At 39.7% G+C, this 57,671-nt stretch carries 45 protein-coding genes and 2 tRNA genes (2 of these 47 cut by a window edge); 25 read left to right on the plus strand and 22 right to left on the minus strand.

The features are described 5' to 3' along the window. The 3 genes in view from ACY45D_RS01600 to ACY45D_RS01610 are tightly spaced (at most 1 nt apart) and all read left to right on the plus strand, a layout consistent with a single transcriptional unit that may run on beyond the window. Positions 1-32: the final stretch of a TolC family protein gene (locus ACY45D_RS01600; RefSeq protein WP_463108169.1), read on the plus strand. 1,333 nt of this gene lie to the left of the window's left edge; 32 of the gene's 1,365 nt are visible here — the last part of the coding sequence; its start codon lies off the left edge, out of view; the stop codon is at positions 30-32. 1 nt (position 33) lies between these two features. Next, positions 34-1,305 (plus strand): efflux RND transporter periplasmic adaptor subunit, encoded by a 1,272-nt coding sequence (locus tag ACY45D_RS01605; RefSeq protein WP_463108170.1) that lies wholly within the window; start codon positions 34-36, stop codon positions 1,303-1,305. Further along, on the plus strand, positions 1,295-4,528 hold the full coding sequence (locus tag ACY45D_RS01610; RefSeq protein WP_463108171.1) for an efflux RND transporter permease subunit: 3,234 nt from the start codon (positions 1,295-1,297) through the stop codon (positions 4,526-4,528). The genes ACY45D_RS01605 and ACY45D_RS01610 overlap by 11 nt, the downstream gene beginning before the upstream one ends. A 197-nt stretch (positions 4,529-4,725) precedes the next feature. Here ACY45D_RS01610 and ACY45D_RS01615 read toward each other — a convergent pair whose 3' ends face one another. Then, positions 4,726-5,541, minus strand: a complete 816-nt coding sequence (locus tag ACY45D_RS01615) for a DUF4198 domain-containing protein (protein WP_463108172.1) — start codon at positions 5,539-5,541, stop codon at positions 4,726-4,728. Positions 5,542-5,700: 159 nt separating this feature from the next. Here ACY45D_RS01615 and ACY45D_RS01620 point away from each other — a divergent pair, with 159 nt between their 5' ends. Then, the gene (locus tag ACY45D_RS01620; protein WP_463108173.1) at positions 5,701-6,681 is read left to right on the plus strand and encodes a cation diffusion facilitator family transporter; all 981 of its coding nucleotides are present in this window, start codon (positions 5,701-5,703) and stop codon (positions 6,679-6,681) included. An 83-nt stretch (positions 6,682-6,764) separates the two neighbouring features. Here ACY45D_RS01620 and ACY45D_RS01625 read toward each other — a convergent pair whose 3' ends face one another. The 5 genes from ACY45D_RS01625 to ACY45D_RS01645 form a co-directional block, all read right to left on the minus strand. Next, entirely contained in the window at positions 6,765-7,106 is a 342-nt protein-coding gene (locus ACY45D_RS01625; RefSeq protein WP_463108174.1) for a hypothetical protein, read from the minus strand. A 202-nt stretch (positions 7,107-7,308) separates the two neighbouring features. Next, positions 7,309-7,384, minus strand: a tRNA-Glu gene (locus tag ACY45D_RS01630). A gap of 31 nt (positions 7,385-7,415) precedes the next feature. Continuing rightward, positions 7,416-7,491 (minus strand) — tRNA-Ala (locus tag ACY45D_RS01635). A 57-nt stretch (positions 7,492-7,548) separates the two neighbouring features. After that, a complete protein-coding gene (gene gltX / locus ACY45D_RS01640) occupies positions 7,549-9,057 on the minus strand; it encodes a glutamate--tRNA ligase (protein WP_463108175.1) in 1,509 nt (502 codons plus the stop codon). Between the two features lie 139 nt (positions 9,058-9,196). Further along, complete coding sequence (locus ACY45D_RS01645; RefSeq protein WP_463108176.1) at positions 9,197-9,499, minus strand: DUF4179 domain-containing protein; 303 nt, start codon at positions 9,497-9,499, stop codon at positions 9,197-9,199. Positions 9,500-9,872: 373 nt separating this feature from the next. On the opposite strand from ACY45D_RS01645, the gene ACY45D_RS01650 reads away from it, so the two are divergent. From ACY45D_RS01650 to ACY45D_RS01690, 9 genes are all read left to right on the plus strand, one after another. Continuing rightward, on the plus strand, positions 9,873-10,865 hold the full coding sequence (locus ACY45D_RS01650; RefSeq protein WP_463108177.1) for a sulfate ABC transporter substrate-binding protein: 993 nt from the start codon (positions 9,873-9,875) through the stop codon (positions 10,863-10,865). Positions 10,866-11,128: 263 nt separating this feature from the next. Further along, positions 11,129-12,148, plus strand: a complete 1,020-nt coding sequence (locus tag ACY45D_RS01655; protein ID WP_463108178.1) for a sulfate ABC transporter substrate-binding protein — start codon at positions 11,129-11,131, stop codon at positions 12,146-12,148. Between the two features lie 237 nt (positions 12,149-12,385). Then, entirely contained in the window at positions 12,386-13,312 is a 927-nt protein-coding gene (gene rsmH / locus ACY45D_RS01660) for a 16S rRNA (cytosine(1402)-N(4))-methyltransferase RsmH (RefSeq protein WP_463108179.1), read from the plus strand. Beyond that, the gene (gene ftsL / locus ACY45D_RS01665; RefSeq protein ID WP_463108180.1) at positions 13,309-13,641 is read left to right on the plus strand and encodes a cell division protein FtsL; all 333 of its coding nucleotides are present in this window, start codon (positions 13,309-13,311) and stop codon (positions 13,639-13,641) included. Before rsmH ends, ftsL begins: the two co-directional genes overlap by 4 nt. Before the next feature lie 9 nt (positions 13,642-13,650). After that, complete coding sequence (gene ftsI / locus ACY45D_RS01670; RefSeq protein ID WP_463108181.1) at positions 13,651-15,486, plus strand: penicillin-binding protein PBP3; 1,836 nt, start codon at positions 13,651-13,653, stop codon at positions 15,484-15,486. A 7-nt stretch (positions 15,487-15,493) separates the two neighbouring features. After that, positions 15,494-16,990, plus strand: a complete 1,497-nt coding sequence (locus ACY45D_RS01675; RefSeq protein ID WP_463108182.1) for a UDP-N-acetylmuramoyl-L-alanyl-D-glutamate--2,6-diaminopimelate ligase — start codon at positions 15,494-15,496, stop codon at positions 16,988-16,990. An 8-nt stretch (positions 16,991-16,998) separates the two neighbouring features. Beyond that, the gene (locus tag ACY45D_RS01680) at positions 16,999-18,408 is read left to right on the plus strand and encodes a UDP-N-acetylmuramoyl-tripeptide--D-alanyl-D-alanine ligase (RefSeq protein ID WP_463108183.1); all 1,410 of its coding nucleotides are present in this window, start codon (positions 16,999-17,001) and stop codon (positions 18,406-18,408) included. Then, positions 18,408-19,526: a phospho-N-acetylmuramoyl-pentapeptide-transferase gene (gene mraY / locus ACY45D_RS01685; protein ID WP_463108184.1), complete on the plus strand. Its 1,119-nt coding sequence runs from the start codon at positions 18,408-18,410 to the stop codon at positions 19,524-19,526. Before ACY45D_RS01680 ends, mraY begins: the two co-directional genes overlap by 1 nt. A 70-nt stretch (positions 19,527-19,596) precedes the next feature. After that, positions 19,597-20,400, plus strand: a complete 804-nt coding sequence (locus ACY45D_RS01690) for a putative RNA methyltransferase (protein ID WP_463108185.1) — start codon at positions 19,597-19,599, stop codon at positions 20,398-20,400. A 71-nt stretch (positions 20,401-20,471) separates the two neighbouring features. On the opposite strand, the gene ponA is transcribed toward ACY45D_RS01690, so the two are convergent. After that, positions 20,472-23,003, minus strand: a complete 2,532-nt coding sequence (gene ponA, locus ACY45D_RS01695; RefSeq protein WP_463108186.1) for a penicillin-binding protein PBP1a — start codon at positions 23,001-23,003, stop codon at positions 20,472-20,474. A gap of 164 nt (positions 23,004-23,167) precedes the next feature. On the opposite strand from ponA, the gene ACY45D_RS01700 reads away from it, so the two are divergent. The 11 genes from ACY45D_RS01700 (at position 23,168) to ACY45D_RS01750 (ending at position 38,529) form a co-directional block, all read left to right on the plus strand. After that, positions 23,168-24,226 (plus strand): pilus assembly protein PilM, encoded by a 1,059-nt coding sequence (locus ACY45D_RS01700; protein WP_120382686.1) that lies wholly within the window; start codon positions 23,168-23,170, stop codon positions 24,224-24,226. Beyond that, a complete protein-coding gene (locus ACY45D_RS01705) occupies positions 24,226-24,873 on the plus strand; it encodes a PilN domain-containing protein (RefSeq protein WP_463108187.1) in 648 nt (215 codons plus the stop codon). Before ACY45D_RS01700 ends, ACY45D_RS01705 begins: the two co-directional genes overlap by 1 nt. Further along, positions 24,870-25,619 (plus strand): type IV pilus inner membrane component PilO, encoded by a 750-nt coding sequence (locus ACY45D_RS01710; protein WP_463108188.1) that lies wholly within the window; start codon positions 24,870-24,872, stop codon positions 25,617-25,619. The genes ACY45D_RS01705 and ACY45D_RS01710 overlap by 4 nt, the downstream gene beginning before the upstream one ends. Continuing rightward, positions 25,616-26,146: a pilus assembly protein PilP gene (locus ACY45D_RS01715; protein ID WP_463108189.1), complete on the plus strand. Its 531-nt coding sequence runs from the start codon at positions 25,616-25,618 to the stop codon at positions 26,144-26,146. The genes ACY45D_RS01710 and ACY45D_RS01715 overlap by 4 nt, the downstream gene beginning before the upstream one ends. 65 nt (positions 26,147-26,211) lie before the next feature. Then, on the plus strand, positions 26,212-28,362 hold the full coding sequence (gene pilQ, locus ACY45D_RS01720; RefSeq protein WP_463109396.1) for a type IV pilus secretin PilQ: 2,151 nt from the start codon (positions 26,212-26,214) through the stop codon (positions 28,360-28,362). A 36-nt stretch (positions 28,363-28,398) separates the two neighbouring features. Beyond that, positions 28,399-28,941 (plus strand): shikimate kinase AroK, encoded by a 543-nt coding sequence (aroK, locus tag ACY45D_RS01725; protein WP_029574407.1) that lies wholly within the window; start codon positions 28,399-28,401, stop codon positions 28,939-28,941. Positions 28,942-28,977: 36 nt separating this feature from the next. Next, on the plus strand, positions 28,978-30,057 hold the full coding sequence (aroB, locus tag ACY45D_RS01730; protein ID WP_463108190.1) for a 3-dehydroquinate synthase: 1,080 nt from the start codon (positions 28,978-28,980) through the stop codon (positions 30,055-30,057). Positions 30,058-30,074: 17 nt separating this feature from the next. Continuing rightward, positions 30,075-30,944 (plus strand): hypothetical protein, encoded by an 870-nt coding sequence (locus ACY45D_RS01735; protein ID WP_463108191.1) that lies wholly within the window; start codon positions 30,075-30,077, stop codon positions 30,942-30,944. A gap of 424 nt (positions 30,945-31,368) precedes the next feature. After that, on the plus strand, positions 31,369-35,844 hold the full coding sequence (gene gltB, locus ACY45D_RS01740) for a glutamate synthase large subunit (protein ID WP_463108192.1): 4,476 nt from the start codon (positions 31,369-31,371) through the stop codon (positions 35,842-35,844). Positions 35,845-35,916: 72 nt separating this feature from the next. Further along, positions 35,917-37,338 carry an FAD-dependent oxidoreductase gene (locus ACY45D_RS01745; protein ID WP_463108193.1) on the plus strand — a complete coding sequence of 474 codons (1,422 nt, stop codon included), beginning with the start codon at positions 35,917-35,919 and terminating at the stop codon, positions 37,336-37,338. A gap of 300 nt (positions 37,339-37,638) precedes the next feature. After that, a complete protein-coding gene (locus tag ACY45D_RS01750) occupies positions 37,639-38,529 on the plus strand; it encodes a metal-dependent hydrolase (protein WP_463108194.1) in 891 nt (296 codons plus the stop codon). A gap of 87 nt (positions 38,530-38,616) precedes the next feature. Here the strand turns inward: ACY45D_RS01750 and ACY45D_RS01755 are convergent, their stop codons facing one another. The 8 genes from ACY45D_RS01755 to ACY45D_RS01790 all read right to left on the minus strand — a co-directional run bounded on the left by ACY45D_RS01755 (position 38,617) and on the right by ACY45D_RS01790 (position 48,166). Continuing rightward, a complete protein-coding gene (locus tag ACY45D_RS01755; RefSeq protein ID WP_463109397.1) occupies positions 38,617-39,000 on the minus strand; it encodes a Na+/H+ antiporter subunit G in 384 nt (127 codons plus the stop codon). Between the two features lie 24 nt (positions 39,001-39,024). Further along, positions 39,025-39,300, minus strand: coding sequence for a monovalent cation/H+ antiporter subunit F (locus tag ACY45D_RS01760; protein WP_463108195.1), 276 nt, complete (start codon positions 39,298-39,300; stop codon positions 39,025-39,027). After that, positions 39,297-39,821, minus strand: a complete 525-nt coding sequence (locus ACY45D_RS01765; RefSeq protein WP_463108196.1) for a Na+/H+ antiporter subunit E — start codon at positions 39,819-39,821, stop codon at positions 39,297-39,299. The genes ACY45D_RS01760 and ACY45D_RS01765 overlap by 4 nt, the downstream gene beginning before the upstream one ends. Beyond that, positions 39,822-41,627: a monovalent cation/H+ antiporter subunit D gene (locus ACY45D_RS01770; protein ID WP_463108197.1), complete on the minus strand. Its 1,806-nt coding sequence runs from the start codon at positions 41,625-41,627 to the stop codon at positions 39,822-39,824. It lies immediately after the preceding gene. Then, positions 41,627-41,992 carry a Na+/H+ antiporter subunit C gene (locus ACY45D_RS01775; RefSeq protein WP_463108198.1) on the minus strand — a complete coding sequence of 122 codons (366 nt, stop codon included), beginning with the start codon at positions 41,990-41,992 and terminating at the stop codon, positions 41,627-41,629. The genes ACY45D_RS01770 and ACY45D_RS01775 overlap by 1 nt, the downstream gene beginning before the upstream one ends. Before the next feature lie 3 nt (positions 41,993-41,995). Then, a complete protein-coding gene (locus ACY45D_RS01780; protein WP_463108199.1) occupies positions 41,996-44,833 on the minus strand; it encodes a monovalent cation/H+ antiporter subunit A in 2,838 nt (945 codons plus the stop codon). 439 nt (positions 44,834-45,272) lie between these two features. Beyond that, entirely contained in the window at positions 45,273-46,643 is a 1,371-nt protein-coding gene (locus tag ACY45D_RS01785; protein ID WP_463108200.1) for an AAA family ATPase, read from the minus strand. A 29-nt stretch (positions 46,644-46,672) separates the two neighbouring features. After that, positions 46,673-48,166, minus strand: a complete 1,494-nt coding sequence (locus ACY45D_RS01790; RefSeq protein ID WP_089605314.1) for a UvrD-helicase domain-containing protein — start codon at positions 48,164-48,166, stop codon at positions 46,673-46,675. A 261-nt stretch (positions 48,167-48,427) separates the two neighbouring features. Between ACY45D_RS01790 and ACY45D_RS01795 the strand changes: the two genes are divergently transcribed. Beyond that, the gene (locus ACY45D_RS01795) at positions 48,428-50,428 is read left to right on the plus strand and encodes a PhoX family protein (protein ID WP_463108201.1); all 2,001 of its coding nucleotides are present in this window, start codon (positions 48,428-48,430) and stop codon (positions 50,426-50,428) included. 242 nt (positions 50,429-50,670) lie between these two features. Here the strand turns inward: ACY45D_RS01795 and hisIE are convergent, their stop codons facing one another. The 7 genes from hisIE to ubiE all read right to left on the minus strand — a co-directional run. After that, positions 50,671-51,456 carry a bifunctional phosphoribosyl-AMP cyclohydrolase/phosphoribosyl-ATP diphosphatase HisIE gene (gene hisIE, locus ACY45D_RS01800; RefSeq protein ID WP_463108202.1) on the minus strand — a complete coding sequence of 262 codons (786 nt, stop codon included), beginning with the start codon at positions 51,454-51,456 and terminating at the stop codon, positions 50,671-50,673. 191 nt (positions 51,457-51,647) lie between these two features. Beyond that, entirely contained in the window at positions 51,648-52,934 is a 1,287-nt protein-coding gene (locus ACY45D_RS01805; protein ID WP_463108203.1) for an FAD-dependent oxidoreductase, read from the minus strand. 12 nt (positions 52,935-52,946) lie between these two features. Continuing rightward, entirely contained in the window at positions 52,947-54,005 is a 1,059-nt protein-coding gene (locus ACY45D_RS01810; protein WP_463108204.1) for an SMI1/KNR4 family protein, read from the minus strand. 71 nt (positions 54,006-54,076) lie between these two features. Continuing rightward, on the minus strand, positions 54,077-55,159 hold the full coding sequence (locus ACY45D_RS01815) for a patatin-like phospholipase domain-containing protein (RefSeq protein ID WP_463108205.1): 1,083 nt from the start codon (positions 55,157-55,159) through the stop codon (positions 54,077-54,079). 174 nt (positions 55,160-55,333) lie between these two features. After that, a complete protein-coding gene (locus tag ACY45D_RS01820; RefSeq protein ID WP_463108206.1) occupies positions 55,334-56,953 on the minus strand; it encodes an ABC1 kinase family protein in 1,620 nt (539 codons plus the stop codon). 4 nt (positions 56,954-56,957) lie between these two features. Next, on the minus strand, positions 56,958-57,626 hold the full coding sequence (locus tag ACY45D_RS01825) for a ubiquinone biosynthesis accessory factor UbiJ (protein ID WP_463108207.1): 669 nt from the start codon (positions 57,624-57,626) through the stop codon (positions 56,958-56,960). A 29-nt stretch (positions 57,627-57,655) separates the two neighbouring features. Further along, on the minus strand, positions 57,656-57,671 hold the final stretch of the coding sequence (gene ubiE / locus ACY45D_RS01830; protein WP_463108208.1) for a bifunctional demethylmenaquinone methyltransferase/2-methoxy-6-polyprenyl-1,4-benzoquinol methylase UbiE. It continues 929 nt past the right edge of the window; only the last 16 of its 945 coding nucleotides appear in the window; its start codon lies beyond the right edge, outside the window; it ends in the stop codon at positions 57,656-57,658.

A 57,671-nucleotide genomic window follows, 5' to 3' on the forward strand; every position in this document is an offset into this window, starting at 1 on the left:
AGGCTTTACCAGTCCTTGGCGGGGGGAATTAATATGCGAAATTTACAAAAAAAACTGAATATCCAAACTGGTAAAGTTTCTCAAAAGTTATTGATCATTATTGTATTAATCAGCACTGCCTTACTGGCGATAGGCTTGTTTATTTCAGGTAAAGATCAACCTGCCAAAGAAGATGGACATGGACTTGCTGAAACAGCAGAGCATGCGCATGAAGAAGGTGAAGCCAGTGGAAAAGAAGAGCATGCTGAAGGTGAGGAGGAACACGCCGAAACCATTACCTTGACTGCTCAGCAAATCACGGAACAAGGTGTTCAGTTAGCAAAAGCTGAAATGGGTGTGGTGCCCCAATCTGCGTCATACCCTGCGAAAGTTACGGTAAATACAGATCGCCAAGCGCATGTGTCACCTGCATTTAGTGGTCATGTCGAGGCTGTAAATGTAGAGCTAGGTCAACCTGTGAAAAAGGGGCAGGCTTTAGCCACGTTACTTGTCCCTGATTTGGTTGATCAACAAGCCAATTTGCACATTGTCCAAACCAATTTGGAACTCGCTCGACAAGACTATGAGCGTGAACGCCAATTGTGGTCGCAAGGTATTTCAGCGAAGCAGGACTATCAACGTGCTTACAATGCATATAAGCAAGCGCAGATTCAACTACAGGCAGCAAAGTCTCGCTTATCTGCTTTTGGTGCTGTATCTGGTTCCAACGGTCGCTATGTATTAACTGCGCCCATTTCAGGGGTAATTAGCAAAAAAGATTTGGTGGTCGGTGAGAATGTTCAACTTGCCGATCAGCTTTTTATCATCGATCAATTGGATCAGTTATGGCTTGAGTTTATTGCGCCAAATGCAGAGTTTGCCGCACTTGCAGCCAACCAGAAGATCGAATTCAAATCCTTACAAACGGGCAATATTTTCACAGCACAAGTGCAAAGTTTAAACAGTGAAGCCGATGCACAAACAGGCCGTTTACAAGTACGTGCCAAAGTCTTATCAAATGCAGCTGAGTTACGTCCAAACCTTATGGTGAATGTCCAGCTTCAACAAGCAGGTTCAACTCAAGCGCTTCGTGTTTTAAAAAGTGCGATTCAAAAGGTTGAAGGGAAGGATGTAGTTTTTGTTGCATCTGAACATGATCAAAAAATTGAATTTAAAGCACAAACTGTGGTTTTAGGGCAAAGCTCTGGTGATGGACAATGGATTGAAATTCAGTCCGGTTTAACCCAAGAGCAGCAATATGCAGCACAAGGCAGCTTTTTGTTGAAGTCTGAATTAGAAAAGGGAGAAGCGAGTCATGAGCACTAATGATTCTCCAAGTTCTGAATCAAATCTGCATTCAAACTCAAACGTCCATTTAAATTCAGATACCCGTGCTGATTTAGATGTGAGATTGCCTAAACCCGAAGGTTTATTTGATCGGCTGATTCAATTCTCTATTCAAAATGCAATCTGGGTGATGCTGTTTATTGTCGCTTGGATTGCTGTAGGTATTTACAGTTATCAAAAACTTCCCATCGATGCTGTGCCTGATATTACCAATACTCAAGTGCAGATTAATACGCAGGCAGCAGGTTTTACTGCTTTAGAAATCGAGCAGCGGATTACCTATCCCATTGAAAATTCGATGGCGGGTTTACCAAAGTTAGAGCAAACTCGTTCTATTTCTCGCTATGGCTTATCACAAGTCACCATTATTTTTAAAGATGGTACAGATATTTATTGGGCGAGACAGCAGATCAATCAGCGCTTGCAGGAAGCACAGGCTGAATTACCCAATAGCATTACACCGACCATGTCACCTGTTTCGACAGGCTTGGGCGAAATTTATCAATGGGTCATTAAAGCTGAACTGAATGCGAAAAAAGCAGATGGTACTTCCTATACGGAGATGGATTTACGTGAAATCCAAGATTGGATTGTGCGTCCACAATTACAACGTGTTGCAGGCGTAGCGGAAGTCAACTCAATTGGTGGTTTTAACAAAACCTACGTGGTCACGCCTGATCTGAATCGGTTGCAACAGTTACAGATTCCTGTGACTGATTTACAAACGGCTTTAACTGAAAATAATGAAAACCGTGGTGCAGGCTTCATTGAAAATAACGGTCAGCAAATGACGGTACGTGTACCAGGAACACTGAACAGTATTGAAGATATTCAAAATGTCAGTATTGCACACAAAAATGGTTTCCCGATCCGTGTTGCTGATGTTGCTACAGTATCGATTGGACATGATTTGCGGACTGGTGGTGCAACCTATAATGGCGAGGAAGCTGTTTTAGGTATCGCCATGATGATGATGGGTGAAAATAGCCGAACTGTGGCCAAAGCAGTCGATGCGAAAGTCAAAGAAGTTCAGCAATCTTTGCCAAAAGGTGTGGTGATAGAAACCGTTTATGACCGTACAGATCTCGTCGAACGGGCAATTCAAACCGTACAGAAAAACCTTGTTGAAGGTGCGATTCTGGTTATTGTGATTCTCTTTCTATTCTTAGGAAACTTTAGAGCTGCGTTGATTACCGCTTGTGTCATTCCTTTGTCGATGCTCTTTACATTAGCGGGTATGGCTGAGCAAAAAATCAGTGCCAATCTGATGAGTTTGGGGGCTTTAGACTTCGGTATTATTGTTGATGGTGCAGTGGTGATTGTCGAAAATTGTATTCGACGCTTGGCTGAAGCACAGCATGCCAAAGGGCGTTTATTGACCAAAAATGAACGCTTTAAAGAAGTTTTTCTTGCAGCTCGACAGGCACGTCGTCCGTTGATTTTTGGTCAATTAATCATCCTCGTCGTGTATCTGCCTATTTTTGCTTTATCAGGTGTAGAAGCAAAATTGTTCCATCCTATGGCGATGACGGTGGTATTGGCATTACTTGGTGCCATTATTCTTTCAGTGACTTTTGTTCCCGCTGCCGTGGCTTTATTCGTCAAAGGCGAGGTGAAAGAAACGGAAAGCCGTTGGATGCTGTGGTTAAAGCAAAAATATGAGAAATTACTCAATACCGCTTATGATTTTAAATTCTTCGTGGTTACTTTTGCAGTTTGCATTCTCATTTTAACAGGTGTACTGGCCACTAAGATTGGCAGTGAGTTCGCACCGACTTTAAGTGAAGGTGATTTCGCTGTTCAGCAAATGCGTTCACCAAGTACGGGCTTAGAACAGTCTTTACGTATGCAGGAAAATACGGAAAAGTTACTCTTAAAAACATTTCCAGAAATCAAAGCCATATTCGCCCGTACTGGAACTGCGGAAGTCGCAACCGATGTGATGCCACCGAATATTTCTGATGCTGTGGTATTACTCAAGCCACAAGAACAATGGCCTAATCCCCAAGAAAGTACCGATGAATTACGTCAACGAATGATTGCTTTTTTAGGGACATTGCCTGGAAATAATAGTGAATTTTCTCAACCGATTGAATTACGATTTAATGAACTGATTTCAGGTGTCCGTAGTGATGTTGGGGTAAAAATCTTCGGTGATGATATGGAGGTTTTAAACCAGCAAGCCAACCGTATTGCACAGCAAATCAAAACCATTTCAGGTGCTACCGCAGTCAATGTTGAACAAACGTCTGGCTTACCGCTGATCAATGTAGAGGTGAATAAAGCTGTTGCAGCGCAATATGGATTATCTGTAAAAGCCATTCAGGACTTGGTTGCAACCAGTGTCGGTGGGCAAAATGTAGGGCAGATTTTACAAGGTGACCGTCGTTTTGACTTCGTGATCCGCTTAGATGATGCGCAACGCACACCTGAACATTTGGCTGTATTGCCAATACAAACGCCGAATGGTGGTCTAATTCAGCTTCAAGATGTCGCCAAGGTTGAAAATATTCTCGGGATTAATCAGGTGAGTCGTGAGGATGGTAAACGCCGTGTGGTGGTTACTGTCAATGTCGAGGGGCGTGATTTAGGTTCATTCGTCACGGAATTACAAAATAAGCTTGCTAAACAAGACATGCCAGCAGGATATTGGCTGGATTACGGTGGGCAATTCGAAAATCTAACTTCTGCAAAAGCCAGAATGCAGTTAGTCGTCCCTTTGGCTTTGATCACAATCTTTATTTTACTGATGGCTGTTTTCCATAACTTTAAGGAAAGTTTATTGGTCTTTACAGGTGTGCCTTTTGCATTGTGTGGAGGCTTGGTCGCATTGTGGTTGCGTGATATTCCATTGTCGATGTCTGCGGGGGTTGGTTTTATTGCCTTGTCAGGTGTGGCAGTTTTAAATGGTTTGGTGATGCTGACCTTTATTAAAGAACTACGTCAACAAATGGGTATTTATCAAGCGACATGGCAAGGCGCGATCCTGCGTTTAAGACCTGTGTTGATGACTGCATGTGTTGCTTCATTAGGCTTTATTCCCATGGCTCTTGCGACGGGAACAGGGGCTGAAGTACAACGTCCTTTGGCGACTGTGGTTATTGGAGGAATTGTCTCATCAACATTGTTAACTTTGCTGATTTTGCCAGTGATTTATCGTTGGATGAATGAAGGAAATAAGATGAGTAAAGAGACATTTTAATGTGAATGGTGATTTAGGGTTGAGGACAGCATCTACCTAAACTCTAGAATAGCTTACACTTTCGAAGTGTGATGTATTGGTGTATAGAAGCTTCCTCGCTTGCTTTAAAAGACAGTGAGGAAGCAACTTCTGTAAGCTAGATTTGAATAGATAGATGGTTATGAATCTACAAAGCATGATTCAAAGCATCAGTCTTATTATTGTGTTGAAACAGGTAAAACCCCCAAACTAATAATGGTGTAGTACTGATTCACAGGTTTTGTTGTGGCATCGATCGTTTCACTGACTTCAATTAAATATTGACCTGAATGAGGAAAATTTAAAGTCGCTGAGCCATCTGAATTGACTGCAACTTTTTGAGCTTGTTTGTCTGTTTGACCTTGAGCTCGAACTAAAAGTGCAGCATTTTTCAGTATTTGACCTGATTTTTTAATGATGATTTGCACTGGTTGTTGCGCATAAATGCTATTGGGATGGGTTTTAAACTCAACTTGAATTGGTGAAGTAGTGATGCTGTGTACTGGAGAAGTTTTCTCTTTAGATACGAAACTTTGAATAGACCACTCACGGGTAATTTCTACAGGTGTTGGGGCTTTTTTAAAGTCGGATGGAATGACGTAGTCACGTTCACTGATGGGTGAGGATTTATCCGCTGGCATGTCAAACAACATTTTCCATTGTTTATTGTGTTGAACATATTTTAATGGGTAAGAGGTTTGAGCCGAAATCTGATAAGTACCTTGATCTTTTAGTGTTAAATCAAAAATTGTTGCTGTTTTTGCATTTTCTGAGGTTTGAATTTCAGATTTGCTATTGTCTGGCTGGATAATTGTGAAAGATATTTTACCGAGTGCATGCTCGGCATTTAAAGCTTCTTCTGCATAACCACCGATGATAGGAATTTGTGTATTCGATGTGATATAGCCTAATGGTGCAACATAGGGTTCATGTGCTTGTGCGATAGAGCAAAAAAGTGAGCTAAGCACAATGCTAGGAATGATATATTTTTTCATGTGAAATAGTCCTATAAGTGTAAAACGATTATTTAGACAAGAGCTCATTGGTTGGAGAGTATATATGAGAATATTATTGTTTGATAATAATTATCATTATTGTTTTTAATGTTTGAATTTAAATGATCATCAAAATAAACAACTCAAAAGAGGTATGTCATGGGTGAGCACGCAGGGCATGATCATAATCATGCAGTTGTTACAGAAGGGAATGCCAAAAAGCTAACTTTTGCACTGGCGCTAACAACAGCATTTTTAATCATTGAAGTCATCGCTGGGTTTATGACACAGAGTTTGGCTTTGTTATCAGATGCAGCACATATGTTTACAGATGCTGCAGCGCTTGCTATTGCTTTGGTGGCAATCAAAATTGGTAAATTACCTGCCGATGATAAACGAACTTTTGGTTATCAGCGGTTTGAGATTTTGGCAGCGTTGTTTAATGCCTGTATGTTATTCATGGTTGCCATTTATATTTTATTCGAAGCCTATCAGCGTTTTAGTCATCCTCCTGAAATTCAAAGTATGGGCATGATGATTGTTGCAGTCATTGGATTGGTCATTAACTTGATTTCAATGAAAATTCTATTCTCAAGCTCACAAGAAAGCCTGAATGTAAAAGGGGCTTATTTGGAAGTATTGAGTGATGCGGTTGGTTCGATCGGTGTGATTATCGGGGCTGCAATCATTTATTTCACAGGATGGATGTGGGTTGATACGGTGATCGCTGTTTTAATCGGGTTTTGGGTTCTACCCCGAACTTGGATTTTATTGAAGCAAAGTATCAATATTTTATTGGAAGGTGTGCCTGAAGAAATTGATATAGAAAAACTCCGTAATGATTTATTAACAGTGAATGGTGTTGAAAGTATCCACCAATTAAAAGTTTGGGCGATTACTTCTAAAAACATACATTTAACGGTGCATTTATTTGCACCTACTGCAGATCGTAATCAAGTATATCAAGATGCGATTGAAGTATTGAGCCATGAACATGGTATTACTGAAATGACGTTGCAGATTGAGGACGATGAGTGCATGGTGTATTCACACGAATCGAAGGAGCATGACGATCACGATCACGATCACGATCACGATCACGATCACGATCACGATCACGATGAGAAGAAGAATTCATGATAAAAAGAGATAAACAAAAACAGCACCTGATGAGCTGGTGCTGTTGGATTTGGCTTGGCCTATTTTAGCAAGCATTTAGAAAATTAAATTTTCCATTGGTGATTGCAATCACGACATTTCCATTCTTTATTGGCTTGCATAAAAGATTGCATAGAAATTTTAAAATCAGGTAGGTCACGCCAAAACAATAAACCTGCGATTACCGTTGCAATAAACACAACCACAGTCGCGATTTGTAAAGTTTGTCCTGCACCATTGCCGAAAAGCCACATCGCAATACTAATCACAACCAATAACAGTAGAATAAAAAGCAAAGGGATTAAAAATACAAGGCTCTTTGGCACAACTGGGCGTGCGGCAGGTTCACTTGCACTTGTAACAGGAATGATTTTCCGGCTTTGGCATTTTGGACATTGGTATTGCATGGTTGCTCCATATTTTTAATCTGCCTGCTATTTTAATCGTAATTAAGCAGAATGCAAAAGTTGTAAAGAATGGGGGAAGTGAGTGCAGAAAAATGGATACAGAAAAATCATGCCAACAAATATGCGTATGCAGAAAATCTAGACAATAAAAAACCCAAGTCATTTTGCTTGGGTTTTTCATAAGATGTCGCCATCTTGAATATGGCGTCCCTACGGGGATTCGAACCCCGGTTACCGCCGTGAAAGGGCGATGTCCTAGGCCTCTAGACGATAGGGACAAGTGAGGCAACACAACAGAGGATTTTAAAGTGGTGGAGCCAAGCAGGATCGAACTGCTGACCTCTACAATGCCATTGTAGCGCTCTACCAACTGAGCTATGACCCCAGTCTGTGTGAGCGCAATATTAGGGATATTGCGCCCATACGTCAACAGGAAATTTAATTATGCCTCATCGATTGCATCATTTTTCGGCAATTTTAAGCTTTCATTGAGTTTTTCCCAAACTTTCGCTTCTTTTTTGCTCGGTCCACCGACAATTTCAAGCGCATGACGTAAACGAGCAAAAGTTAAATCAGGGCCGAGAGTCACCATAGATTGCATCACTGGTGTAGATGATGTTGAACCTGCAATCGCAATGAAGAATGCAGGCATGAAATCGCGCAGTTTAATCTCCATTTGGTTTGCCAGATCCATTAAGGTTTGGCTGACCGTGTCATTATTCCAAGTGAATAAGCTTTCTAAACGCCAAATTGCAAATTGTAAGCTTTGACGAACTTGTTCTTCAGACAGTTTTTTGCTTTCAAATTGTTCTTTTGACAGGGTTGGGAATTGGTTGAAATAGAATCCTGCCCAATTCACAGCTTCTGACAGTAAGTGAATACGTGGTTGAATTGCTGCTGCGATTTCTTCTAATGTTTGACGATCAGATTTCCATGCAAGTAGTCTGTTTAACAATTCAGCAGGTGTTAAGCCTTTAATCCATTGGCCATTGAGCCAATTTAATTTTTCAACATCAAAAATTGGGCCGCCTAAAGACACACGCTGAATATCGAAATGTTCAATCATTTCTGCCAGTGTGAATTTCTCACTTTCATCAGGCATAGACCAACCCATGCGGCCTAAATAGTTCAACAAAGCCTCTGGAAGCACGCCAATATCTTTGTAGTAATTGATTGAGGTTGGGTTTTTACGTTTTGATAATTTTGATTTGTCAGGATTACGCAATAATGGCATATGACATAAAACAGGCATATCCCAACCAAAGTATTGGTAAAGTAATTGGTGCTTAGGTGCAGACGGAATCCACTCTTCACCACGAATCACATGAGTGATTTGCATTAAATGATCATCAACCACATTGGCCAAATGGTAAGTCGGTAAACCATCAGTTTTCAGTAGAATTTGCATGTCAACTTGTGACCAAGGAATTTCTACTTCACCACGTAATAAGTCATTAAATTTACAAACACCTTCTTCAGGTATTTTCATACGAATAACATGCGGTTCGCCATTGGCTAAACGTTGTTGTACTTCTTCTTGAGAAAGTTTTAAACCACGACCGTCATAACGAGGTGTTTCACCGCGTGCTTGCTGTTCCGCACGCATTTGATCAAGTTCTTCAGCTGTAGCAAAGCAATAGAAAGCATGACTTTTTTCAATCAGTTCTAAAGCATAATCTTTATAAATGCCCATACGTTCAGATTGGCGATATGGCGCATGTGGACCACCAATATCAGGTCCTTCTGACCAATTTAAACCTAACCAACGTAATGAATCTAAAATCATTTTCTCAGATTCAAGGGTTGAGCGTAGTTGATCTGTATCTTCAATACGAAGAATAAATTCACCACCATGTTGTTTAGCAAAACATAAGTTAAACAATGCAATATAGGCAGTACCTACATGTGGAAAACCTGTAGGAGAGGGTGCAATACGAGTACGGACTGTCATAACTAAATATTATTCAGAATGTAAATTAAAGCCATTATAACGAAAAAGCCCAATCGCTTAACGGTTAATTCACCAATAAACAACTGGGCTCATAAATTCTTTTAGGGAGTTTCGAATTTATTTTCTTTAAATCAGAATCTTAAGAACTATGTGGTTGAAATAAAGCTTGCACAAAACGTGAAAATTTTTGGTGTTGTTCAGCAAAAAAATTCTGTGCTGGTGCGACTTTAATTGATGTTAAAACTTTAATTTGGTCTTTATCTGAGACCAACAAATAATCGCCACGCTTTTGCTGGCTTAATGCTTTTTCAATCGGCGATTGCTTTTCAATCATAATGGTCGATTGAATCGGTTTATTGGTGTCTTTAATCGCAGCCGTATGCCCCGTTTGTGCAAATAAAGCGAGACTAAAACCCAATATAGATATTAACTGTTTGTCCATGCCATCAACTCCCCTAGATGGTTGATTATTGTTTTCCACGAACGAATTGTAGCAAACTTAGTTACCGAAATGTACAACTACGTCACATTTCTTAATAATAGTATACAAGAAATGTTTAAAAAACAATCATTGAAACGAAATGTAATAATTTAATAAATAACATATAAATATGGATCAATTGTGAATAATGTCACTTTAATCAAAGTTGCTAAGCCAATATTCAAAGAAATAAAGATAAGGTTTACATTTTTTTAGATATCTCGAATCGTGAATTTGATAGATTTAAATATTATAACTATATGATTGTTAAAATAAAATATTCAAAATATAGTGCATTTAATAGTCGAAAAATTGATTTTCAATGAGAAATTAAATGAAAAAATTACTTGTATTGGGTTTGATCAGCTTGGTTGGTGTAGGGCAAAGTTATGCAGCAAAAGAATTCTTAAACGTGTCTTATGACCCAACCCGTGAGTTCTATCAGGAATATAACAAAAGTTTCGGTATTTTCTGGAAACAAAGAACGGGGCAAGATGTAGAGTTTAAACAATCACATGGGGGTTCTGGAAAACAGGCGCGTTCAGTTGTAGATGGTTTGCAAGCAGATGTTGTGACTTTGGCTTTGGCGAATGATATTGATGAAATCGTCAATGCGGGCTTAATTGATAAAAATTGGCAAAAAGAATTTCCAAATCATTCAGCGCCATATACTTCGACAGTGGTGTTTTTAGTGCGCAAGGGCAATCCTAAAGGCATTAAAGACTGGAATGATCTTGTAAAACCTGGGGTTGAAATTATTACGCCAAATCCAAAAACAGGTGGTGCGCCTCGATGGATTTACTTATCTGCATGGGGCTATGCTTTAAAACAACCGGGTGGAAATGACGCAAAAGCAAGGGAGTTGGTAAAACAACTCTATAAAAATGTCAAAGTGTTAGATTCGGGCGCACGAGGCTCATTAACGACTTTTGCAGAACGTGGAATTGGAGATGTTTTGCTGTCTTGGGAAAACGAGGCGCTTTTGGCAACCTCAGGGCCTGATAAAGATAAGTATCAAATTGTTTATCCTTCAATTTCAATTTTGGCAGAACCATCGGTCGCTATCGTCGATAAAACTGTAGATAAAGATGGCAATCGTAATTTAGCCAAAGGCTATTTGAATTATTTATATTCGCCTGTAGGGCAAGACCTTGCAGCAAAATATAATTTCCGTCCACGAAATGCTCAAGCAGCTAAAAAGTACGCAGGAAAATTCCCAAAAATTAAATTATTCACCATAGATCAAGTTTTTGGTGGTTGGGCAAAAGCACAAAAAACACATTTTGCGAATGGTGGGATTTACGACCAATTTACCGCTGAAAGATAATCAAGACGACTTGATTTAAGACTTCTGAATTAAACTTTATTGAAGAAGTCTTAAATTTCTTTCCTGCATTTATTACTTATTACTCAAAGTAGTAGAAATATAACGCTATAAATTGATTAATATTTTTATGAATTAAAAAACAACGGGTCTAAAAGTCGGATTTATAAAATTTTGTATTTGATCATTTGTGAATATATGAAATTGAAGTTTATGAGCCAATCTCATATATTGAAGTTCATTATAGATGAATGATTGATATGGTGATGAAAACCAATTTTAAAGCGTTATTCGCTTCAGCACTTTTTGTCGCTGGTTTGAATTTGACGACCACAACGGCTTCGCATGCTGCTGATCGTGAATTCTTGAATGTTTCTTATGATGCAACACGTGAATTTTATGATGAATTTAATCAATCTTTTGGTGAATATTGGTTAAAACGTACTGGAAAAACGGTTAATTTTAAACAATCGCATGGTGGTTCAGGCAAACAGGCACGTGCAGTTGTTGATGGTTTAAAAGGCGATGTGGTGACTTTGGCTTTGGCAAATGACATCAATGAAATCGCTAAATCTGGTCAAATTAATGCAGGATGGGAAAAAGAATTTCCTTATAACTCTGCACCTTATACTTCAACCATTGTATTTATGGTACGTAAAGGCAATCCAAAAAAAATTAAAGATTGGACTGATTTGACCAAACCGGGTGTGCAAATTATTACGCCTAACCCGAAAACGGGTGGTTTACCACGTTGGATTTATTTATCCGCATGGGGTTATGCTCTGAAACAACCGGGTGGTGATGATACCAAAGCGCGTGAATTTGTATCTAAGATGTACCATAACGTCAAAGTCATGGATCCAGCAGCACGTGCTTCAATGACAACGTTTGCAGAACGTGGTATTGGTGACGTTTTACTGACGTGGGAAAATGAAGCCATGATCAGTAAGAAAACGTTAGGAAATAAATTCGATATTATTTATCCATCTATGTCGATTTTAACCGAGCCTTCAGTCGCGATTGTGGATAAAACCGTAGAGAAAAATGGCAATAAATGGTTAGCAACAGGCTATATCAATTATTTATATTCTCCATTGGGACAAGAAATGGCAGCTCGCCACTTTTATCGCCCACGAAATGAAAAAGTTTTAGCAAAATATGCAAAGCAATTTCCGCCGTTAAAAACGTTCACGATTGACGAAGTGTTTGGTGGTTGGGCGAAAGCGCAACAAACTCACTTTGTAAATGGTGGGGTGTTTGATCAAATTTATAGTTCGAAGCGTTAATTTCTGATCTTAAAAAAGCCTCCATTTTGGAGGTTTTTTATTGTGATAAGAATGGATTAAACAGCATGCCAATTTCGTCATATTTTGATGTTTTTTTACCCTTAAATTTGATTAAACTAAGGCTAAAACGGTTTTCTCTATAAAAAGTAATATTTCCCTACAAAAAGTCGTTTGGAGCTTTGGCAAAACAAGGTAATAATGTGCAGTTACTTTTTTGCTTGAACTGAAACCATACTTATGTCTCATATTTCTGTATTACTACATGAAACTGTCGATGCTTTACTTGCAGATCGCAATACAGGAATTTACGTGGATGGAACATTTGGGCGTGGCGGTCATACCCGTTTATTACTGTCTAAATTAGATGAAAATGCACGTGTATATGCTTTTGATAAAGACCCTCAAGCTTTAGAAGTGGCGTATCAACTCGAAAAAGAAGATCCAAGATTTAAAATTATTCATGCCAGCTTTGCAGATTTACAACAAGAACTCAATCGACTTGATATTTATCAAGTGGATGGTGTTATGGCAGATTTAGGTGTTTCATCACCGCAGTTAGATCAAGCAGATCGTGGTTTTAGTTTTATGAAAGATGGACCACTGGATATGCGTATGGACAATTCTCAAGGACAGACCGCTGCCGAATGGCTGGTCGATGTTGAGGAGGAGCATTTGGCGAATGTGATTTTTCAATATGGTGAAGAGCGTTATAGTCGTCGTATTGCCAAAGCTATTAAAAATGCAGGTTATATTGAAACCACGGCTCAACTGGCTGAAATTGTGAAAGTTGCCCATCCAAAGTGGGAAAAAAACAAACATGCAGCAACGCGTACCTTTCAAGCGATTCGTATTGAAATCAATAAAGAACTCGATGATGTTCATCATTTTTTACCTCAAGCCGTAGATTTGTTAAAATCACATGCACGTTTGGCTGTGATTAGTTTCCATTCACTTGAAGACCGAATTATTAAACAATTCATTCAAAAAGAATCAACTTTAGCAGAAGATAATGGTTGGGGATTACCACAAAAAGTCCAAGATACACGTAGACTGAAAAAGGTAGATCGAGTTCGTGCAAGTGAAGAAGAGGTGAAAGCAAACCCTCGTTCACGTAGTGCTTGGCTTCGAGTTGCAGAACGCTTAGAACAAAAAGGCGCAGAATGAAAGAAGAAATTGTAGAAAAATCAACGCAGAAGTTGACAATAAAAAAATTTATTGTTTATGGCATATTGATTTTTTTGGTATTGACGAGCGCATTTATGGTGGTCATGCAAGTCTTTGCTTATCGTCATGACTTTCGTGATTTAAATAGTTATATGCGTGAGCGTGAAGATATCAATGCCGAATGGGGACGTTTGCTCATAGAACAACAAACTTTTGGAGCAACAGCTCAGATTGGTACTCGTGCCGTTACACAACTTAGAATGTATTCACCGCCAGCTGCTCAAACAGTTGTCATTTCATTACCGTCTGAATCAGAGCAGAAAAAGTAAGGCATCTGTATGGTAGATAAGCAAACTAAACAGACTCGGCAGCCACGTAAAAAGCAGCCATCGATTACAGAGAAAAATACAGTTTCTTTGGAAATGTGGCGCTTTTATTTATTGTGGGGTGTCGTTTTACTCTGCTTTGTAGGATTGGTTGGGCGTGCATTTTATGTTCAGGTCATTAATAAAGACTTTTTACAAAATAAAGCCAATGCTAATATTTTACGTTCTGAAAAATTAAAAGCCATGCGTGGCGTGATTAGTGATCGCCATGGTGTTCCTTTGGCCATCAGTTCACCGATTATGAAGGTGGTGATTGATCCACGTGAATATTTTGAAACGAAAGAACAATTTAATAAAATTACGGCTGAATTACAAAAAACGCCAAATAGCCGTAAATTAAAACGTCAATTACCCGATGAAAATTTAGATTTAGATGAATTGGCAGATGTAGTTGGGATCGACCGAGCTGATTTAAAGAAAAAGTTAGCAGATCGTCCACGCTCACGTTATTTAGTCCTTAAAAAAGAAGTTCCACCACCGCAAGCTGATTTAATTACACAACGCAAGTTTGCAGGTGTATATGCGGAAAAAACCTATAAACGCTATTACCCTCAACCACAACCGAATGCACAAATTATTGGTTTGACCAATAGTGAAGGTACAGGTATTGAAGGTTTGGAAATGCAGCTCAATACGCGTCTTGCTGGTGAAGATGGTGAGCAAAAAATTTCTCGTGATAAGCACGGTAACCGTATCACGACACCTGAAGTCGTTAAAGAAGTTAAAACAGGTGAAAATATCACACTGAGTATTGATTCACGATTGCAATATATTATGTACCGTGAGTTAACCGCTGTTGGTGTTGCGAATAGCGCACGTTCTGCTTCGGCAATTGCTGTCGATGTGAAGACGGGTGAAATTTTAGCCATGACCAGTTGGCCATCTTATAATCCAAATGATAAAGATGGCTTAAGCAATAAAGATGCAATGCGTAACCGTGGTGCAATTGACATGTTTGAGCCCGGTTCAACCATGAAGCCTTTTACGGTTGCTGCAGGTTTGGAAAGTGGTCAGTACACACCAAACACAGTGATTAATACGGGTCCAGGTTCTATGCGTTTAGGTTCTCATACCATTCGAGATACGCATAACTATGGTTCATTGACTGTGACTGGGGTGATTATTAAATCATCGAACGTCGGCTCTGCAAAAATTGCGTTATCTCTTCCTAAAGAAGCATTACCAAGTTTCTTTAGGAAAGTTGGTTTTGGTCAGCGTTCAGCAGTCAAATTCCCAGGTGAAAGTGGTGGTTTAGTTCTTCCACCTGAAAAACTCAATTCCTCACAAATTGGAACCATGGCTTATGGTTATGGTCTAAATGCAACCATTCTACAATTGGCACAAGGCTATGCCATGTTGGCGAATCATGGTGTTGAATACCCATTGAGTTTATATAAGCTTGAAGATCAGCCTAAAGGTAAGCAAGTTTTAGAACCTAAAATCGCAGATGAAGTCTTACTCATGCTTGAGCAAGTGACAATGCCAGGCGGTACTGCAAAGCAGGCCAATATTCCGGGTTATCGTGTGGGCGGTAAGACAGGTACGGCACATAAGCTACGTCCTGATCATAGAGGCTATTCAAATACCGAATATCGTGCTTTATTTGCAGGGGTTGCACCAATTAGTGACCCTCGTTTAGCGATTATTGTTGTGGTTGAAAACCCGCGTGGTCAATATTATGGTGGTCTGGTTGCAGCGCCAGTATTTGCTCGAATTATGCAAGAATCATTAAGATTGATGAATGTTCCATTAGATAAGCCGCTTGAAACTGCGCAAGTATCCAAATAGGTAAAATATGACGATACATTTTCAAGACATTGTAAATGTCGAAACACAACTACCTTGGATGTCTGAGCCCTTTGCTGGATTTAGTTTGGATAGCCGTTATATAAAACACGGTCAAATCTTTATTGCTTTGACCAGTTATTCGCAACCAGAGAAGACATTGCAATTTGCACAATCTGCTTTAGAAAAAGGTGCATTAGCTGTTGTGAGTGAAACTGATTTGGGGCTAGTAGATGTTTTAATTTGTCCTGATGTTCGTCAACACATGGGGCAATGGCAAAAGCAGTATTTACAAGCAATTGATCCAGTTCAAGTGGCGCATGTACTCGCGGTGACAGGAACCAATGGTAAAACCACCATTTCGCGCTTAGTTGCTGAGTTGTTGATGTTACAAGGTAAAAAGTGTGCAGTTATGGGGACAACTGGGAATGGTATTTTACCTCAGCTAGAAGCCTCGTCGCATACCACTTTGGATGCATTACATTTACAAAATTTACTACATGATTTTGCTCAACAAGGTGCGGAATTTGTTTCACTCGAAGCGAGTTCGCATGGTTTGGAGCAAGGTCGTTTAAATGGCTGTAATATTGAGATTGCAGCATATAGTAATTTAAGTCGTGATCACTTGGATTATCATGGAACACTTGAAGCGTATGCAGAAGCTAAATCTCGCTTATTTAAATTTCCAAGCTTAAAAGTTGCTGTCATCAATATTGATGACACATATGCCAATATCATGCTTGATGCTGCAAGTAGTAATCTTGCACACCCTAAAGTATTGACTTATTCAACGTCTAAAGCTGCGGATTATCAAGTCTTTGGGATTAAATACAGTTTGGAAGGCGCAAGCTTTCATTTAAAAACAGTGAAAGGTGAGTTCACTGTGAATAGTCCTTTGCTTGGTCATTTTAATATTGAAAATTTGGTTGCAAGTTTAATTGTTGCAGAACAAGCAGGCTTTGACCTTAAACAGTTAATTGCAGCAGTTCCCAAACTAAAAGGCGCACCAGGGCGCATGCAGGTGATTCGTGATGAGGATCGTCTATTTGTGGTTGATTATGCACACACTCCCGATGCTTTAACACAAGTACTAAAAACCTTAAAGCGTCATGTTGAAAATCAACTTTGGGCTGTATTTGGTTGTGGTGGTGACCGTGATCGTGGTAAACGTCCATTGATGACAAAAGCAGCATTGGAACAAGCCAACCCTGTAATGCTGACGTCAGATAATCCTCGAACAGAAGATCCTGAGCAAATTTTTGCAGATATGAAACGTGATGTTGATTTTAGCCAACATGATGTCCACGAAATCCATGATCGTCGTGAAGCAATTAAGTATGCGGTAAAACATGCTCAAGCAGGTGATATTGTTGTAATCGCAGGCAAAGGGCATGAAAATTATCAGGAAATTGATGGTGTACGCCATTGGTTTGATGATGTCGTGGAGGTGCAATCAGCGATTGATGCACAACACCATAAACCAAATTCAGCTTATCCAGCTCAGTAGGAAAAGAGATGCACACCTCTACCACCAGTACTGTGCCTTTGGAGCCATGGTCAGCAGAGCAACTTGCTGAAGCGACTCAAGGTTATTGGTATTTAGATAAAGCACCACAAGGTGAAATTAAACGTATTTTAACTGATTCTCGTCATGCAGAGTCTGGTGATGCATTTTTAGCGCTTAAAGGTGAGCGTTTTGATGCACATGATTTTGTAGTACAGGTTGCAGCCCATGGTTGTCAAATTGCAATTGTCAGCCATCCTGTTGAAGTTGATATTTGTCAATTGGTTGTAGCAGATACGCGTTTGGCATTGGGGTATTTAGGTGCTTATCGCCGAGCGCAACATCCTCGGTTGAAAGTGATAGCATTGACAGGCAGTAGTGGTAAAACCACCACCAAAGAGATGTTAGGCAGTATCCTTTCACGTTTAGCACCGACCTTAATTACACGTGGCAATCTCAATAATGATTTGGGTGTGCCGATGATGTTGTTAGAACTTCGAGCTGAACATCAATATGCCGTGATGGAGTTGGGTGCAAGTCATCAAGGTGAAATTGATTACACCTCAAACTTAGTTCAACCGCATGTGGCAGGTATTCTCAATATCGGCACTGCGCATTTGGGTGAGTTTGGTGGACGTGATGGCATTTGTCGTGCTAAATCAGAAATTTATGCGCATATTGATCCAACTGGAGCGTCAATCGTTCCTGCGGTTGATGATTTTACTTCTACTATTCGTCAAGCTGTACAGACTGAAAATGTATTGAGTTTTGGGCAAAGTGGTGAAGTATTTGCAACAGAAATCCAATTACATGCTCAATCTGCAACATTTACAATCAATACTCCAGCAGGTGTTCGTACAGTAAACCTACCTTTTGCAGGTGAGCACAATGTACATAATGCCGAAGCCGCGACAGCATTTGCTTTGGCGATTGGTATTGATTTAGATGACATTGTGCTGGGTCTAGAGGCTGCCCAAGGTGCGAAAGGTCGTTTAAACTTTATTCGCAAAGGCAACTATTTATTTATTGATGATACTTATAATGCCAACCCGACTTCAATGCGTGCAGCAGCAGAAGTGCTCGCTCAACAAGAGGGGATTCGGGTGATGGTGATTGGTGATATTGGTGAGCTTGGAGATTCGGCTGCTCAACAGCATTATATGCTGGGACGTGACCTTGTTTCAGTAAAAGGGATTAACTTTGTGGTTGCTGTTGGTGAGTTTTCACCTGCAACACAAGAGGGTGCAAGAAGCACTCAGTATGGTAAAAAAATGCAAGCTTTTCTTAACCAAGAACAAGCACTACCTTTATTATTAAGTTTAATTGAAACGCATCAACCACAGTCCATGAGTTTCCTGTTTAAAGGTTCTCGTTATACCCATATGGAAACGTTGATGGCTGATTTGATGGAGAAAGTTTAATGCTGTTTTGGTTATTTCAGCACTTGGCGGGTTATGAAAATGCATTCCAAGTTGTTCGATATTTGTCATTTCGAGCACTGTTAAGTGTATTGACTGCGTTGGCGATTGGTTGGGCTCTAGGTCCAGTCATGATTCGTAGATTGCAAGCCCTGAAATATGGGCAAGCTGTGAGCTCATTTGCACCTGAAAATCATGCAAAGAAAATGGGAACACCAACGATGGGTGGGATTCTAATCCTGCTTTCAATTGGTATTAGTACCTTACTTTGGGCCGATTTATCTAATCCTTATGTATGGATTGTACTGGGCGTTATGGTGATTTTTGGTGCTGTTGGATGGGCGGATGATTGGATTAAAGTTCGCTACAAAGACAATGCTGGATTACCTGCCAAGAAGAAATTCTTTTGGACTTCTGTAGGTTCGTTGGGTGCGGGTATTGCGTTATATATCATTGCGGTACAACAGGAAAATCCTGTACATACGGCAAATATGTTGGATTTGTTGATCCCATTCTTTAAAAATCTCAGCATCCCATTATCTGCTGTACCTTTGGGTATTGGCTTCATTATTTTCACTTATTTGGTGATTAATGGTGGATCAAACGCGGTGAACCTAACGGATGGTTTAGATGGTTTGGCGATCATGCCAATCGTATTGGTTGCAGCAGGTTTAGGTGTATTTGCTTATTTGGCAGGTGATATCCGTTTTGCTACTTATCTACATATTCCATATGTTAAATATACCTCTGAATTGGTGATTGTCTGCGCAGCAATGATTGGTGCAGGCTTGGCATTCCTTTGGTATAACGCACATCCAGCGCAAGTATTTATGGGGGATGTTGGTGCATTATCATTGGGCGCAATGCTTGGTACGATTGCAGTCATGGTTCGTCAAGAGATTGTATTTGCAATTATGGGTGGTGTGTTTGTAGTTGAAGCCATTTCTGTGTTTTTGCAAATCGGTTCATTGCGTATGCGCAATAAGCGCGTATTTCTTATGGCACCTTTGCATCATCATTATGAGAAAAAAGGTTGGCGTGAAACCCAAGTGGTTATTCGCTTCTGGATTATTACAATTATGCTGGTAGTTTTAGGTCTAATGACTTTAAAATTGCGTTAAGCAAAAGTTGTTTGAGAAAGTCGGCAGTTGCCGGCTTTTTTTATGGCTTTAAATGAGTTTGGAGAAGGTTATGAATGTGTTGATGTGCCCAGTCTGTCGTGAAGCACTCAGCTTAACGGATAAAACGTGGCGCTGTATAAACAATCATAGCTATGATGTGGCAAAACAGGGTTATGTCAACTTACATGTCGTGCAGCATAAACATAGTAAAAACCCAGGAGACACACCTGAATCTGTGCAAGCACGTCGTGCATTTTTGAGTGGTGGTTTTTATGCACCCTTGCAACAAGCCATCGTTGAAAAAATTCGTGGTTTAAGAATTGAAAATTTGCTGGATATTGGTTGTGGTGAGGGATATTACACTCATGCAATGCAACAAGAAGTCATGCAATGTGTTGGTGTAGATATTGCCAAAAATGCAGTACAAGTTGCTGCAAAGCTCAATAAAGAGGTGACTTGGATTGTGGGTACTGGGGCGACTTTACCTGTGCTAGATCATTCTATTGATTTGTGTACCAGTTTATTTAGCCCAATTCCTCAGGAAGAAATTTTACGAGTGCTTAAGGCTAAAGCATATCTTATTGTAGTTACACCTGCGCCTGAGCATTTGTTAGCCATGCGTGAAGGCTTATTTGAAGAAGTAAAAGCACATGAACCACATAAGTTTGTTGAGCAATTAAAAGAACATTTTGAATTGCTTGAGCATCCTATTGTTGAGTCGGTTTTTGAATTAGATCAAACTCAATTGAAAAATTTGATTGCAATGACGCCGTACGCATATAAAGCAAAACCTGAAAAACGTTTGGCTTTAGAAGTTCAAACAAAGACTCAATTAAAAGCAGCATTTCAAATTTATTTATTTCAGAAAAAATAATGTGCTTATTTTTTTGCAATTGATTTTCAATAAAAAACGCCATCATTTGATGGCGTTTTTATGAGAGTTAATTACTGAACTTCATTAATTAAGTTTTCCAATGCATCACTTTCACGTTTTGGTGGATTTTGATCCATTGATGGAGGTGTTGCACTACTTGGTTTAAGTGGTTGCTCTGCCTCATCAGGTAAATCATCAAAGTCATTTGATGGATTACGTGTTGGCGTGGTTGGTGTTGGTCGATAAAGAGGGCGTGCTAAAGGTGGAGTTGTACGATATTCCTCATTATTTTGGTCAGCAGAAGCCAGTCCTCGCTGTTCACGAGAGATAGGTGCTTTCGCATTTTTATCAAAATGTACCCATGAAGATGGTGTGCCATCCAAAGCTTTACCCATGAAACTTGTCCATACAGGTAATGCTGCGATCCCCCCATATTCACGACGTCCTAGCGTGGTTGGTTGGTCAAAACCGACCCAAGCGATGGCAACCAACTTGCCGTTAAATCCAGCAAACCAAGCATCTTTAGCATCGTTTGTGGTTCCTGTTTTACCGCCAATATCATCACGACCAATTTTAAGAGCTGCACGACCCGTACCATGTACAATCACATCGCGTAAAATATTTGCCATATCAAAGGCAGACTGTGATTTTAAAATACGTTGTGCTTGGCGGTATTTGCTTTGTTCTTCTTTGCTCAGCGTAGTTTCTGGTTCAACAGCATCTTGAGTTGCACCTTCAATCACTTCATCGTCAGGTGTTACTTCTGGATCGACACTATCATCTTTAGCATTAATACATGGAATACATGCATAATCGGGATTGGCTTCATAAATCACTTTGCCATAAGCATCTTCAATACGACTGATAAAGTGAGGTTGGATACGATAACCACCATTTGCAATGGTTGCATAACCTGTTGCCATTTGCACAGGTAACACTTGTGGTGTTCCTAGGGCAATGGTGAAATTACGTGGAATTTGATCTTCTTGTAGTCCAAAGTCCATCAATAATTGTCGAGCACGTTCAACACCAACACTTTGCAATAATCGAACAGAGACGGTATTACGAGACAAATATAATGCGCGTCGTAAAGGAATCATTCCTAAATAACGTCCATCAGAGTTCTTTGGTGACCAACGACCAATCGAAATTGGGCTGTCATTGACCATTGAATAAGGGGTCATGCCTCGTTCAAGTGCCAATGCATAAATGAATGGTTTAATGGTTGAGCCAGGTTGACGCCAGCCTTGGATTGCACGGTTAAATTTAGATTGATAAAAGTTATAGCCCCCAACAACAGCTTCAATCGAGCCATCATTTGGATTGATTGCAATGAGTTGTCCTTGAGCTTTAGGGGTTTGAACCAATGACCATGCTGTTTTATTTTCATTGGGTCTCAAGCGGATAATATCTTTGACTGTAACGATTTGAGAGGCTTTGCTTGGAGCACCACCTACAGCATTGGCATTAATATATTTTCTAGCCCAAGACATTCCAGACCAAGGTACAGTGACCGTAGAGCCATCTTGCAATTTTGCATCAAAACTATTTGCACCTACTTTCACAACCTCAGCAGGATAAGTATTTGCATAGGGTACAAAATTTTTTAAAGGCTTGTCATGTGCTTCTGCGCCACGCCAGCCATGGCGCCGGTCATAATCTTCTAAGCCTTTTTGCACGGCATCTTCGGCATATTGCTGACGCTTGCTATCAATGGTTGTATAAACTTTATAACCAGAATCAATGGCAAGCTCACCAAATTTTTCTACAAGCTCTGTTCGTACCATTTCGCCGACATAGGGAAATTTATTGCTTAAACCACGATCAGGCATACTCAGATTAATCGGTTCAGCAACGGCTTTTTGATATTCCGCTTGATTAAGATAACCGAGTTGTAGCATTCGTCCTAAAATCCAATTACGACGCTCTAAGGCACGTTCAGGATTCACAACAGGGTTGTATTTTGAAGGAGCCTTAGGTAACCCCGCAATCATGGCCATTTGAGCAACACTGAGTTGATCTAAGTTCTTGTTATAATAAATTTTTGCTGCTGCGGCGATACCATATGCATTTTTACCTAAGAAGATTTTATTGACATATAACGATAAAATTTCTTCTTTAGATAGGTTCTGTTCTATTTTACGTGCTAAAAAAACTTCAGTGAGTTTGCGCTTTAAAGTTCGTTCGGGTGATAAATAATAGTTTTTCGCCACCTGCATGGTAATGGTCGAACCACCAGTTTGAACATTTGAACCTGTAACACTTTCACTCACAGCTCGACCTAAGCCTTTGAAGCTAATTCCACTATGTTCAAAAAATGAAGAATCTTCTGCAGCTAAGAATGCATGAATGAAGTGTGGAGGGATCTGATCGTATTCAACAGGTACAGAAAGTTTGCCTCCATATTCCGCAATCAACTGATTATCTGCTGAATAAACTTGCATAGGTTTAAGCAATGGCGCCTTTTTTAAAGAGCTCATTTCTGGCAGCGATGGGGCAATATATAGATACATACCATAAAAGCCCATCGGAATTGCGACTAAAATAATAATAATCAGCAAAAAAAAGGGATGAATATGACCTGAACAAGATAGCTTTTTCATAACAAGTAAGTTTTAATAATAGCTAATGGCAAACTAATTGCTGGTCAGTATAGCTTTTCATTTGATAGATTGTTAGATGGGATATTGTATCTGTAAAAAATTAAGACCAAGTGCAGTCGGTTTGTGTTATGTATTGGGGATAAAAAAATAATAGGAAATGTATCGTGCTTAGACTATATCGTAAGCCAAATAAGGGGTTAATAGGAGTAGATATTAGTTCTACTTCTGTAAAAATATTAGAACTCTCTGTTAAGAACGGTCGTTACTGGGTTGAAAGCTATGGATTAAGCCCCTTGCTTGATGGGAGTGTTGTTGAAAAAAACATTCTCAATCCAGAAGCAGTTGCTGATGCGTTGGAAAGAGCAGTAAATATTGCCAATCCTCAATCGCAAAATGTAGCTGTTGCAGTTCCAACGTCTATGGTGATTCATAAGGTCATAGAAATGGATGCTGATATGTCTGATGAAGAACGGGAAGTTCAGATTCGAATGGATGCAGAGCAATACATTCCATTTCCATTGGATGAAGTGAGTTTGGATTTTGAGGTTCTTCAAGACAAATTAGCGGTTTCAAACCGCGTCAATGTTTTGCTGGTTGCAACACGTACGGAAAATATTGATTCACGTATTGAAGTCTTAGAAATTGCAGGTCTATCCCCGAAAATTGCTGATGTAGAAAGTTATGCAATTGAACGGGCTTTTGATGTGTTCTCAGATACATTACCGATTGGTGCAAACATGGTGGGTGTCTTGGACATCGGTCACACCATGACGACACTTTCTGTGATGCAAAATGGCAAGATTATCTATACACGTGAACAAGTTTTTGGTGGGAAGCAATTAACCCAAGACGTGCAAAATCGTTATGGTTTATCTTATGAAGAAGCAGGCCGTGCTAAAAAAGATCGAACTTTACCTGATGATTTTGAAACTGAAGTGCTCATGCCATTTCTTGAAGCTGTTGTTCAACAAGCTGCACGTTCATTGCAATTCTTTTTTTCATCTTCTCAGTTTAATGAGATTGACCATATTTTGTTGGCTGGGGGGAATGCGAACATTCCAGGGTTGGCAAAATTATTACAACAAAAACTAGGCTACCGCGTCACTATTGCAAACCCTTTTTTACAAATGGGATTCTCTCCACAAATTGACTTAAACAAAATAGAGAATGATGCGCCATCATTGATGGTAGCGTGCGGCTTAGCTTTGAGGAGTTTTGATTAATGGCAAAGATTAACTTACTCCCTTGGCGTGATGAGCTAAGAGAACAGCGGAAAAAACAATTTATTGCAATTTGTATCGGGGTTGCACTCATTGGTTTATTGAGTGTGTTACTCGCTTGGTTCTATTTTGATCATAAATTGGAAGATCAAGAGCAAGCCAATCAACTGATTACCAGTACCAACCAAAATTTGGATGCCCAATTAAAAACGTTGGATGGCTTGCAAGAGCGTCGTAATGCGATCATTGAACGAATGAAGCTGATTCAAGGCTTACAAGGTCAGCGCCCAGTAACGGTACGTTTGGTTGATGAGTTAGTGCGCGTTACACCTGCTCAAATGTATTTGACCAAGTTTAGCCGAGTAGGCGATAAATTTACCATCGAAGGCCGAGCTGAGAGTCCAAATACAGTTGCGGAGCTTCTGCGTGGTTTGGAAGCTTCAGAATGGTATCGTAATGCGTTTATGAATTCTTTCTTGGCTGCAGAAGAAAACAAAAATAAAACACCAACATCTGTTATTCCACGCGTTGAAGAGTCGTATGGAAGTTTTGTGGTCACTGTGGATTTAGGGGAAATTGCAGTATCCACAACAGAAGAAAATACTGCTAATAAAGCTGAACAAGTTCCAGCTGCTGGGGGTGCGAAATGAATCGTGAAGATTTAGAAAAAATAGATTCATCCGTCAAAGATGCGCCAAAGAAAAACAGCATGACAGTTGAGAAATTTTTTCAACAGTTTAATACCTTGGATATGAATAACTATGGAAGTTGGCCTTTATCCGTCAAAATCACCTGTTGGTTATTCTTATTCTTTGTTGTATGTGCAATCGGTTATTTCTTGGCGATTAAACCTAAATTGGATTCGATTGATCAAGCTCGCACGGTTGAACAAAACTTATTGAATGAGTTTAAAGAGAAAGATTCTAAGCTAAGAAACTTGCAGCAATATCAAGCGCAATTACAGCAAATGGAAATCAACTTTACTCAGCAGTTAGAACAACTTCCGAAAGAAACTGAAATTCCAAGTTTGGTTGAAGATATCAACGTTACTGGCGTGAGCTCTGGTTTGAAATTTAAAAATATCAAATTGGAACCTGAAGTTAAGCAAGAGTTCTTTATTGAGCAACCGATTTCGATTGATGCGACAGGTGATTATCATTCATTTGGTAGTTTTGTAAGTAGTATTGCAGTGTTGCCACGTATTGTGACACTCCATGATTTTACAATCACTGGAACACCAAGTAGTGATAAGAAATCGGATGTGCCTGTCATCGATTATACGATTAAAGCAAAAACCTATCGTTATGTCGGTAGCGATGAAAATCAAAAAAATGCTCAAACAAATAATGTTGCTCCTGGTACAACGACACCACCGCAAGGAGGGAAGCCACAATGAAAAAGGTTTATAAAATAATTTGTGGGATCTCATTTGCTGCGTTATTGGTGGGTTGTGATTCTCGAATCGATGCCGTAAATCAACAAATGGCGAATATTAGGAATGAACAACCATTACCGATTGAGCCTGCTCCTGTATTTACACCCGTTCCGAGTTTTAATTATTCAGCTCAGCAGTTGCGTAGTCCCTTTTTACCAAGTTCGTTGGCAAATGAATTAAAAATTATGTCAGGTAAGCGTGTTTATCCGAACTTTTCTAGACAGTCCCAACCCCTTGAAAGTTACCCTTTGGAGTCTTTGACATTGAAAGGTAGTATGAAAGGTAACACGGGACAAATTGTTGGTTTAATTCAAACGCCTGATGGTGAAATTGAACGCGTACAACGTGGTAATTATATGGGGATGAATCAGGGACGAATCATCGAGATTACACCTACTCGTATTGATTTATTAGAAATAGTGCCAGATGGTCGGGACGGTTATATAGAGCGACCACGTAGTTTGGTTCTAATAGGTCCAGTGGATTGAAACTGAATTAAGGAATAAAAATGAAAAATAGTTTGAAAAGTATGTTTAGTGGGGATGGTCAATTTATGAATAGTCACCTTCGTCAATTCACTATGGCGGCTGTATCAATTGCTGTAATGCAAGTTGCAACAGCACAAACAACGATGACCAATATCGTGCCAATGAAAATTCCTGGGCAGGGGACTGAGATTCGTGTCATGTTCAATGGTTTGCCACCACAACCCCAAGCATATCAATTGGAAAATCCATCTCGATTAATTTTGGATTTCGATAATGCAAAACAAAATTTAACGCAAACAACGATACCAGTAGCAAGTGAAGAAGCATCTTCAGTAGATGTAAGTGCTGATGATCAGCGTTCACGCTTAACTGTGAATTTAAAAAATAGTGGGGCTTTTACAACAAGAGTTGAAGGCAACACCTTTATTTTGAAAATGAATAGTGCAAACCAAGCAGCAGCGTTACCGACGTATTCTACTCCTGTTGCTACAAAACAAGCGCAACAAGGGATTGCTGATATTGGTTTTCAACGAGGAAATGTCGGTGAAGGTCAAGTTTTTGTAACCTTGGCTGGAGCGAATACGCCAATTGATGTGCAACAACAGGGTAGTAAGGTGGTTATTCGTACCTTGGGTAATAAAATTCCAGCACATTTAATTCGTCGTTTAAATGTCAATGATTTTGCAACACCAGTATCATCTGTGGATGCCTATAACGATGGCGCAAATGGTGTAATCACGATTCAGTCTTCTGGTAGTTATGAATATATGGCTTATCAGGCTGAGAATAAGTTGACTGTCAGCTTAAAACGTCCTGCTGAGAATAAATTAGCCCGACCAAGTGCTAGCCAATCCTACACAGGTAAGAAAATATCTTTAGATTTTCAAGACATTGAAGTGCGTCGCGTACTGCAATTACTTGCGGATTTTACTGGTATTAATATGGTGGCTTCAGATAGCGTACAAGGTAATATTACTTTGCGCTTAAAAGATGTACCATGGGATCAAGCACTAGATATTGTTTTAAAAACCAAAAATCTCGATAAACGTCGTAATGGTAATGTTATTTGGATTGCACCAGTAACAGAATTGATTAAGGCAGAAGAGGAAGAGGCTAAAGCTTTAGCACAAAGTGTGAAATTAGCGCCTATTCAAACTGAATATATTCAGTTGAATTATGCTAAAGCAACAGATATTGAAAAATTGATCACTGAAGGGAAAAACTCTAAAAATAATAACAATGGATCAAATAATACAGGATCAAATAATCAAGACCTAAGGAGTTTAGATCCTTATGGAAATAATGTGGGTAGTTTGCTCAGCCCTAGAGGAACTGTCACAGTTGATGCTAGAACTAATACCTTGATTATTACGGACACGGCACAGAAAATTGATCAAATTCGTAAAATGGTTGATTTGCTAGATGTTTCTGTAAAACAAGTCATGGTTGAGGCACGTATTGTTCGTGCAACGACAGATTTTACCAAAGAAATGGGGGTGAAATGGGGTATTCTGTCTAAAGGAATTAATCAAAATAATGATTTGTTAGTCGGTGGTAGTGAGCGAACGCTATGGGATTTAAAGACTCCAGACACAAATGGTAAGTATACGATAACACGTCCAGATAATTTGAATGTAGATTTAGGTGTGGAAAATGCAGCAGGTAAAATTGCTTTTGGTTTGATTAGTATGTCTGATTTTATGTTGGACCTAGAGTTATCCGCATTACAAGCAGATGGTTATGGAGAGATTATTTCGACACCAAAAGTTATGACTGCAGATAAGCAAAAAGCCAAAGTGGCCTCTGGTCAACAAATACCGTATAGATCTACTGATAACGATGGTAAGGCAACAACAGAGTTTAAAGATGCTTTGTTGAGTCTGGATGTGACGCCAAGTATTACTCCCGATGGTAAGGTGCAAATGCAGCTTCTAGTAACAAGTGATTCTCCTGGGCAAACGACTCCTGATGGAAATATTGCGATTAATAAGAATGAAATTACGACTAATGTTCTAGTTAATAATGGTGAAACCGTTGTTTTGGGTGGTATCTTTGAGCAAGAAACTAAGAATAGCCAAACCAAGGTTCCTTTTTTGGGAGACATTCCTTACTTTGGGAGGTTGTTCAGAAAAGATGTTAAATCAGATGCTAAAAAGGAATTATTAATCTTTGTGACACCTAGAATTGTTAATGACAGTCGCACTAGAAATCATTAATATACTTTCAATGAAAGCAATTCGATAGGTGACTCCTTGCCAAGCAAAGAGTTTGAAACCCTACCAAATATTTATTTGGTAGGGCCCATGGGAGCAGGAAAAACAACAGTTGGTCGGCATTTGGCAGAACTATTAGGTCGTGAATTTTTAGATAGCGATCATGAAATAGAACGAAAAACTGGAGCATCAATCCCTTGGATTTTTGAGAAAGAAGGCGAGCAAGGTTTCCGCACAAGAGAAACCATCGTTATAGATGATTTAACGTCTAAGAAAAATTTAGTTGTCGCAACAGGTGGTGGTGCTGTTACTCAGGTGATGAATCGAGAGTATCTCAAGCATAGAGGTATTGTGATCTATTTATACACACCTGTGGAAATTCAATTATTACGTACACATCGAGATAAAAACCGTCCTTTATTACAAGTTGAGCATCCAGAGCAGAAATTAAAAGATTTGCTTAAAATCCGTGATCCACTATATCGAGATGTTGCACATTATATTATTGAAACCAATCAGGGTGCTGCGCGAGATTTGGCTTTGAAGATACTGCAGCTTATTGTTTCAAAAGAGATTGTTTAATCCATAAATCAGCGTTATTTATTATTTGGCAGAACCATGCAAACTTTACATGTAGAACTGGGTGAGCGTCGCTATCCTATTTTTATTGGTAGTCATTTGAATCCACAACAATTACTTGAGTCTCATATCCATGGGCGTCAGGTCATGATTGTCACCAATACTACAGTGCAACCTCTATATTTATCACATTATGTGGAAGCGATTGAGCAGTTGGGTAAGCAGGTTGCGGTTTGCGTATTGCCTGATGGTGAAAAGTATAAAAACATTGAACATTTAAATCTTATTTTTGATGCTTTGCTTGAGGCTGGTTTTAATCGTGATTGTACAGTACTGGCTTTAGGTGGTGGTGTGATTGGTGATATGGCAGGTTTTGCATCTGCATGTTTCCAACGTGGTGTATATTTTATTCAAGTGCCCACAACTTTATTGTCGCAAGTGGATTCAAGTGTAGGTGGAAAAACGGGGATTAATCACCCATTAGGTAAAAATATGATTGGGGCATTTCAGCAGCCTCAAGTTGTTTTGGCTGATATGGCTCAGTTAAAAACTTTACCAGCACGTGAATTATCAGCTGGTCTGGCTGAAGTGATTAAATATGCTTTGTTGGGCGATGAAGCATTTTTAGTTTGGTTAGAGACCAATATCGATGGTTTAGTGGCACAAGATTCTGAATTACTCGCTGAAGCGGTTTATCGTTCTTGTGCGCATAAAGCGCGTATTGTTGCAAATGATGAAAAAGAGCAAGGTGAGCGCGCTTTACTTAACCTTGGACATACTTTCGGTCATGCTATTGAGTCATATCTCGGTTATGGGGTGTGGTTGCATGGTGAGGCTGTTGCAACGGGTATGGTGATGGCTGCGGATTTATCTTGTCGAATGGGCTGGATTTCGCAAAATGATTTAGAGCGTACAAAAAAAATCATACAACGCGCTCAATTGCCTGTAGCATGTCCTAAAATTCCACTCGATGAATTTTTAGCGTATATGTCGCATGATAAAAAAGTATTGAATGGGCAACTTCGTTTAGTATTGTTGAAGCAACTTGGTCAGGCGATTATCACGAAAGATTTTGATGTAGAATTGATGAAACAAGCGATTTTAGCAAATCAAGTATAGAAAAAGGTTAGTTTCACATGGTAGCAATTCGTACAAATTGGCAAAATATTCGACAATATATTTGGTTAATTGGTGGATTGCTGTGCCTCCTTGCTGCTTTGATTTTTTGGGCGATTACAGATACCAGAGATTTGGTTACGGTAACAAATCCAATTGGTGAAACGCAAGTCCAGATTCAGCCTGAAAAAGTTGCTGCATCTGCTCATTTGGGAAGTTTGATGGATGAAGTGCGCCCACTTGAAATGACAACCCGTGTTGTAACTGCTGGGAATCATACTGCTGAATTTCGTGGGACTAAATTCTTCCAAGAAAATAAGAAAGCATGGACAGTTGAGCTGTTTAAAGTCACAGATGAAGACATTATTCGTGGCTTTTTACAAAAGCAGCTCGATCGTAAGAACTTTATCTATTTTCGTTTAAGCGGTGAAAATCAAACTGAACAATATGTTTTGGTTTATGGTGTGTTCAACAATGATGATCAAGCTCAGGCACAATTAAAACAACTGACTTTTAAATTTCCCAATACAATCCATCCTCAAGCGATTCAATTCGAAAAATATGCATCCTTGGTTAATGATCTTGGATCGGATGAAATGATGGGTGCAAATAAGCTTTATGAAGTGAAATTAAAATCAGCACCACTTCCAGTCATTGATGAGTCTTTATTGGCTCAAGCAAAATCAGCGCTTGCTGCGATTACGGGTTCAACTGCGCTGAAGAATACCACCCAAACAACAATTACTCGTCGCGATGAATCAGGTACTGTTGTTGATGTACAAAAATCACAATCAACAATTGCACAACCACAGAACAAGACCAAAGATCCAGCCGTGACTTCTACTGAGAAAAAGCCAGCAGAGCATGAAATTAGTGATCCATTTAATTAATATTTAGCTCTAATATGGTGCAATTTTGAGTAATTAACTTATTTTTGACCAATATTGGTGCTTAAAAATTGATTAAATATTTATGTAAATTTATAGCAGGGCTTTTATTTTAATATATTTGAGTAGTTTGGTGACTAATAATAATAATTGGCATATTTTTTGCTTTATTGTTGCGCTAATTGAGTTAATTGTCCCTATTTTGGCGCGAAATGATTCAATTGGTGTGCGATATTCGTCTATTTAAGTGCTTTAATACAGTGCGAAAATTGTAAAACAATTTTTCAATTAAAGTGAAAAGAGACTGGTGTTTCATTGTAACTAAGTGGTTTACTAGCTTACGAAAATGCCTGAAAAGTCGTAATTTAAGGTTTGAATGTTTTTCGCCCTTAATGGGCCTATGTAGAAAGAAGGGTACGCTATGCACATGCCATCGCCTAACACTGTAGCTCCCGCTCAAGGTTTATACCAACCGGATGAGTTTAAAGATAACTGTGGTTTCGGCTTAATCGCCCATATGCAAGGTGATGCAAGTCACGACTTGGTCAAGACCGCAATTCATAGTCTAAGTTGTATGACGCACCGTGGTGGTATTGCTGCAGATGGTAAGACCGGTGATGGTTGCGGATTGCTCTTGGCTATGCCGAAGGCATTCTTCCGTGAAGAAGCGAAAAAAATTAGTGATATTACACTGAGTGAAATATTTGCTGTTGGAACTGTATTCTTAAATTTAGATCCAGCATTAGCTGCACATGCAAAACAGATTTTAACCAAAGAAATAGAAGAAGAAGGTTGTCGTGTGATTGGTTGGCGTGTGGTTCCAACCAATAATGATGCATTGGGTTCGATTGCAATGCAGTCTCTACCAGCATTTGAGCAAATTTTTGTCAATTGCCCAATGGGTGTAACAGAAGCAGAATTCAACCGTAAATTGTTTATGGCACGTCGTCGTGCAGAGCAACAAATTACCAATGATCCATATTTCTATGTGACGACACTGTGTTCTACAGTGATTAGTTATAAAGGTTTGATGATGCCTGCATATATTGCAGAATTCTATACAGATCTTGCAGATGAGCGTTTGGATTCACATATTGTTGTGTTCCATCAACGTTTCTCCACCAATACTTTACCACGTTGGCCTTTGGCGCAACCATTCCGCTATTTAGCGCACAATGGTGAAATTAATACAATTACAGCAAACCGTAACTGGGCTGCTGCGCGTACACCTAAATTTGAAAACCCACTATTACCAGGTTTAACTGAGCTTAATCCGATTGTAAATCGTACAGGTTCAGATTCATCAAGTATGGATAATATGCTTGAAATCCTCGTTGGTGGTGGTATGGACTTGTTCCGTGCATTGCGTATGCTGGTTCCGCCTGCTTGGCAGAACGTAGAAACTTTAGATGCAGACTTACGTGCATTCTATGAGTTTAACTCTAAGCATATGGAAGCTTGGGATGGCCCTGCGGGTCTAGTCATCCAAGATGGTCGTCATGCAATTTGTATGTTAGATCGTAATGGTTTACGTCCAGCTCGTTGGGTTATTACTAAAAATGGTTATATCACGCTTGCATCAGAGATTGGTGTATGGGGTTATGAGCCTGAAGATGTGGTGTCTAAAGGTCGTGTAGGCCCGGGTCAAATCCTTGTGGTTGATACATTCACAGGCAAAATGCTAGACACTAAAGACGTTAGCAACCATTTGAAAAAAATGCGTCCTTATCGTGAATGGTTACGTGAACATTCGGTCCATTTACAAGGTAGCCCAGAGCTTGAAGAATACTTGTGTGATCAAGGTTTGAAAGGTGATGATCTAAAAGCTGCTCAAAAAATGTTTATGGTGACATTTGAAGAGCGTGATCAACTCCTTCGCCCTATCGCAGAAAGTGGTCAGGAAGCTGTAGGTTCGATGGGTGATGATACGCCAATGGCAGTATTGTCACGCCAAGTACGTCATGTAACGGATTATTTCCGTCAACAATTTGCTCAGGTGACCAATCCACCAATCGATCCATTACGTGAATCGATTGTCATGTCATTGGAAACGTGTCTAGGTCGTGAGCAAAATGTCTTTGAGCAAAGCCCAGAACATGCCGATCGTTTGATTATTTCAAGCCCAGTACTTTCAAATTCGAAAATGCACCAAATTCGTACCATTGGTCGTAAAGGTTACGAAATTGCTGATATCGATGTGAACTATGCTGAAACTGAAGGTTTAGAAGCGGCGATTACACGTATTTGCGAAGAGGCTGCGCAAGCAATTCGTGACGGTAAAACGTTACTAGTGCTTTCTGATAGAAAAATTCGTGAAGGTTATTTACCTGCGAACACTGCGATGGTGACTGGTGCGATTCACCATCACTTGATCAGTGTTGGTTTGCGTACCGATGCTAACATTATTGTAGAAACTGCGATTGCACGTGATCCGCATCAATTTGCTGTGATCTTAGGTTTTGGTGCAACTGCAATTTATCCATATTTAGCTTATGACGTGATCAATGACTTGATTGCCAAAGGTGAGTTATTAGGCGACCCAATCCATGCCCAAGCAAACTTCCGTAAAGGCATTGAAAAAGGCTTATTAAAAGTACTTTCGAAAATGGGTATTTCTACCGTTGCTTCTTATCGTGGTGGTCAATTATTTGAAGCGGTGGGGCTGTCTGAAGAAGTTGTCAATAAATGCTTCACAGGCGTACCAAGTCGTATCAAAGGTGCAACTTTTGCTGACCTTGAAAATGATCAGAAAAAATTAGCTGAGCTGGCTTGGAAAGCACGTAAGCCTATTGAACAAGGTGGATTATTAAAATTCGTTTTCGATAAGGAATATCATGCATTTAACCCTGATGTCATTAATGCATTGCACAAATCTGTACGTTCAGGTAACTATGCTGACTTTAAAGAATATGCGGAATTAGTCAATAATCGTCCAATTGCAACGATTCGTGATTTATTCAAGTTAAAAACTGATAATTCGATTCCATTGGAAGCAGTTGAATCTGTGGAAGAGATTTTGCCACGTTTTGACTCTGCAGGTATGTCTTTAGGTGCGTTGTCACCTGAAGCACATGAAGCGATTGCGATTGCAATGAACACGATTGGTGGTCGTTCAAACTCAGGTGAAGGTGGTGAAGATCCTGCACGTTACGGTACGATTCGTAACTCGAAAATCAAACAGATTGCTTCGGGGCGTTTCGGTGTAACACCTGCGTATTTAACGTCTGCTGAAGTTCTACAAATTAAAGTTGCTCAAGGTGCAAAACCGGGTGAAGGTGGTCAGTTACCAGGCGGTAAAGTAAATGGCTTAATTGCACGTTTACGTTATTCAGTTCCTGGTGTAACACTAATTTCACCACCACCGCATCATGATATTTATTCAATTGAAGACTTATCACAATTGATTTTTGACTTGAAACAAGTCAATCCTCAAGCCATGGTTTCTGTGAAACTCGTATCTGAGCCGGGTGTGGGAACAATTGCAGCAGGTGTTGCAAAAGCATACGCAGACTTCATTACAATTTCGGGCTATGACGGTGGTACAGCAGCTTCTCCATTGTCTTCGATTCACCATGCGGGTTCTCCGTGGGAATTGGGTCTTTCTGAAGCGCATCAAGCACTTCGTGTCAATGATTTACGTGGCAAAGTACGTGTACAGACAGACGGTGGCTTGAAAACGGGTCTAGATGTTGTGAAAGCAGCAATCTTGGGTGCTGAAAGCTTCGGTTTTGGTTCAACACCAATGATCGCATTGGGTTGTAAATACCTACGTATTTGCCATTTAAATAACTGTGCGACTGGTGTTGCAACACAACAAGATAAATTACGTCAAGAGCATTACATTGGTGAGCCAGAAATGCTCATCAACTTCTTCCACTTTATTGCGGAAGAAACACGTGAATGGTTAGCTGCTTTAGGTGTTGCATCACTGAAAGACTTGATTGGTCGTACAGATTTGTTAGAAGTTCTTCCTGGTGAAACTGAAAAACATGCACACCTTGATTTAAGTGCTTTACTTGAATCACATCCATCTGCTGAAGGTAAGGCGCAGTATTGTCAAGTTCAGGGCAATGCTCCATTTGACAAGGGTGTACTTGCAGAAAAAATGATTGCTGAAATGCTTCCAGCAATTGAAGCAGGCACGGGTGGTGAATATCATTTCACTGTAGGTAATTGTGACCGTTCAATCGGCGCGCGTATTTCAGGTGAGATTGCGAAACGCTATGGCAACTTGAGTATGGAAGCACATCCTGTGAAAGTGAATTTAACAGGTACTGCGGGTCAATCATTGGGTGTTTGGAATGCTGGTGGTCTGCATATCAAACTTGAAGGTGATGCGAACGATTACGTTGGTAAAGGTATGGCAGGTGGTCGAGTATCGATCTTCCCACCAAAAGGTTCACCATTCCAGACGCAAGAAACAGCAATCATTGGTAACACATGTTTATACGGTGCGACTGGTGGTAAACTATTTGCCGCAGGTACTGCGGGTGAGCGTTTCGCTGTACGTAACTCTGGCGCATTTGCCGTGATTGAAGGTGCAGGTGATCACTGTTGTGAATACATGACTGGTGGTATTGTGACTGTACTGGGTAAAGTTGGTCATAACTTCGGTGCAGGTATGACCGGTGGTTTTGCCTATGTACTTGATTTGGATAATGACTTTGTTGATCATTATAACCACGAGCTGATTGAGTTAAATCGTATTTCTACAGAATCGATGGAAGAGCACAAAGCGTTCTTAGGTCGTATCTTAGATGAGCATATTAAAGAAACAGGTAGTGCTTGGGCGTATAAGATCCGCAATGAGTTTGATTTCTATGGTCGTAAATTCTGGCTAGTAAAACCAAAAGCTGCGAATTTGCAGACTTTGTTGAAAACAACTCAAGCTGATCCACAATAATTCCACTACTGTAGATATATAGGCAGGTGCAGCTGATAAATAAACAGTGCGCACCTACCCACGGAGAGAGACATGGCAGAGCGCCTAAACAATGACTTTCAATTTCTGGATGTAGCACGCCAAGATCCAGAGAAAAAAGATCTAACTGTCCGCAAAGCTGAGTTTGTGGAAATTTATAAACCTTTCACAGCGGAAGTGGCAGCAAACCAAACGCATCGTTGTTTGGGCTGTGGTAACCCATATTGCGAATGGAAATGTCCAGTACATAACTACATTCCAAACTGGTTAAAGTTGATTGCGGAAGGTCGTATTTTCCAAGCGGCTGAACTTTGCCATCAAACCAACACATTGCCTGAAGTCTGTGGTCGCGTATGTCCTCAAGACCGTTTATGTGAAGGTGCTTGTACCCTAAATGATGGTTTTGGTGCAGTGACCATTGGTAATGCAGAAAAATATATTAACGATACCGCTTTTGCACTCGGCTGGCGTCCAGATATGTCTTCTGTAAAGTGGACAAATAAGAAAGTTGCCATCATTGGTGCAGGTCCAGCAGGTTTAGGCTGTGCAGATATTCTCGTACGTAATGGGGTAAAACCTGTTGTATTTGATAAACGTCCTGAAATTGGTGGTTTATTAACGTTCGGTATTCCAGAATTTAAAATGGAAAAAGATGTAATGAAGCGTCGCCGTGAAATTTTCACGGGTATGGGCGTTGAATTCCGTTTAAATACTGAAATTGGTACAGATATTACTATCGATCAATTACTTGCAGATTATGATGCTGTGTTTATGGGTATGGGTACTTATACTTATATGAAAGGCGGTTTTGCAGGTGAAGATTTTGATGGTGTTTACGATGCACTTGATTTCCTGATTGCCAATGTTAACCGTACGCAAGGTTGGGAAAAAGATCCAAGTGAATACATCAGTGTTGAAGGTAAAAAGGTGATTGTACTGGGCGGTGGTGACACAGCTATGGACTGTAACCGTACTTCAATTCGTCAGGGCGCTGAATCAGTTACTTGTGCGTACCGTCGTGATGAAGAAAATATGCCAGGTTCACGTCGTGAAGTGAAGAATGCACGTGAAGAAGGTGTTGAATTCCAATTCAATCGCCAACCGATTGAAATCATTGGTGAGAACGGCAAAGTAACGGGTGTTAAAGTTGTGACGACACAACTGGGTGCACCAGACAGCCGTGGTCGTCGTAGCCCTGAGCCAATTCCGGGTTCTGAAGAAGTCTTAGCAGCAGATGCTGTATTGCTTGCTTTTGGTTTCCGTACTAGCCCAGCAGATTGGTTTGCAGGTGCAAATATTGGTTTAGATGGTTCGGGTCGAGTGATTGCAGCTGAACAGCAAGAATTTAAATTCCAAACCTCTAATCCAAAAATCTTTGCGGGTGGTGATATGGTTCGTGGTTCTGACCTTGTCGTTACTGCGATTTGGGAAGGTCGTGAAGCTGCTGAAGGTATTTTAGATTACCTTGGTGTTTAATTCTAAACTGTAAGTATTCAAAACTTATTTTCAAAGCCTGCAAATATGCAGGCTTTGTTTTTCATCGGATACTCAGTCGTTTTAGTGACAAAATGTGAATAACATTGAAAATAAAAATAAACAGCTAAGTTGATAATAATCATTAAGTTTTGATTTGTTCATGTGCGTATTTGCAGTTTCATATCATTGCTTTTTTGACAAACTGAGCATTCTGGTCATTCTGAGATCTATTTTGCAATATACAAATGTATAGTTTCTGCCAATATAGATTTATATTCAGACAAATGTAGGATTAAACCTATGACAGTAGCTCAAGCGACGGCAGAAAAAGCATATTTAAATCGTCCAAAAGCCATTGGTATTAAAGTCCGTAAACCAAGCTTTAACCCAAAAGCCATTCGTAGACATTTCTTTGCCAATTCACCAGTAATGTCTCACTTATTAACCGCACTCTCATCCACATTTCCAATCGGCGAGCAATTTTTTGTGCATAGTGTGCGCAATGTGCGTGATAAAATCAGCGATGAAAAGCTACAAGCTCAGATTGCTGCTTTTATTGGTCAAGAAGCGATGCATTCTAAAGCACATGCAGAATTTAATGATGCATGGCGTCGTGATGACTATAACCTAGATAATTTTCAAGCGTGGCTGGCGCGCCGTGATGATTTTATTAAAAGTGTTCATCCAAAATTACAGTTGGCAGTGACCTGCGCTTTTGAGCATTTTACTGCTTTATTGGGTGGATATATTTTACGTAATCCACACGTATTGAGTACTTTAGATGATGATGCAATCAAGCTTTGGGTGTGGCATGCGATTGAGGAAATAGAGCATCGTGCGGTGGCTTTTGATGTCTACCAAGCCATTTATAAGGATGATCGGACACGTCGAACAGTCATGCGTAATGTAACTACAGGTTTTGCAAGTTTAACTTTTTATTCGGCAACGCGTTTGTTTATGCAGGATTGGCGAAAGAGTGTACCGAAAGTGACACAGAATCTGTATGGTATTTACATGATTTCAAAGATGTTGGTTTCATTGATTCCTGAATATTTATCTTATTACAAAGCTGACTTTCATCCTGATGAAATTGATTACAGTAAAATCGTAGCGTATTGGAAAGAAAAATTGGCAGATGAATATGGTATGGAAAGCTTCCAAGAAGAAATACATCCAAAGCTATATAGCTAATGGTTTGTGTGCTTGATGAAATGAACAAAAAGCCAATGATTTACATTGGCTTTATATTGCAGCTATTTTTATATGGATGCCAAATCCTTAAAATTTACCATCTTTAAATTGTTTGATCACTTTTTGGCGTTGCCATGGTAATGGTCGATCCAAAGCTTCAGGTACATCTCCAGATCTTGAGCGCAAACGCAAATGTATTGCAGCTTGGGCAATCAAGTTTGCAGATACAGGTGCAGTAATGAAGGCAAGTAAGGTAATTAATAATTCAGCAAAACCAAAGCGGTGATTAAATGCCGCATAAATCATGGCTGCGATCAAAAAACTCCCCAATCCTAAAGTACTGGACTTGGTTGGCGCATGTAAACGCATAAACAAATCGGGAAGTTTTACAATGCCAATCCCCCCAATAAGGGTAAAAAATGCGCCTATGATTAAAAAGAAAGAAACAATAACTTCCATAATAAGTTGCATATTATTATCCATTTATCTCTCCTTTTAATCCACAACATGACCAGTCGTGAAATAACGTGCTAAAGCAGCGGTAGATACAAAACCGAGCATTGCAACCAATAATGCACCTTCAAACATAGAGGTACTCGCCCAATAAATTCCGAGAATCACAATTAGGCAAGTTGCATTCAAAAATAATGTATCTAAAGCCAATAATCGGTCAACGATAGAAGGCCCTATGACGAGGCGAACAAGGCAAAGCAGCATGGAAATCGTTACAGCAATCAGGCAAATCCCGAGTGCATAAGGCAATATCATCATGATGACTCTCCTTGCTGGACGCTAAAAATAGCCATCAAGCGGCATTCATAACGTGCTTTAATTTCCTGAATTTCAGCTTCAGGATCTTCTGAACTCAAGGCATGTACCAGAATATCACCACGTTCTTGATCGATCCCCGCACTCACTGTTCCAGGAGTTGTGGTAATAATCATTGCAAGCAGTGAATTTACATGTTCATGGTCTGTATCTAAAGGAACACGGAACCATTTTGGCTGTAAGTCTTTAGTTGGGCCAAGCACTTGTTTTGCGACACGAATATTGGAAATACAAATGTCCCAAAGTACGATAAAAAAAAGTTGAACTGCCAAACTCCAATGAATATTGGGTGTATTGACAATAAAGGGTTGAATCATTTTGGGAATAATTAAACCAAGAATAATCGCAACAACAAAATCAAATAATTCTGCACTGTGATTCAGCATTAACCAACTTACGGCAACAATAACCGAAACAAATGGATGCGGTAAGCAACGATCAAGTAAAGACATTTTCTGCTTCATTTATTGCTCCATTGGTTTGAGTTTAGCGTCGTCAGGTGTATGGCTTTGCTTTACCTGCTGCTGTATTTGCTGTTGTTTATACTGCGAAATATGCTCGCCTTGTAAAGTATTTTTATCAATCATATGCGGAATATATTGTGCATTCTTGTCAGCAGTTTCCCCACCATATTTGGTTTCAGGAACATAGTGTGCATCATACGGTTGTACACTGATGATATTGCCTTGCGCATCTTTTTTCAAAATAGCTTGCTCGTATGCGGAGCTATTTACCAGTTGTAATGCTGTTTGATCAATATATTTGAGAATAGGTGCGGCACAAATGACATATAGCATTAAACCTGAAAGTAAAAGGTAAATACTTTTATCATTACGTGGTGGCGCTTTTTCAGGTAGCGGTTGATAGGTAGCAAAAGCAGGTTTTCGAGCATCTGTTTCGGGTGTAGTCGCACGCCAAAAGAGGATAAAACCAACGCGGGTAAATGCAATAATACTCAATAAGCTGACAATCAGAACAATTGCAATAACCCATGCTTGATAAGGGAATGCTGCTGTTGATTGGAGCAACAGGACTTTGCCCAAGAAACCACTGAATGGTGGTAAGCCTGCCATCATTAAAGCAATAATAAAGAATGTTGCAGCGACCAATCCATCTTGCTTCATTTTTGGCGCAACTTTTAAATGATCTTTAAACTCGCCACGTTGTGATGTGATCCAGCCGCACAGTAAATAAAATGCTGCTGCAATAAGCGTACTATGCACCAAGTAATAAAGTCCTGCTGCCCATGCAGAGGTATTCATAATCGATATGGCAATCAGAATAGTTCCAACGGATGACAGCACCATAAAGCCAGCAAAGCGTCTTAAACGATCTGCACCCATCGCAGCAATCACCCCATAGAGTGAAGTGATTAAACCAATCGGCAATAACCAATAGTTCAAATAGCTTTGTGCTAAGTCATCGTGAAAAACTGTACCATTTACACGTAAAATCGCATAAATACCAACTTTGGTCATAATGGTAAAGATAGCAGCAACAGGGGTTGCAGTGACAGCATAGGTTTTGGGTAACCAGAAGCCGACAGGAAGCATGGCTGCTTTAATTCCAAATACTGCGAATAACAGTAAACCACCTGCAATGGCTAATTGGTGTTGATCATTTTCAAGTGTTGGTAATAAGCGAGCAACATCCGCCATGTTTAAGCTACCCACTGCGCCATAAATCATGCCTAAACCAATAAGGAATAGTGCAGAAGCAACTAAGTTGATGGTGACGTAATGAATACCGAGTTGGAAGCGCGCTTTGCCTTGTCCATGCAGCAGAAGTACATAAGAGGCCATTAACAATATTTCAAAAAATACAAATAAGTTAAATAAGTCGCCTGTTAGAAATGCACCACAAATTCCCATTAACAGAAAATGAAACATAGTATGGAAATAACGACCACGTTCATCCCATTGCTTGCTTGAAAACCACAGGACAGGAAGGGCTAGCGTGTAGGTTAAAACAACCATCAAAGCCGATAAGCGATCTAATACTAGGACAATACCAAAAGGCGCAGACCATTCACTCAGTTGATAAACAAAGATTTTACCTGAACTGGCTTGAATCAAATAAGCGATTGCGGTTGCTAGTCCAAGCACCGCAGAAGTTAAACTGAGACCACGACGCCAAGGTTGACGCCAGTCACGAGCTAAAGAACCTGAACCCGGATTGCCCAATAGCACCAATAAAAATGCGGTAAAAGCAGGAATTAAAATACTCAGAATAGGTGTGTGAGCATGCCAAAAATTGAGAAAAGTCATCATCAAGGCTCATCCTCACGCGAGTCAAAAGTATTTAATTCATCTTTAGAATCGACATGATCGGTTCCAGATTCAAAACGACTGCGTAAAGCCAATTGAACAATAAAAGCGGTGGTTGCAAAGCCAATAACAATGGCAGTTAGAACCAAAGCCTGTGGAAGCGGGTCGGTGACTTTGGCTGCATCGGATAAAATAGCAGGGGAGCTAACTTGTAATCGGCCCATGGCAAAGAGAAAAATATTGACTGCATAACCAATCATTGCCAAACCAAGAACTACTGGAAAGGTACGGGCACGGAGGATTAAATAAATCCCTGTCGAAATGAGTAATCCAATCGCAGATGCAACTAAAAATTCTAAACTGATCATGGTTTACTCCTTAGGTACAGGACCAGACATACTCGAATGTCGAGAGTCGCCCAGTACCGAAATTAACAACATGGTTGCGCCGACAACTGTGCCATACACACCGAGGTCAAATGCTGCTGCAGATGCAAAGTGGAATTTCCCAAAAATACCTGATTCAACATAGACATGCGCACTGGTCAGGAATGGTCGATTCCAAAGCCATGCTGCGATTCCTGTCAATCCTGCAATCATTAGGCCTAGCCCAATCCACACTTCATATAAACGCCCTGATTTGGCTTTGAGCATGTTTTCAGCTTGATCTTGCCCAAGTGCAATATATTGAATAATCAAAGCCATTGAGGTGATGAGGCCTGCAATAAAGCCACCACCTGGGTAATTATGACCACGTAAGAAAATATACAGACTCACCACCAATGCGATAGGCAGTACCCACGAAGCTGTCATACGGAACATGAGTGGAGATGGGTTAAAACGGTAGCTTAAACCTTGGGTAATGGTTGTACCATGTGTACGCATACCATCCATTAAACACAGTGCGCCAATGGCAGCAATACCGAGTACTGTGATTTCGCCGAAGGTATCAAAGCCACGGAAATCGACAAGGATGACGTTGACAATATTTGAACCACCACCAAGCGGTAAAGACTGCTGTACAAAGAACCATGAGATAGAGTTGTGATCTCGGGTCATGATTAACCATGCAATCCAACCGACCCCTAAGCCACCACCAATGGCGATGATGGCATCTCTCCAGCGGCGTGTTTGGCTAGATTCATAGGGTGTCAGTTGTGGTAATAACGATAAACTCATCAAAAGTAAAACCGTTGTCACCACATCGACTGTGATTTGAGTCAATGCTAAATCAGGTGCAGATAAAGTCACAAAAATCATAGTGACCACTAAACCCACTGCACCACTGATCAGTACAGCTTTAATGCGTTCGTGGTGAAACCAGAGCATCATCCAGCATGCTGAAAACAGCAATAACCACAGCACAATGGCTATGAATGGGGCATGTGTTAATTCACGAGTACCTGTGGTTAAATTTTGATTCAGCAGTGGTGTAGCAACCAGTGCAATACTGAATACAACGATCCATAAAAGATAATTTTGTAATGAACCTGTTTCAGTTTTGAGTTTAACTTTACGAGAGAATAACAATAAGTTTTTCAGGAAATTTTCAAAAACCAGTTTACCTTGAAGCTTTCCAATCATTGGATCAAGGTCGATATGGCGAATACGACTGCCTTTTGCCAAAACAAAATAAAAAGCGATACCACCTAATGATGCAATTAAACTCATCAACAGAGGAAGATTAAAACCATGCCAAATGGCTAAATGGATACCTTCAAAAGTAGGCAGTTGTGTACTGGCACGCGTTCCTGAATTGACAATATTTTCAACCAATAAGGCAGGTAGAATACCGACTAAAATACACAACGTTGCCAATAAAATAGCAGGCGCACGCATGCCTAAAGGTGGCTCATGTGCATTTTTATTTGGAACATCTTTTCCGATATCACCATCAAAAAACACGCCATGTACGAGACGCACTGAATAAGCAACGGCAAATAAACCAGCCAGTGTTGCGACAATAGCCGCCAATACGACAAAACCACCAGACAAATTCGCCAATAGCTCAGTAAAGAACATTTCTTTAGATAAGAAGCCATTGGTGAGTGGTACACCTGCCATACTTGCTGCGGTAATCATGGTGAGTGTTGCAGTAAACGGAAGCAGTTGCCACAGACCACTCAATTTTCTTAAATCACGTGTCCCAGACTCATGGTCAATAATTCCAGCAAGCATGAACAGTGCTGCTTTAAATGTTGCATGGTTAATAATGTGGAAAATAGCAGCAGCGACAGCAAGCGGTGACCCCATTCCCAATAAACATACAATTAGACCTAAATGACTAATGGTTGAATATGCCAATAAGCCTTTTAAGTCTTCTTTGAATATGGCAAAGAATGCAGCCATGCATAGGGTAAAGAGGCCAATTGTTGTTACTAGGTTGTGATACAGCGCTGAACCGACAAATATCGGCAATAAGCGAGCCAATAAGAAAATCCCAGCTTTGACCATGGTTGCTGAGTGTAAGTAGGCAGATACAGGGGTCGGGGCTGCCATGGCATTGGGTAGCCAAAAGTGAAACGGAAATTGCGCACTTTTGGTGAACGCACCCAGTAAAATTAATAATAAAGCAGGAACAAAGAGTGGACTATTTTGAATGGTTGTCGCCATCGTGGTGAGTTGGTCAATTTGGTATGTTCCTGTGATTTGTCCCAATAAGACGAAACCCCCAAGCATAGCCAAACCACCCATTCCCGTGATAGTCAGTGCCATGCGAGAACCACGTTGAGCGGCATCATAATTGCTCCAATACCCCACCAATAAGAACGATGAAATACTGGTCAGTTCCCAAAAGACTAAGAGAATAATTAAATTATTAGACAGCGAAATTCCCAACATTGCGGTCATAAACATCATGAGCAAGGCATAAAGTTTGCTGAGAGAGTTTTTAGGATTTAAATAATAATAGGCATAAATATAGATCAATGTACCTATGCCACTGATCAACAATGCAAAAATAAGGCTGAGCGCATCTAAGCGAAAGCTGAAATCGATACCAATTTGAGGTAACCATTGCCAATGTTCTAAAACAGTTTGACCACTGAATACTGATTTAGCTTGAGTCAGTAATAGAATAAAACTGCTTAGACTAACCCCTATCGCTCCTAAAGCTGTTACCCCGCGAGAGAATTGCTTCAGCCACAGGACAAGGGTTGTGCCAAGTATTAATGGTAACAATACAATAATCGGAAGCACACGCGTATCCATTGTCGTGAATAGGTCAGAAACCTATGTAAATCTTATCTTTCAAGGACTTGAGGAGCGCAAAGAGCAATCCAAGAACTTAAATCTTGAAAGCCGAATTAAATTAATAAGCAAAAACAAGTTGTGTTGCGCAACTTGATAAAACGATTAGAAGATCAATTTAGATTGATAAAATCGAATTTAAATCAATTTTTTCATCTTATTACATGATCGGAATAACATCAAATTATTTTGTCAATTTTTGCGCAAACAAGCCAAATTATACGCCTCATCGCACTTTTATAGTGTTTGAAAATGATTTCTATACGATGAAATGTTCGATTGAACATTTATATTTTTATTCAGAAAAACTGGATATCTCAGCTGGATAATCATCTATTGAGAAATATTGTGTCGTTTTTAAATGCAGTGCTGTATGGACTGAAACGTGTAAGAACTATGTTTAAAGTAATGATTTATGCGGAGATAAGTCATCACCTTGTTGAATTAATCGTTTTAATTCAACTTGTTGTTCTTCGGTTAGAGCCTGAAACTGTAAATAGAGTTGTTGAGCATTCAATGCATCCGCGTTGGGCTCAAGTAATTCTTGTTGTGACTGTTGCGATGCTTCTTTGAGTAAATTTTCATAAATATGTTGATATTCTTGCCACGCAGAATCAGCTTGAATTTCATGTAATTGCTTATTTTTCAAATGGAAGCATTGATATTCATCTGCTTGTTCAAGTAATTCCTCATGGCTGCCTGTAGCAATGATTTGTATCAGTGGAAAGGCTTGATGCAAACGATCTAAAATGACCTGAATAGAATATTGGTCTAAATCCACATCAATTTGATCAATCAGCAGCACACCATCACCTTCTAAACATGGATATAGGCTGAGTGGATTCAGTAAACATAGGCGACGGACCAAATCACCGACTAAACCAATCCAATTTTTCACAGTATTCGAAAGTTGTTGATAAGAGATGATTTGATTTTTATAGCTAACCATCAATTGGAGTTTAGGTTGATATTCTAAAAAAATATCCGTAATTTCTGGAATCACTGTTTTCAGTGCAGTTTTTAAAGCTTGTAAGCTTGGCGCATGTAACTGCGAACGGGCTTGAAATAATGTATTTTGAAAGTCTTGAGTCGATTTATTCGATGTCTCTTTATGTCTAAGAATATTTTGAAAAAGTTGCGCCGTTTGTGCATTTTCAATATCACTGATTTCTCTAAACCATTCAAAAAAACGTGCAAACGTAGTGTATGGAATACTCACCAATTCATAAGCATTGTACTGCTGTAGAACAAGAGGATTGTTTTTACTGAGAATGTTCACTTCATTGACAAAGCGTTCGGCAGGGTAGTAAGCAAGTAATGGAAGACCTTGGACAGGGTCTTTTTTAATGACTTGATTATACAAAGTCACGGTTTGCTCTAATTGTTCTAGTTCAACTTTGCTGATCCCGACACCATTGGCATTCAATGTTTTAAATAGTTGCCAACGACAACTTTGTGTATCTGTTTCAGTCGCTCCATCACTTTCGGGTAATGTGCCAAATTCAGTTGGAATACTTATGTTTACATCAATTTTTGCTTGAACTCGATCCATCATAATATCTTGATCAAGCATGACCACACCCGGTGTGCGCAGGTCTTTATAACGTGCAGGAAACCATGTTAAAGCTTGATAAATATTTTTAATAATTGCTGTTTTACCCGAAGCTTGGTCGCCGACAATGATCGTGACGGGTTTATTTGAATGGTTAAAATTTATTTTTAAATCGGCAAAATGATAAATATGTCGAAAATGAATGCTTTGTAGTTTCATGGGACACCTGTAAAGAAAAAACTACAGTGTTATGCAGTCGCTTTATTTTTGAATGGCACTTTTTGTTTAAGTTGTTGTACTAAATCATAAATATGATGAATATTTAAACTGACTTTTGCTCGCGTACAAGCAACATATAGAAGTCTTAATTCTTCATCACTGATTTTATGCTCAAGACCATTGATCTTAAATTGGTAATCATCTTCGATATGCACACGATTCCATTCTAAACCTTTGGCTTTGTGCGCAGTAGAGATAACATAATCAGCTTGCTCTATTGGGGTAATTTTAGCAAGTGCTTTTTTGAGCGGTTCAGTACCGTGATCATCGACTAACTTGACTAAGGGCTTGATATCACTACCATCATTGGTTTCACAATATTCATGTACATCATGCCAAGAATTAAACCAAGCCAATTCAGGCACATCTGTGACACGCTTCCCTTGTTTGAGTAGACTTGCTGCATCGACAAAACGATTTAATTTGACGTGATCAGCTTGTAAACTGACTTTATCACCCTGTACTAAACCTGAAAGTAAGAGTTCCATCGCTCGTGCATTGGTACGACACAAAATTGCATCACGCATTTTGGTATGTGGTTTATTCACGACACTAGATTTCATGTCTGGATTGCCCAATAACGGCACAGTTTCATCTAAAGCGCCAAGTAAGTGATTGGCAACATCTGCGATTGCATCACCAAAACGGAAAGATGTGGTTAAACGTGACTCAGGTAAGGGCATTTTTTGCATGGCATTGACTGCACCACGCCATGCGTAAATTTGTTGATGTGCATCACCGACATAGATCACTTGAGTGCTACGTTGACGAAGCAAAATACCGAGCATCAAAGGATCTGCATCCTGCGCTTCATCAAATAAAACATAATCCGCAGGAATATACGGGTCTGATAATGCCCATAATTTTAGGTAAATATCATGTCCAATACCTGCTTGATGGTTTGGATCAATCGATTCTAGCCAACGCTTTTCGACCGCAGGATAAAGATGTTTTTGTAAAGATTCTACATCGTCAGGATGTAACCAACTTGGCGCTTGTATATGGCGCGGTGCAGGATATTGCGAGCTGGTTGAACAATAATAACTGACAGCATTGGCTACTAAACTGGCTAAACGACTTGGCATCAAGATATATTTTTCATAGCGACCACCCATCAGTCTTCGCAGTGTGATGGGTTCGAGACGATATTCTTTAGCAATAAAACTTGGACTTAAACGAGGTAAGCGTAATTTGTCAGTCACGCCACGTGGCACGCTTCTAAACGCCAATGAGTGAAAGGTTCGACAGTCGACATTGTTGTGAAATTTATTCTGTGCTTCGCTGGCGATGGCTTTATTAAAAGCCAAATACATCCCACGTCGATTCGGCATTGCATCGCTAATCAACTGTAAAGTCGTGGTTTTACCTGTGCCAGCATAGGCAATCACTTTAAAGGATTGTCCCTTTTTTGCTTCTGCAATTGCAAAACTTTGTTCTGTCGTTGGGGTAAAGGAATAAGGCACAGGTTTATGAAATCTTATAAGTTAAAATTTAATACAGCTTGGAGTATAGCAAAATTTGCTTAATGCAAGGGGTAAATCTAGCGTGATACGGTTTGAAACATCTATATGAGAATCATCTAAGGCTTATCCCTATAATTTTTATCACAATATGAATTTTTTAAGTTTTTGTCTTTAAATTGACTTAAAAGTGAAATCGAACTGTCATGCTGTATTTCTAAAATCAGGCGAGGAAAAATTCTAAAATTAAATTGGAAATATTTGATGACAAACTCAGCCAACCAACACACTCGCCGTGAAATTCTAAAATGGTTAGCCAGCGTACCTTTTCTTCCACTTGGGGCTATGGCAACTTCGGCAACGCTTGCGGGATGTAATGATGACAATAATAACGAAACGGCAGTTAAACCACCTGTAAATGCAGCTAAATTAAAATCAGCGACATTTACCCCAATGGATGCGCCAACATTGGCAAATGCTGCAGCGATGGCAACCACTACTGTTGCTTCAGGTTTGGCTGTAACTTGGGATGATAATACCAAGACTGAATATAAACTTGCTTATAAAACCTTTTTCCAAACAGGTGATATGGTCAGTGATGGAAAGGGTGGTCAAATTTTAGCAGGAGGTTATTATGATATTCATAATAAAGCGATTATGGATAAATCTGTTGCAGGCAAAGAGCGCCAGTTTTTTTCAGATTGCCCAGATGGTACCTCATTATTAACTGTGAAAGATGCCAAAGTTGATGGTGTTAAAGGCAACCCAGTCTTTGCCGTTGTGCAATTTGAATATACAACTCGTGATTTAGCAGGCAATGATATGTATGGCAGATTGCCATCGCCAATTGCAGTGATTTCGCTAGATCAAGACCCAAAAACAGGACATCTAACTTTAGTGAAATATCACAATGTCGATATGTCTAAAGCACATGGTTTATGGATTACCTGTGGTGCAAGTTTATCGCCATGGGGAACACATCTTTCAAGTGAAGAATATGAGCCTGATGCTTTTGGTCAGGGCTTAGGGACTGACATGGCGACCATGAAAGCCTACAGCAAAAATGTCTATGGTGATGAAACGTCTGCAAAACCATATAACTATGGGCATTTACCTGAAATCACAGTGAACAAAGATGGTACAGGTTCTGCGAAAAAGCATTATTGCTTAGGTCGTATTTCACATGAATTGATTCAAGTCATGCCTGATAACCGCACAGCTTTAATGGGGGATGACTATACCAATGGTGGACTGTTCATGTTTGTTGCGGATAAAGAAAAAGATTTATCTGCTGGAACACTGTATGTAGCCAAGTATTTAAATGAATTGAATGAGACCTCAACGGCACAAATTCAATGGATTAAATTAGGTCATGCGACCAGTCAAGAAATTGAAGATTTGGTGAATGTTAAAAATATTCAACCGACTGATATTATGGAAAGTTTGGACAAAGACCCAGCAGATGCAAGTTTCACTAAAATTATTCTGCAAAAGAAAACGATGTGGGTCAAAGTCAAAGCAGGTATGGAAAAAGCAGCCGCTTTCTTGGAAACCCATCGTTATGCTGCTTTGATGGGTGGCAGTATGGCATTTACCAAGATGGAAGGCACAACGGTCAATGCCAAAGATAAAGTGGCTTATTCTGCTTTAGCCAATATTCAAGATTCGATGGTTAAAGGTCATGCGGCTTGGACAGAAACGAACAATGTGACATTTGCCAAGAAAATTTCCGCAGGTGGTATTGTTGCACATGATCTTGCTGGTTCTAAAAGTGATAAATCAGGTAGTCCAATTATCAGCGATTGGGTACCTTATCAATCCCATATGCTGTTGATTGGTCAAGATATCGATGCTGCAACAGATCCATTAGGCATTGGTAATACGGCGAATCCGAATACGATTGCCAGTGCGGATAATTTAAAATTCTCTGAAACTTTCCGTACCTTATTCATTGGTGAAGACAGTGGTAACCACGTGAATAACTATTTATGGGCTTATAATGTTGATACCAAAAAGTTAGATCGAATTCTTTCTTGCCCAGCAGGTGCAGAATCTACAGGTTTACATGCGGTCGATTCAATCAATGGTTGGACCTATATTATGAGTAATTTCCAGCATCCGGGGGATTGGGGTTCTTTGCACAGTAAAGTTCAAGCAACTTTAGATCCATTGATCCGTGCCAATTATAAAGATCGTTATGCAGCGGCTGTGGGGTATTTAACTGCTGATCCGATTGCGCCTTCTGTAGAGAAGAAGCCTGTTTAATTTGTTTTAAGAGATATAAATCTTTGCTCTCAGCTTGACCACATATGATTCAAGCTGAGAGGAATATTCAATTATTTAAGGATATCTTTCTGATATTTAAGGATATTCATCTAAGCCTGAGCCATATATGGCGCAAGGGAAAGAGGGGTAACTACGCAGAATATAAAATTATTTTATATTCTTAATATGTTCCTTTTTCAAAGCTGAGGAGTATGTTTTGCAAGAGGAAGATTTCTAAGTGTTTAGTGACTACGATTGGCTTTTTCAACTAAGCCTGAAAGACCTTGGCGACGTGCCAATTCATTCAATACCAACTGAATGTCTAAGTCGAAATAACCAAGCATGACAATGGTATGGAACCACAAATCAGCAACTTCATAAATTAAATCATTTTTGTTGTCTGCATGGGCTTCTATATTGAAATCTTTCGCAGCGATAATGGTTTCAACACTTTCTTCACCAATTTTTTCTAAGATTTTATTCAAACCTTTTTGATAAAGCTTTGCCACATAAGAAGAATCGGCATCTGCTGATTTTCTTTCAGCCATCATCTTACCCAAATAATCGAGTACTTCAATTTGTTCCGCTTGCGCATTTGAAGCATTCATGGCAATCGTATGTGGGTTTGTTGATGATTTTTCTGCATAAATAGCAGAAGGATCTTTTAATTGTGCATCGACAATTTCCCAACCATTTGGCGTAAGTTTGCGATAGAAGCAAGATTCACGACCTGTATGGCATGCGATTCCGCCCTGTTGTTCAATTTGTAATACGATAACGTCTGCATCACAGTCCAAACGAATTTCGTAAACCGTTTGAAAATGTCCCGACTCTTCGCCTTTAAACCATAGCTTATTGCGTGAACGAGAAAAATAAACACCACGGTTTTTTTCAGCGGTGAGTTGTAGTGCTTCACGGTTCATCCATGCCACCATCAAAATACGTCCAGTTTGATGATGTTGTGCAATAGCTGGAATAAGTCCTTGTTCGTTAAATTTTACTTCATCGAGCCATTGCAAATTGTTCATAAGATTTCACCAAGCGAATAAATTTTGAGAGCGCTACGTTGTCAACGTAGAGGTCTATAGTTTACGTGATTTAAACAAGATTGAGGAGAAACTTTCTACAGTTATCTCACAGTGGTTTAATTGATGTATTGTAGAAATTCATCTTTAAACCACCAATCCAAAGCTGATTACAATGATTTTGTTGCCGTAATCTACACAGGATTATTGCTTTGTTTTGCAATATCTTGATAGTTCATTTGGCTTAACATGCCTGATTTTAAACCAGAAACGGTGATCGCCATTTCTTTACGGAAATAGGGGATTCGATACATCCAAGCAAAGCTTAAATCACGTAAACTGCCCGCCCACCAAAGATCAGACTGGTAAAGCGGTGTGAGTAAGCGACTTAAAAATTGATAAAATGCAGTCGAACTTTTACGGTGTTGATGGTAAGTTTGCCAGAGTTGAACATAATCAATCCTTTCATTTTTTCTTGCGCTTTGAACAGCTTGCCCCAAAGCCCATGCATCCAAAAGGGCCATATTTGCACCTTGCCCAAGTTGTGGGCTCATCGCATGTGCTGCATCACCAATCACACCAATACGACCCTCACCAAACTTAGACATGACGACATCACGATAATTTGCAGTTAACCATTGTGGTTTTTGTTCAGGTTTGGCGATGACTTGTTCTAACCAATCCGCAGCAGGTTTCCAACGCTTAGACACTTCGTTTAGCCAGTCTGAGTGAGCTTGTGAATTGTGTAGAAAGTTATTCAGTTGATGGCTTGGAAGACTCCAAAACACACTCGATAGTCTTTGCTTGGGTTCATGCGGGACTGTACCTGTTGGTAAGATTCCCATCATAATTTTAGAACGGTCATGAAACTGATGTAAAATTTCTGTATCTAATTCAAGGCATTCAGGAACAATCGTCCATTTAGCTCCCCAAGGATAAGCTTGATCAACCTTGACCCATTTTTTTGGCCTTAACAGGCTGCGTGCGCCATTGGCAATGATCACAGCATCAAAAGCTTGATCAAATGATTCATCATCTTGTGTACCCAAAACTCGAACTTGATTTGATGTTTCTTCTAATTTTTGAATGTCGGTATTCATATACCACGTAATGAGTTCAGGATATTCACGGCATTTATTTTCTAAAACATGGCATAAAGTCGCTCGATGAATACCTACACCATAAAAATCAGGATGCGCTTGTTGATAATGGCTATTGACCAGTAAATCGCCATTCGGCAATTGACCTTTTAGCCCAGTGACTTTTGCACCAAGTCTTAAAACTTCATCTAAAAGGCCTAAATGCTCAAAAACAGCCAAACCAGAGGGCTGTAGTAAAAGTCCTGCTCCGACAGGTTCAAGGTCTGTAGCTTTCTCTAAAATACTGACTTGAATATTCTGTCGAGCCAGTAAAATTGCAGTTGCTAATCCTGCTGTTCCTGCACCAATGATAGCGAAGTGAGGTGGGCTTTTAGAATTCATAGATTGAATGATTTAACCATTTTCTAAAATAAATTCATAACGAATGTCATCAGGGCTCTTTAGCTGCTCGATGTTGATTTGAATGAAATCGTCTAAAGTGTTGGCTATCACATTTCTTTCCCAAGATTCATTTTGTAATTCAATAATTTGACCATATTGTCCCTGTTCGCTAGGATCAAGATCAATCATTAGATAGTCACCATTTCTACCTTCCGCAAATGGAATCCAATTTGAATTGGTATAGTCATTTATTTTTATTCGAGCATCATAGTTTGGATAATTCGAGTGATCGAGATTTTCTCCAGTATTGAGTGCGACATTATTTTGCCAATGTTCATAAATGTCTTCAAAAGGCAATAAGTCATAATTCCAACCATTCACAAAAAAAGTGAATACTGCTGTAACAGCATTCCAATGAATGTTATGAACTTTATAAAAATTAATCAAAATTTCAGGCATATGCATCTCATTTTGCATGTGGATATCCTGAATGTCTTTACTTTGTATACCATGCTTTAAATTATAATATTCATTGTATTGAGGAACGGTACGATGAATTGCATTGAGCCAATCTGACCATAGTATATGAAAATGGGCATATTCTGGAGCTAATGGTAATGATTCAGGAATCTCAGGTTCAACATAAGCAGAGAAACTAATCCCATCGATTTGTTTTTTCTTTAGATCGCCGTGAAAGAATGCACAAATATGATGTGATACTAATGCGCTGTGTGAATCACCTTCAAAAGCAGGTTTTCTCAGTTCAGGATGCTCAAAAAATAAAGAAATAGCATCCTGTTGATGATAAATAATTTGCCCAGAAAATGGCTGTTTAGGTGAAGCATTAAAATCTTTATGTAGAAAAGATATTTCAATGCTTTGTATTAGATCATTTTGTTGCGCATATGCAGAGATGCCTAATTCATCCCAAACATAGATTGTATTTACTTCGTAGTTTAAGACGCGATGTTTAGAACCTAATATAGAAACTAATTTTTGTGTAGGAACAGGAAATTGAAGCACTTCTTGATTTAATAAAAATGCATTTTCACTTAAATTTATTGTTAGCATATAAAATAATGTAATCTCGATTCTTATTGATTTTCAGATTAATCAAGATTACATCAATAAGCAAATTTTGTTTATAAATCATGCATGATTTCAGCAAAATTCTGCTTTTCAACCAACTCTAAAAACTCATCACCCATACGCTGACTTTCTGCAACAGATTGCTTCCACAATTGAATCCGTTGCTTTGCATCTAAGCCTTTTAATACAAAATCTTTACGGTCAGGTAAACGCCCCAAAGGTAAGGAGTTTAAATAGCTGTGTGATGGGGAAATGAGTAAGGTTCGTGCTTGATTCTCAGGATTGGCTTTGCGTGATTTAAACATTTTATCGAACCATCCTGGGGTAATGCTATCTGAAAAATGTGGATATAAGACAATACCTTTACTTTGAAAAGGGAGATCGATGTGGTAATCAATTAAGCCACCATCACGGTAAGCGCCTTGAGGTGCATTTGCAATATTTTTTACTGCTGGAGTTACCCCCGGAATTGAACCTGAGGCCATGAGCCAATCTGCAACATTGTCCTGATTAAAGTTGACATAATGAGTTTTAAAAGCATCCTCCTGAATTTTAAATTGTGGAAAATCAGCAGGCTGGCAAATGACACGTTGCATAAATTTATTTAAATGATCACGTGAAATTGCATTACTACCGATAATGCCCAGTAAAGACCCATACAATGCAAGCCTTTGATCACTCTGAAATAAATGTTGAGCTTTTGCTGCAATGATTGTCAAATGATAGTCGGGATGATCCACCAGTTTATACGTTTGATCGGTGATGATTTCAGCCAGCATTTCTCTTGAAATCTTTTCAATTTCATCAATTTTCATGCCTTTTTGAAAAGGAAGGTTGATATACAATTCAGCCAATTTTTCAGGCCCAATTTTTTCACCTTGCGCTACAATTCCTGCAAAGCGCCATGCACCAACAGATGAGCCAATTAAGAAGCGACGTTGTTTAGCATGAGGGAGAAATTCACCAAATATTGCTTGATCGATTCCTGTCAATCCGATGCCTTTTGGACCACCCGCCGCACCCGGAATCATATCTACCTGCTGCGCATGAAAACCCTCTTTTTCAATCAGCTGTTTGGCGAGTGAGCCTGCTCGTATGCTGATTGAAGAAGGGCGTTTTTGTAGAATTTGGGTCATGGCTGTACTCACTCAAATTGATGGATTTATTTTAAGTTGAGTAGAAAACTGGACAATGGCGAGAGGTTTCAGTGGGTGACTTTGGAGTCATTGTTATATAAAAATAGCGACATTGCTGTCGCTATTGTGATTATTTATTCGAACTTGCTTTGAAATAAAGTTTGAAGTGTTCTATTACTTGGCAATCCGCCAAAGCGCTAAAATACTGGTCAAAATAATCAGTACAATCGCCACATACCACGGTGCAATAATCGCAATTGATAATAAAATTGCCATGATACTGCCGAAAATCCAGCTTCGTTTTTGCTGATGTTCAACTTCCAAACGCATCATTTGTAATTCATGCAATTGTTTAGCATGCCAAGCAGACTGATTTTTCAAACCATTTAAACTGTCTACGATCAGCGTTGGGAAATCCTGCGCACCTAAAAGTAAATCAGGAATTTTCTGTCCTAATTCTTTTAGGTTTTTTTGTGGATTCATCTGTGCTTTGATCCATTCGGTCAGGATGGGCTTTGCCAAACTCCAAATGTCTAGCTCTGGGTAAAGGTCTGTACCAAGACCTTCAACATGCACAAGGGTTTTAAGTAGCAACATCAACTGTGGTGGAATTTCTAAATGGAAGCGTCGCGCAATATCCATAACTTGCAGTAGAATCCCTGCAAAATCCAATTCATGCATCGGTTTAGAGACCATCGGGCCTACAGTGCGACGCATTTCACGCGCTAAAGCATCTTGATCGGTTCCTGGTGGAATCCATCCTGCTTGATGCACAATTTGAATCAGTTGCATAAAATCACTGTTCATCACTGCAAGTAACATGCGAGCAACAGTCATTTGGTCTTGCTTAGACAACTCCCCCATGATTGCACAGTCTAGTGCAATATAACGCGGCTGAGTTGGATTCAATGTTTCAACAAAAACATTTCCAGGGTGCATATCTGCATGGAAGAAATTGTCACGAAACACCTGCGTAAAGAAGATCGTTAAACCTTTTTCAGCAAGATCTTTACGATCCATGCCAAGTCTTTCAAAGGTTTCAATATCTGAAATAGGAACGCCAGTAATACGCTCAGCGACCATCACCTCTTTGCTGTCCATATAGACTTCAGGCACGTACATCATGCTCGAACCTGTGAAGTAATGGCGCATACGGCGAGTATTATCGGCTTCTAGTGTCAGATCTAATTCATTTAAAATCACTTGACGATAGTTCTGAATAATCTCAGATAAATGCACAGCACGGGCAGCTTCTAAGCGCTTTTCAAGGTTTGCACCGAGCCAAGTCAAAATTTCAAAGTCTTGCAAAATTTGGCTACGAATATCAGGACGAGTGACTTTAACCACCACTTCACGGCCATCGTGTAAGGCTGCTGTATGAACTTGAGCGATGGATGCAGCTGCCAAAGGTTGGTCATCAAAGCGTGCAAATAATGTGCTGATATTTGCTTTTAATGATTCTTCAACGCGTGCTTTAGCCACTTTTGAATCAAAGGGTTTTACACGGTCTTGCAACAGTACCAACTGTTGTAAAATTTCAGGTGGAATCAAATCACGGCGAGTTGAGAGTAATTGTCCCAGTTTGATTGCCAAAGGTCCCATTTCCTCCAAAGCCAATTTCAGCTTCAGTGGATTTTTACGTTCTTTACTTGACCAAGCCGCAGGGTGCAGGCGAATCAATGCTAAAGCATGTTTTGCTTTTTCTGGGAGTTCATCCGCAGGAACCAGTGTGTCGAGTCTATAGTGCGCGGCGATGCGCCAAAGTTCGAATAAACGGGTAATGTGCGGAATCATAAAATCAATCACCGAGTTGAGTAGGAGTGAAAGCCGCTTGAAGCTGCTGAATTTTTGCTGCTAAACGGTCAATATTTTGGTTAAGTTGGCGAGTATCGTGTTGCAGATCATCCATTTGCCAACGAGGAGCAAATAAACCGCTATCTTCTTTTAAAAAGTCTTCAGCAAAAAACAAATGGCTTTGCAAAGAACGTTTCAGATGCTTAGGCGCGAGCTGAATTTTAGCAACTTCATGGGCAAGTGCAGGGCCAATCCAAGGACTTAATTGAGACGCTAAATCTGGCTCAGCCTGTTGGATAATACGTTGAATATCCTGTAAAAGATGATAATCACCTTGTAAAGGAATATTGCCCACATCGTCAGATAATAATAGTTTTAATAATTCAACGACATTCTTTACATGTAGGGTTGCCGTTGCTTCGGATATAGCCGTTTTTTGATCAAAAGGACGCTGTTCAAAGATTGAAGGAACGTCACTATGACCTGTCACTGTTGGTTCTAAGCGAACTTTATTTTCATCAAAATAAACATCAACTGAAAGCTGTGGTGTATCAATCACCACACGCAACATTTGAGACTGTAATGTATTCAATTGGATACGAGTAATCGCATCCAAGTTTATGAATTGATTGATTAATCGTTCAACTGCACCGAGTGCCAGAATCGACCACATAGTTTACCTGATCCGTTGACTGTGAATGATTACAGTTTAAAGCCA

The sequence above is a fragment of the Acinetobacter sp. BZX-2 genome (assembly GCF_055179795.1).

What these genes read in the sequence shown, in the direction of transcription:
- ACY45D_RS01605 (WP_463108170.1), top strand. Translation starts at nt 34, where the DNA reads ATGCGAAATTTACAAAAAAAACTGAATATCCAAACTGGTAAAGTTTCT.
- ACY45D_RS01610 (WP_463108171.1), top strand. Translation starts at nt 1,295, where the DNA reads ATGAGCACTAATGATTCTCCAAGTTCTGAATCAAATCTGCATTCAAAC.
- ACY45D_RS01615 (WP_463108172.1), bottom strand. Translation starts at nt 5,541, where the DNA reads ATGAAAAAATATATCATTCCTAGCATTGTGCTTAGCTCACTTTTTTGC.
- ACY45D_RS01620 (WP_463108173.1), top strand. Translation starts at nt 5,701, where the DNA reads ATGGGTGAGCACGCAGGGCATGATCATAATCATGCAGTTGTTACAGAA.
- ACY45D_RS01625 (WP_463108174.1), bottom strand. Translation starts at nt 7,106, where the DNA reads ATGCAATACCAATGTCCAAAATGCCAAAGCCGGAAAATCATTCCTGTT.
- gltX (WP_463108175.1), bottom strand. Translation starts at nt 9,057, where the DNA reads ATGACAGTCCGTACTCGTATTGCACCCTCTCCTACAGGTTTTCCACAT.
- ACY45D_RS01645 (WP_463108176.1), bottom strand. Translation starts at nt 9,499, where the DNA reads ATGGACAAACAGTTAATATCTATATTGGGTTTTAGTCTCGCTTTATTT.
- ACY45D_RS01650 (WP_463108177.1), top strand. Translation starts at nt 9,873, where the DNA reads ATGAAAAAATTACTTGTATTGGGTTTGATCAGCTTGGTTGGTGTAGGG.
- ACY45D_RS01655 (WP_463108178.1), top strand. Translation starts at nt 11,129, where the DNA reads ATGAAAACCAATTTTAAAGCGTTATTCGCTTCAGCACTTTTTGTCGCT.
- rsmH (WP_463108179.1), top strand. Translation starts at nt 12,386, where the DNA reads ATGTCTCATATTTCTGTATTACTACATGAAACTGTCGATGCTTTACTT.
- ftsL (WP_463108180.1), top strand. Translation starts at nt 13,309, where the DNA reads ATGAAAGAAGAAATTGTAGAAAAATCAACGCAGAAGTTGACAATAAAA.
- ftsI (WP_463108181.1), top strand. Translation starts at nt 13,651, where the DNA reads ATGGTAGATAAGCAAACTAAACAGACTCGGCAGCCACGTAAAAAGCAG.
- ACY45D_RS01675 (WP_463108182.1), top strand. Translation starts at nt 15,494, where the DNA reads ATGACGATACATTTTCAAGACATTGTAAATGTCGAAACACAACTACCT.
- ACY45D_RS01680 (WP_463108183.1), top strand. Translation starts at nt 16,999, where the DNA reads ATGCACACCTCTACCACCAGTACTGTGCCTTTGGAGCCATGGTCAGCA.
- mraY (WP_463108184.1), top strand. Translation starts at nt 18,408, where the DNA reads ATGCTGTTTTGGTTATTTCAGCACTTGGCGGGTTATGAAAATGCATTC.
- ACY45D_RS01690 (WP_463108185.1), top strand. Translation starts at nt 19,597, where the DNA reads ATGAATGTGTTGATGTGCCCAGTCTGTCGTGAAGCACTCAGCTTAACG.
- ponA (WP_463108186.1), bottom strand. Translation starts at nt 23,003, where the DNA reads ATGAAAAAGCTATCTTGTTCAGGTCATATTCATCCCTTTTTTTTGCTG.
- ACY45D_RS01705 (WP_463108187.1), top strand. Translation starts at nt 24,226, where the DNA reads ATGGCAAAGATTAACTTACTCCCTTGGCGTGATGAGCTAAGAGAACAG.
- ACY45D_RS01710 (WP_463108188.1), top strand. Translation starts at nt 24,870, where the DNA reads ATGAATCGTGAAGATTTAGAAAAAATAGATTCATCCGTCAAAGATGCG.
- ACY45D_RS01715 (WP_463108189.1), top strand. Translation starts at nt 25,616, where the DNA reads ATGAAAAAGGTTTATAAAATAATTTGTGGGATCTCATTTGCTGCGTTA.
- pilQ (WP_463109396.1), top strand. Translation starts at nt 26,212, where the DNA reads ATGAATAGTCACCTTCGTCAATTCACTATGGCGGCTGTATCAATTGCT.
- aroB (WP_463108190.1), top strand. Translation starts at nt 28,978, where the DNA reads ATGCAAACTTTACATGTAGAACTGGGTGAGCGTCGCTATCCTATTTTT.
- ACY45D_RS01735 (WP_463108191.1), top strand. Translation starts at nt 30,075, where the DNA reads ATGGTAGCAATTCGTACAAATTGGCAAAATATTCGACAATATATTTGG.
- gltB (WP_463108192.1), top strand. Translation starts at nt 31,369, where the DNA reads ATGCCATCGCCTAACACTGTAGCTCCCGCTCAAGGTTTATACCAACCG.
- ACY45D_RS01745 (WP_463108193.1), top strand. Translation starts at nt 35,917, where the DNA reads ATGGCAGAGCGCCTAAACAATGACTTTCAATTTCTGGATGTAGCACGC.
- ACY45D_RS01750 (WP_463108194.1), top strand. Translation starts at nt 37,639, where the DNA reads ATGACAGTAGCTCAAGCGACGGCAGAAAAAGCATATTTAAATCGTCCA.
- ACY45D_RS01755 (WP_463109397.1), bottom strand. Translation starts at nt 39,000, where the DNA reads ATGCAACTTATTATGGAAGTTATTGTTTCTTTCTTTTTAATCATAGGC.
- ACY45D_RS01760 (WP_463108195.1), bottom strand. Translation starts at nt 39,300, where the DNA reads ATGATGATATTGCCTTATGCACTCGGGATTTGCCTGATTGCTGTAACG.
- ACY45D_RS01765 (WP_463108196.1), bottom strand. Translation starts at nt 39,821, where the DNA reads ATGAAGCAGAAAATGTCTTTACTTGATCGTTGCTTACCGCATCCATTT.
- ACY45D_RS01770 (WP_463108197.1), bottom strand. Translation starts at nt 41,627, where the DNA reads ATGATGACTTTTCTCAATTTTTGGCATGCTCACACACCTATTCTGAGT.
- ACY45D_RS01775 (WP_463108198.1), bottom strand. Translation starts at nt 41,992, where the DNA reads ATGATCAGTTTAGAATTTTTAGTTGCATCTGCGATTGGATTACTCATT.
- ACY45D_RS01780 (WP_463108199.1), bottom strand. Translation starts at nt 44,833, where the DNA reads ATGGATACGCGTGTGCTTCCGATTATTGTATTGTTACCATTAATACTT.
- ACY45D_RS01785 (WP_463108200.1), bottom strand. Translation starts at nt 46,643, where the DNA reads ATGAAACTACAAAGCATTCATTTTCGACATATTTATCATTTTGCCGAT.
- ACY45D_RS01795 (WP_463108201.1), top strand. Translation starts at nt 48,428, where the DNA reads ATGACAAACTCAGCCAACCAACACACTCGCCGTGAAATTCTAAAATGG.
- hisIE (WP_463108202.1), bottom strand. Translation starts at nt 51,456, where the DNA reads ATGAACAATTTGCAATGGCTCGATGAAGTAAAATTTAACGAACAAGGA.
- ACY45D_RS01805 (WP_463108203.1), bottom strand. Translation starts at nt 52,934, where the DNA reads ATGAATTCTAAAAGCCCACCTCACTTCGCTATCATTGGTGCAGGAACA.
- ACY45D_RS01810 (WP_463108204.1), bottom strand. Translation starts at nt 54,005, where the DNA reads ATGCTAACAATAAATTTAAGTGAAAATGCATTTTTATTAAATCAAGAA.
- ACY45D_RS01815 (WP_463108205.1), bottom strand. Translation starts at nt 55,159, where the DNA reads ATGACCCAAATTCTACAAAAACGCCCTTCTTCAATCAGCATACGAGCA.
- ACY45D_RS01820 (WP_463108206.1), bottom strand. Translation starts at nt 56,953, where the DNA reads ATGATTCCGCACATTACCCGTTTATTCGAACTTTGGCGCATCGCCGCG.
- ACY45D_RS01825 (WP_463108207.1), bottom strand. Translation starts at nt 57,626, where the DNA reads ATGTGGTCGATTCTGGCACTCGGTGCAGTTGAACGATTAATCAATCAA.